The organism is Nocardia sp. FBN12 (genome assembly GCF_050320175.1).
GTDB lineage: Bacteria > Actinomycetota > Actinomycetes > Mycobacteriales > Mycobacteriaceae > Nocardia.
In genome coordinates this window covers 3,295,172-3,351,056 of the sequence record NZ_CP190048.1, presented here as the reverse complement: position 1 = coordinate 3,351,056, position 55,885 = coordinate 3,295,172, and the positions used below count along the sequence as shown (strand labels likewise).

Genomic DNA, 55,885 nt, shown 5'->3' with positions numbered 1-55,885 from the left:
GACACAGTGCTGCCCGACCGACGCCGGGCGCAGGCAATCAGGACAGGCGGGCCGCCCGCACCGCGTACACGCGAGTCCGGTAGGCCGATCGGGATGACGGACACACGTTGGTGTGAGCGGGTTCGACACCTGCCCATCGTGCCAGACCCCGACGCAGGCGGCCCTGTATCGGCACCCCGCGATCCGAGCACGCGGTGATGGCTACGCGAAGTGGTCGAGGACGGCGTTCATCACGCGGTGCGAGGTGGGAGTGTCGTCCGGGACGATCACCGCGGGCGCCAGGCGGCCGTTCTCGCTGTCGGCGAATGCGGGCCCCAGCTGCCCTTTCATCAGCGCGTATCCCTCGGGCAGCACATATCGGCCGCGGTCGTCACGACGTCCGCCGGCGAAGCTTTCCTCGGGGAAGTAGTCGAAAATGATGCCGCTGGGCGCCCCGTCCAGAGTGAACGAGCACGCCCCGAGTTGCTGCTCACGGGCATCGATGGCGGCACCGAGAGATTTCGGGACCGCGCACGGATCGATGCCTGCGACGATGCTGCGTGGCAGACCCGGTGTGGTGCCGTGCGGTGGCTGTTCGACCCAGCGGTCCATCACGACCCGCGCCAGTCGCTCGGCTGCCGGACACGGACTGTCGCTGCCCGCCGGTAGGCGCAAGTTCAGTTGATAACCGACCGACGCCGGATACTTCACATCGACGCGGCACCATCGCTCGCCATCGGGCACCCTGCCATCTCTGGTGGTCGCACGGTCTTCGACCGTCACGACCGACGCGCCGCCGATCGTCGCCGGACGGTTCCCCTCGGGAACGTATCCCCACGCGCCGTCGAATACCCCGGCCACTACCTGGAGGAACAGCGTCCCGGTGCCGTCCGGCCGTTGCAGATTCACCCGGCAGCCCGCCGTCTGGTGCAGTCGGTCGGGGCCGGGCGTACCGAGGTCCGCCAGTTCCGCTCGCGGAAGCAATGCGCAGGCCTCGACCTTCCCGGCCTGCCGCAATACCTCGAAGACCTGCGCATCCGTGGTCGCCTCTACGCTCCAATACGGGGCAGCCGGCTTCGGGCCCCCGCACGCGACAACGGTGACGAGCAGTGCGACAGCGAGCAACAGTCGTTGCACGGTGGTTCCCCCTGACTGCCGATCGGATGCCTCGACATCGTGCCACGAGACGCCCGGACGGCGGGGTAGGCCTGTGCGATGGATCACCGCGCAGCGGGCCGCAGATCAGTCCGCAGGGGGTGCACCTGGGGTTTTGTGGTGGAAGGTGTGGCCCCGATGATCTTCATCGCAGGTCAGGGCACCCTTTGTCAGGTGACCCTTATTAGATTTAGGGAAGCAATTCCGCCACACTGGTGTTGTGAAAACCGTGGGTTTGCGGACAGACGTGGAAAGTGGCGGTCGTAAGACGACCGGCGCTCGGTCGTCTGCTGTGCCCGCGGCGACCGCGCACGAAGGGCAGACCAGGGCGGCCATCGTCCAGTTGCTGCTCGAGCAGGGGCCGATCACCGCGACGGCGATCGGCACCGAACTCGGTCTCGCGCCCGCCGGGGTGCGCAGACACCTCGACGCGCTCATCGACGCCGGCCAGGCTCGGGCGAGCCGCTCCGCGCCGTGGCAGCAGAAGGGGCGCGGTCGGCCGGCCAAGCAGTACCAGCTCACCGCGGCGGGCCGGGGCAATCTCGGTCACGCCTACGACGATCTGGCCGGGGCGGCGATCCGCCAGCTCGGCGAGATCGGTGGCGACGCCGCGATCGCCGAATTCGCGCGTAAGCGGGTTCGGGTGATCGTCGACGGCATCGAGCCCGTCGCCGACCACACCGCACCGGTGATCGAAGCCAAGGTGGAGGAGATCGCGGAAGCGTTCGCCGAGGCCGGTTTCGCCGCCACCACCCGTCAGGTCGGCGCCGGTGTGCAGATCTGTCAGCACCACTGCCCGGTGGCTCACGTCGCCGAGGAGTTCCCGCAGTTGTGCGCTGCCGAATTGGACGCTTTCCGCGACCTGCTCGGTACCCACGTGCAGCGACTTGCGACGATCGCCAACGGCGATTGCGCCTGCACCACCCACGTACCGCTGGTCGCGGTGCCGAAGATCCCATCCGCCGCACAGCCCGCGGCGGGACGAACGAACGACTCCGGAAGGAGTGCCGAATGACGACCCCTACCGACCAGGTGCAACCGCTCACCCAGGACGAAACCATCGCCTCGCTGGGCACCTACGGTTACGGCTGGTCCGACTCCGATGTGGCCGGTGCCAGTGCGCAACGTGGCCTGTCGGAGGCCGTCGTCCGCGACATCTCGGCGAAGAAGAGCGAAGAAGAGTGGATGCTCGACGTGCGCCTCAAGGCGCTGCGCATCTTCGATCGCAAGCCCATGCCGAACTGGGGTTCGGACCTCGCCGGCATCGACTTCGACAACATCAAGTACTTCGTGCGCTCGAGCGAGAAGCAGGCCGAGAGCTGGGAAGACCTGCCCGAGGACATCAAGAACACCTACGACAAGCTGGGCATCCCGGAAGCGGAGAAGCAGCGTCTGGTCTCCGGTGTCGCCGCACAGTACGAGTCCGAGGTCGTCTACCACTCCATCCGCGAGGACCTGGAGTCCCAGGGCGTCATCTTCCTCGACACCGATACGGCGTTGAAGGAGCACCCGGAGATCTTCCACAAGTACTTCGGTTCGGTCATCCCCGCCGGTGACAACAAGTTCTCCGCGCTCAACACCGCCGTCTGGTCGGGTGGCTCGTTCATCTACGTGCCGCCGGGCGTGCACGTCGACATCCCGCTGCAGGCCTACTTCCGGATCAACACCGAGAACATGGGCCAGTTCGAGCGGACGCTGATCATCGTCGACGAGGACGCCTACGTCCACTACGTCGAGGGTTGTACAGCCCCGATCTACAAGTCCGACTCGCTGCACTCCGCGGTCGTGGAGATCATCGTGAAGAAGGGCGGCCGCTGCCGCTACACGACCATCCAGAACTGGTCCAACAACGTCTACAACCTGGTCACCAAGCGGGCCAAGGCCGAGGCGGGCGCCACCATGGAGTGGGTCGACGGCAACATCGGCTCCAAGGTCACCATGAAGTACCCGGCGGTCTGGATGACCGGCGAGCACGCGCACGGCGAGGTCCTCTCGGTCGCGTTCGCGGGCCCCGGCCAGCACCAGGACACCGGCGCCAAGATGCTGCACCTGGCCCCGCACACCTCATCGACCATCGTGTCGAAGTCGGTGGCGCGTGGTGGCGGTCGCGCGTCGTACCGCGGTCTGGTCCAGATCAACAAGGGCGCCCACGGGTCGAAGTCGACCGTGAAGTGTGACGCGCTGTTGGTCGACACGGTCAGCCGCTCCGACACCTATCCCTACGTCGACATCCGCGAAGACGACGTGACGATGGGTCACGAGGCGACCGTTTCCAAGGTGTCCGAGGAGCAGCTGTTCTACCTCATGAGCCGCGGCATGACCGAGGACGAGGCGATGGCGATGGTGGTGCGCGGGTTCGTCGAGCCGATCGCCAAGGAATTGCCGATGGAATACGCACTGGAACTGAACCGGCTCATCGAGCTGCAGATGGAAGGGGCCGTGGGCTGATGTCGACGCTCGAGACGCCGATCCAGAATCCTGGCGCGGGCGCCGCGGTCAACAAGGGCGAGGTCTTCACCTCGTTCGACGTCGACCAGTTCGAGATCCCGTCGGGCCGCGACGAGGCGTGGCGGTTCACCCCGCTGCGCCGCCTGCGCGGCCTGCACGACGGCACCGCTGTCGCCGATGGTCAGGCAACCGTCGAGGTGAGCGAAGTCGCCGGTGTCACCGTGGAAACGGTGGGCCGCACCGACGCTCGCCTCGGCCAGGCCGGTACCCCCGCCGATCGTGTTGCCGCCCAGGCTTATTCGGGCTTCTCCGAGGCGACCGTGATCACGGTCGGCCCGGAAACCGAAGTGTCGGACCCGGTCACCGTCACCATCACCGGTCCCGGTGAGGGCAAGATCGCCTACGGTCACCTGCAGATCCGCCTGGACAATTTCGCCGTCGCCACCGTGGTCATCGACCAGCGCGGCAGCGGAACCTACGCCGAGAACGTCGAATTCGTGCTCGGCGACAGCGCCAAGCTCACCGTCGTCGCGGTCCAGGAATGGAACGAAGACGCCGTGCACGTCACCGCGCATCACCTGAAGCTGGGCCGTGACGCGAACCTGCGCCACGTGTCGGCGACGCTCGGCGGTGACCTGGTTCGCCTGTCGGGCACCGTGCGCTACGCCGGTCCCGGTGGTGAAGCGGAGCTGTTCGGCCTGTACTTCGCCGACGCGGGCCAGCATTTCGAACAGCGTCTGCTGGTCGACCACGCCGAGCCCAACTGCAAGTCCAATGTGTTGTACAAGGGTGCGCTGCAGGGCGATCCGGCCTCGGACAAGGGTGACGCTCGCACGGTCTGGATCGGCGATGTGCTGATCCGCGCGGCCGCCGAGGGCACCGATACCTACGAGGCGAACCGCAACCTGGTGCTCACCGACGGCGCTCGCGCCGACTCGGTGCCGAACCTGGAGATCGAGACCGGCGAGATCGCCGGTGCCGGACACGCCAGTGCCACCGGCCGTTTCGACGACGAGCAGCTGTTCTACCTGCGCGCTCGTGGCATTCCCGAAGACGTCGCCCGCCGCCTGGTCGTGCGTGGCTTCTTCTTCGAGATCATCCAGAAGGTCACGGTCCCCGAGGTCCGGGAGCGGCTCGAGGCGGCCATCGAGGCCGAACTCGCCACTGTCGGTATCTGACACCACTTACTGCAACGAAGGATTCGAATTCGATGACCACCTTGGAAATCAAGGACCTGCACGCCGAGATCACCACCCCCGAGGGTGAGTCGAAGCAGATCCTCAACGGCGTGAATCTCACCGTGAAGTCCGGCGAGACGCACGCCATCATGGGCCCCAACGGCTCGGGCAAGTCCACGCTGTCCTATGTGATCGCGGGCCACCCGAAGTACACCGTCACCCAGGGCACCATCACCCTCGACGGCGAGAACGTCCTCGACATGTCGGTCGACGAGCGTGCTCGCGCCGGCCTGTTCCTGGCCATGCAGTACCCGGTCGAGGTCCCCGGCGTCTCGATGTCGAACTTCCTGCGCACCGCCGCCACCGCCGTGCGCGGCGAGGCCCCCAAGCTGCGCACCTGGGTCAAGGAGGTGAAGGAGTCGATGAAGGAGCTCGATATCGACTCGGCCTTCGCCGACCGCTCGGTGAACGAGGGCTTCTCCGGTGGCGAGAAGAAGCGTCACGAGGTCCTGCAGCTGGGTCTGCTCAAGCCGAAGATCGCGATCCTCGACGAGACCGACTCCGGTCTGGACGTCGACGCGCTGCGCATCGTCTCCGAAGGCGTCAACCGCTACAAGGAGCGCACCGACGGTGGCGTGCTGCTGATCACCCACTACACCCGCATCCTGCGCTACATCAAGCCCGACTTCGTGCATGTGTTCGTCAACGGCAAGATCGTCGCCGAGGGTGGCTCCGAGCTGGCCGACGAACTCGACGCGAACGGGTACGAGCGCTTCACGTCCGCGACCGCTGGAGCCTGATATGACCGCTACGGTGCCCGCCCTCGACGTGGCCCGGATCAGGGCCGACTTCCCGATCCTGCACCGCACGGTGCGGGACGGGAAACCGTTGGTGTACCTGGATTCCGGTGCCACCTCGCAGCGTCCGCTGCAGGTGCTGGACGCCGAGCGCGAGTTCTTGCTCACCCGTAACTCCGCGGTGCACCGCGGTGCGCATCAGCTGGCGGAGGAAGCGACCGACTCCTATGAGCAGGCGCGCGCCGATATCGCCCGCTTCGTCGGCGCCGATCCCGGCGAGATCGTGTTCACCAAGAACGCGACCGAGTCGCTGAACCTGGTGGCCAACGCGTTCGGTGACGACCGGTTCCCCTACAAGGTGGGCCCCGGCGACGAGATCGTCATCACCGAGCTCGAACACCACGCGAATCTCGTGCCGTGGCAGGAGCTCGCGCGCCGCACCGGTGCGACCTTGAAGTGGTACGGCATCACCGATGACGGCCGCATCGACCTGGATTCGCTCGAACTGTCGCCCGCGACAAAGGTTCTCGCGTTCAGCCACCAGTCGAACGTGACCGGCGCGGTGGCTCCGGTGGACGAATTGGTCCGCCGGGCGAAGGCAGTCGGCGCGTTCGTCGTGCTCGATGCCTGCCAGTCGGTGCCGCACATGGCGGTGGACTTCCATGAGCTCGGTGTCGACTTCGCCGCGTTCTCCGGTCACAAGATGCTCGGCCCGATGGGTGTGGGCGGACTGTACGGCCGACGCGCGCTGCTGGCGGAGACGCCGCCGTTCATCACCGGTGGGTCGATGATCGAGACCGTCACCATGGAGAAGACCACCTACGCGCCGCCGCCGCAGCGCTTCGAGGCGGGCACACCGATGACCTCGCAGGTGGTCGGGCTGGCCGCCGCGGTGCGCTATCTCGAAGACCTCGGCATGGATGCCGTTGCCGCGCACGAGCATTCACTCACCGGTGCCGCGCTCGACGGACTCGCCGCCATCGACGGTGTGCGGATCGTCGGGCCGATCGAGAACACCGATCGCGGTGGCGCGGTGTCGTTCGTGGTCGACGGGATCCACGCCCACGACGTGGGCCAGATCCTCGACGACCAGGGTGTCGCCATCCGGGTCGGACACCACTGCGCCTGGCCGCTGCACCGCAAGTTCGGTGTCGCCGCCACCGCGCGTGCCTCGTTCGCCGTCTACAACACCCTCGATGAGGTCGACGCACTGGTCGCGGCCGTGCGGAAGGCCAAGGCCTTCTTCGGCGTGAGCGAAGCGAAGGCCGACAATTAGACACCGTGGAGTTGCCTAGATCATGCGTATGGAACAGATGTACCAGGAAGTGATCCTGGATCACTACAAGCACCCGCACCACCGCGGGCTGCGGGAACCGTTCGGTGCGCAGGTGCACCACGTGAACCCGACCTGCGGTGACGAAGTGACGATGCGCGTGCAGATCGACGACGCCGGCGAGGTCGCCGACGTCTCCTACGACGGCCAGGGCTGCTCGATCAGTCAGGCCGCCACCTCGATCCTCACCGATCAGGTGATCGGGCTGCCGGTGCAGCAGGCGCTGAAGGTGGTCGACTCGTTCAGCGAGATGATCTCCAGCCGTGGCACCGTCGAAGGCGATGAGGACATGATCGGCGACGGCATCGCCCTCGCCGGCGTGAGCAAGTACCCGGCGCGTGTGAAGTGTGCGCTGCTGGGCTGGATGGCGTTCAAAGACGCTGTCGTGCAGATCAGTTCGGCCGAGGAAACCAAGGCACCGATGGGAAATGGGGAGTCTGCCACATGAGTGAGAGCACCGATATCGCACAGACCCCGGACGTCGCGGCGGCGGTCGAGGTCGACAAACCCGCCGAGGTCGAGTTGACGGCCGAACAGATTCAGCACCTCGAGGACCTCGAGGAGGCGATGCGTGACGTCGTCGACCCCGAACTCGGCATCAATGTCGTCGACCTCGGCCTGGTCTACGGCCTGTCGGTCGACGGGGACAACATCTGCACCCTCGACATGACGCTCACCTCGGCGGCCTGTCCGCTGACCGACGTCATCGAGGACCAGTCCCGCAACGCGCTGGTGCGCAGCGGCATGGTCGAAGACCTGAAGATCAACTGGGTCTGGATGCCCCCGTGGGGCCCGGACAAGATTACCGATGACGGCCGCGAACAGCTGCGCGCCCTCGGCTTCACGGTGTAGAACATTCCGCATGTCGGGCCCGGATCCTGCAGGGATCCGGGCCCTTTCATGTGCTGGCGGTATTGCACTGACCGGTCACAATGTGACATTTCGCGGGTGAGGTTGGCTTTCACCGGACATTCGATGATGATCTCGAGGTTCCGGACTTCCGGAGCAGCTTTCACGAGGAGTACTTTCGAATGAATTTCATGGGTAAGGTCGGCTTCGCCGTCGCGGCGTCGGTTCTTACGGCCGGGTCGCTGCTGGGTGCTGGTTCGGCGAATGCGGCGAGCGACGAGTGGGGCGCGATGGCCATCGACGCTGACTGGGCGAATTTCGGTCGTTCGATCAACTATCCGACGCGGGCCGAGGCCGAGGCCGCAGCGCTGGAAGAGTGCGCCGCGGATGGTTGCTACGTGGAGGTCACCTGGGCGAACGGGTGCCTGGCCCTGGTGGACAACGATGAGTTCATCGCCTGGGGCAAGGGATCGACCCGCGCCGAGGCGGAGCGGGAGGCCTACCTCGCGCTGACCGAGGGCACCCCGCAGAACCTGCTCGTCAACGTCGGCTCGTCGCAGCTGGCCGGCGGTCGCGTGATCGACACGCTCTGCACCGACAACGCGGGCTGATCCGCACGGCAACCGCGCAAGCCCGGACCGCACATCGGTCCGGGCTTGCGTCGTCCTCGCCTCGGGTGCTGGGCACCGCCCGGATATTGCGGATATGTGTCGACCGTGCTCGGTGTGACGTTTCCCGGTCCGGTTGGCTATCACCGGGCGATCGGTGATGATCTTGAAGGTTCCGGACTTCCGGAACAGCTTTCAAGAGGAGATCTTTCGATGAGTTTCATGGGTAAGGCCGGCTTCGCCGTTGCGGCGATGGGTCTTGCGGCCGGTTCGCTGCTGGGTGCCGGTTCGGCGAGTGCCGCGGGCAATCAGTGGGCGTCGATCGCGGTGAGCAAGAGCGAACTGATCTACGGCACCAGCGCCAACGAAGTCGATGCCGCGGTGGCAGAAACGATCGCGCTGGCCGATTGCTACTTCGCCGACTGCGAGGTCATCGCCACCTGGGCCAACGGTTGCGGCGCGCTCATCCAGAGCAACGACGCCTTCGCATGGGCCGTCGCCCCCAACCGGGCAGAGGCTGAGCGCCTCGCGCACGAGAAGCTTTCGACGGTGACGCCCACCGCGATCCTGGCCAACACGGGTTCGGCGAACCTCAGCGGCGCCAAGATCATCGACGTCATCTGCACGGCGAACGCGCGCTGATCACCGCGTAGCGATCAGGCCCGGATCCTTGTCGGATCCGGGCCTTTTGTCGTTGTGCGCTCAGCGTTTTCGGCCGCGGCGACCGTGTCGATCCAGGCGCTGATCATGTCGGCGGTGCCCACGATGATGGCGTCGAGTTCGGCGTCGTCGAGTTCGACCGAACGCAACGCGGTGGCGAAGCCCGCGTTGAGCACGACGAAGGCCATCACGTCGATGTCGGCGTGCTTGATCGGACCCATGAACTGGATGATGTAGAGCTTGATGAGCATCCGCAGCCGGGGTTCGAATTCGGGGATGCCGCTGCCGTAGAACTGCAGGTCGGCGACCAGGGCGCGCACGAGCGGCCCGTTCGTGACGAGGATGTCTACGGCCGAGCGGATCAGGTCGACCACGGCATCGCGCGGGGTTTGGTTCGAGCTAGCGGTCAGCAGCTGGCTGTAGCGCTCCTCTACCTGCAGAAACAGGCTGTCGTTGAGTTCTTTGACGATCTCGTCGCGGTCGTTGAAATACCGGTACAGGGTGCCGATGCTCATGCCCGCTTCGGTGGCGATCCGGTTGGTCGAGGTATTGCCGATGCCGCGGGTGCCGAAAAGATGAGCGGCCACCGTGAGAATGCGTGTTCTCGTCTCCTTCGCCCGGTCCTGCTTGGGGCGTTTGCGCTGCTTATCGGCTTGCGGGGGCATCTATCGACCTCGGCAGAAAGAAGAGTAGAAGGTGAGCGGTTGCTCACCCTACAGTCATGATCACAGAGAAACCGCAGTGTAGGCCATCACATCGGCGGACAGGGCGGCAAGCACAACCACCACCGGCGGCGCCGGGGTGTAGAAGGAGGAGTCGACGATGACGATCCAACTGGACGAGACGGCCCTGTGGCAGCCCCTGCGTGACGTCCGGACGATGACCAGCCGATTGGTGGGCCATTTCGTCGACAACGTCGCGACCTGCCGGACGCTACCCGGCGATGTGATCGCCGGCGACGTCACTTCTGTCACCCGGATGTGCCTGGAGATCGTCGGCGGAATGCTCGACGGGCGCGATGAGGAGGTGAAGCTGAACCGCCTCGCGGTGGCGGCGGCGGGCTGGGCGCGCGAAGGCGTGCCGATCGACACGATCCTGCACGCGTTCCACGAGGGCTTCCGGCTCGCCTTCGACGCGGTCTACGACGAGGCGGCCGACGCCGACCGCGCGAGCCTGATCCACGGGTTCCGCCGGACGGTCGAGATCTCGGACCTGTTGTGTACCACCGTGACCCGGTCCTATATCCGCGAGCATCGGGAGGCGGTCGGCGAGCATCACACCGCCGTGCACACGCTCACCTCGGCGCTGCTGGCCGGTCAGTCGACCGTCACCATGGCGCGGGAGGTCGGCATCACCGTCGCCGACGCGTATTCGGTTCTCGCCCTGTCGATCGGGGCGCATCCCGACGAGCGGGACCCGCGTGTGAACGGTGCGGTGGTGGCCCGGCGCAAGCTGCGCAGGGTGCAGACGGCGCTGGCGCACCGCTGTGGTGACCAGGTGCTCTCGCTGCTGTCGGTCGACGGCGGCACGCTGCTGATCCCGGCCGATCTGCTGGTCGACGGCCAACTCGACGCCCTGGTCGAGGCGCTGGCGCGGGCCGCGCACGTCGACATCACCGCGGCCCTGGTACCCGCCACCACCGACGAGATCCCCGACGCGGCCCAGCGCGCCCACGAACTCCTCGACATGGTGGAGCGCCTCGACAGCGCCCCCGGCCTCTACCGCTTCGGCGATCTGGCCCTGGAATACCAGCTCACCCGCCCCGGCCCCGGCCGCGCCCGTCTCGGCGAACTCCTCGCCCCCCTCGACAACCACCCCGAACTCTACGAAACCCTGCGCGTGCACATCGCCAACAACATGAACCGCCAGCGCACCGCTCGCCTGCTGCACATCCACACCAACACCGTCGACTACCGCCTGCGCCGAGTAGCCCAGCTCACCGGCCTCGACCCCGCCCAATCCTCGGGCCTCTGGCAACTGCGCTCCTCGATGATCGCCCGCAGCTTCCACACCGGCCCCGCCCCTCAATCGCACGTCGCAGCCGAAACCGGCGTCCCCCGCCACTCCTACCCCGCCCTGGACCGCGCCCGCTCGGCCTGACACCGAAGTCGCCCGCATCGGCATCACGACGCGAGTGCGTCGAGGTGTCGGCGCTCGTACCCGCGAATGCCGATTACCCAGTCTGCCAAGCGAATCCGCCAGGCGCCTCGCAGAGTGGGTAGCACCCACTTCCTATCTATGGTTACATAGACCAAAACTAGGAGGGGTGATGGCTTTCGAATCCGTAGAGCAGTTGTGCCAGGCGATCGCGCAGGGTACTTCGCCGAAATACCTGGCGTTCTGGGGGCACGCTCCGCGTCGGGACGCAACGATTGGGTCGAGCTGCCTGAGTCAGTGGTGGCCTGCGGCATTCGAGGTCGACGGGGTGGAGTTCGCCAGTGCCGAGCACTACATGATGTGGCGCAAGGCAATGCTGTTCGAGGATTCGGCGATCGCGGCGAAGGTTCTCGAGGTCGGTCATCCGAGCCAGGCGAAGAAGCTCGGCAGGCAGATCGGCGGCTTCGACGAAAACGTGTGGGAACGTGCGCGGTTCGACATTGTCGTCGCGGGGAGCGTCGCCAAGTTCGGGCAGGACGACGCGCTGCGAAAGTATCTGACCGGGACCGGTTCTCGGGTGCTCGTCGAGGCCAGTCCGGTCGACCGGATCTGGGGAATCGGGATGGCTGCCGACGACCCCGATGTCGCGGATCCTGGGCGTTGGAAGGGGCTCAATCTGCTCGGGTTCGCGTTGATGCGGGCGCGGGATGAGCTGGGCGGTCGGTAGTCGTGGTGGCCGTTACTTGTCGGAGGGCATTGTTAGTCTGTAGCGGACGAACGGTTCGGGAGGAATCGGGCGTTGCATGCGGCGAATATGGCTGCTGGAGCTGATGTTTCGGCGCTATGACAGATTCGCCGGACGGCCGTCGCGGCGATGTCGGATAACTATTTCCGGGGGAGTGGGCGGCCGTTCATGATTGGTTCGGCTTCGAGGCGCGGAGCCGGTATTTCGACGGGGAGAATCTCTGATGTCTGTTGTGGGCAAATATGCCCTGGGTATTGCTGCCACGGCTGCGGTGGCCGCGTTCACCGTGGTGACCGCGGGGCCTGCCGCCGCGGGAGCCAGCGGTGTGGCGATCGCTGAGGCGCCGGGGTACACGGCCGTCTCGCGCGATGGTGGATTCCAGGCCGCGGCCGGGGATCTCTATGGGGCGCTGGCCTTGTCGTCGAGCCGTGCCGTGGTCGCCTCTGCGGTGAATTACGGCAGCTGGGCGGCGGCCAGCCGGGCCGCGCTCGATGAGTGCGGTGTGCGTGACTGCCAGGTCGTCGTCGAGTTCCGCAATGCTTGCGGTGCGGTGGCGCAGGGCGCGGACTACCGCTTCGGGTGGGCGTGGGATCACTCGCTGGCCGCGGCCGAGCGTGGCGCGGTGGATGTGCTCGGCTTCAGCGCCCCGCCCTTCCCGGATCTGGGTTCGGCGTCGCCGCGCGCGGCGAGCGTGATCCTGTCGGCCTGTACGGCCAACGTCTGAGGCGAACCTGAACCAGCAGGGGCACGAATCACTCCGTGCCCCTGCTGTATTCAGCGGCGCAGAACTTTCCTCGCCAGCCAATTGCCGAAGAACTGCACAGCTTGCACGCCGACGATGATGATCAGCACCGCCACGAGCGTGACCTGCCACTGGAACTGCTGATACCCGTAGACGATCGCGAAATCGCCGAGCCCGCCACCGCCGACGGTGCCCGCCATCGCGGAGATGTCGACGATCGAGATCACCACGAAGGTGTAGCCGAGAATCAACGGCCCCAACGCTTCCGGGATGAGCAGCGTGAGAATGATCCGCAGCGGCCCCGCGCCGACCGCACGCGCCGCCTCGATCACACCGGGATCGACGGTCACCAGGTTCTGCTCGACGATCCGGGCGATGCCGAACGACGCCGCGACGATCATCACGAACAGCGCCGCCTCCGAACCGATCGTCGTGCCGACCACTTCCAGCGTGACCGGACCGAGCGCGGCCAGCAGAATGATGAACGGGATCGGGCGCACGATATTGACGAACACATTGAGCACGAAGTAGATCGGCCCGTTCGCCAGCAGCCCGCCCTTGCGGGTGGTGTAGAGCGCGGTCCCGAGGACGAGCCCGATCACCCCGGCCGCGACGAATGTCACGCCGACCAGGTAGATGGTGGTGCCGATCGCCTCGAACAGCGTGGGCCGCAGCTTCTCCCAGTTGGTTTCCATCAGCCCGCGTTCCGTTCCAGGTCGGCGACAACGCGATCCACCGCGGCATCGGGTCCGTGCAGCGCCAGGGTGACGCTGCCGAACGTCTTGTCCTGCAACGTGCTCACCCCACCGTAAACGATCTCGAAGCGCACGTCGGCGGCCGTCGCGGCGGCCAACGCGGCGCCGAGACCGCTGTCATCATCGATGTCGACGGTGACCAACCGCCCGCCGTGCAGCTCGCCCAATCGACCCAATTCCGTCGCATCGGGCCGGTTGTGCAGCACAGTCGCCACGAACGATCGTGTCGGCGCGGCCTGCGGTGCCGCGAAAACATCGAAGGTGGACGCCAATTCGACGATTCGCCCCTCGGCGAGCACCGCCACCCGGGCGGCCACCGCCCGGATCACATCCATCTCGTGGGTGATCACCACAATGGTCACCCCGAGCTCGGCATTGATCTTCTTCAACAGCCGCAGCACCTCGCCCGTGGTTTCCGGGTCGAGCGCGGAGGTTGCCTCGTCGGCAAGCAGCAGTGACGGCGAGGTCGCCAAAGCCCTGGCGATCCCCACCCGCTGCTTTTGCCCACCGGAGAGCTGATCGGGGTAGGCGCGCGCCTTGTCGGTGAGCCCGACGAAATCGAGCAGCTCGGCCACGCGGGCCTTGCGCTCGGCCCGCTTCCAGCCCGCCACCTTCAGCGGATACTCGATATTGCCTGCGGCAGTGCGAGATCGGAACAGGTTGAACTGCTGGAACACCATGCCGATATCGCGGCGCAGCGTCCGTACCGCCGACTCGGGCACCCCGGTGATGGGAGTGCCCGAAATCGTGACGGTGCCCGAAGTCGGCTTGTCGAGCGCGTTGATCAGCCGCACCAGCGTGGACTTGCCCGCCCCGGAATAGCCGATGACGCCGAAGATCTCACCCGGCTCGATCCGCAGATCGATGTTGTCGAGCGCCGTGTGCCGATCGTCGCCGCTGCCGAAAACCTTGGTGACGGACCGAAATTCGACCGCCGCGTTCACTTGGTCGTACGGATGCCCTGCTGCACCCGGTCCAGAATCCGTTCGAGCTCGGGGCCGGGACGGCTCACCGCGACCGCCGTGTCCTTGGTGACCTCGGCGTGCGCGGTCGCCACTGCCTGGTCCTTCCAGATCTCGACCAGCTTCAGATACGTGGGATTGGCCTTGTCCTCGGCGCGGCTGACGATCACATTGATGTACGGCTCGGCGGCCGGGTTCTTCGGATCATCCTTGTACAGCGCCGATTTCGGGTCGACGCCCGAGCGCTCGAGGAAGGTGTTGTTGATCACCGAACCGTCGACCGAGGGCAGCGACAGCGCGGTCTGGGCGGCGTCGACTGGAGTCACCCGCACCTTGGAGGCCGCCTTGTCGATGTCGGCAGGGGTCGGCTGGACCGAGGTGCCGCTGAGCTTCAGCAATCCGGCCGCCTGCAACACGAACAGCGCACGCGCCTGATTGGTCGGATCGTTGGGGATCGCGACCTCACCGCCGGCGGGGATGTCTGCCAGCGCCGTGTGCTTCTTCGAGTAGAGACCCAGCGGCACGATGTAAGTCGAGCCGATCGGGGTCAAAGTATCCGAACTCGCGACGTTGTACTGGCCCAGGAACTGTAGATGCTGGAACAGATTGAGGTCGATCTGCTTCTGTGACAGCGCCGTGTTCGGCTGCTTGTAGTCGGAGAAGTTCGTGACCTTCAGTGTGATGCCCTGCTCCTTGGCCTTCTGTTCGAAGACTTCGAAGGCTTTGTCCTTGTCGGTGGTGCCGATCCGCACCACCGTGCCCGACTCGTCGTCGGAACCGCACGCGGTCAGGGTGAGGGCCGCGGTTGCTATCAGCACCGGGATCGCCAGTGTCCGACGGAATTTCACTTGTACTCCCGAGTTGATCGCAGAAGATGAACTCGGTCATCCAAGCCGTCCCTCGCGACCCTCGACAATGGTTTAGCTTGCCGCGAGCGAAACCCTCGCAAATACCTGGACGGCCGTCTAACTTGTGGACACGCTGCGGTTGCGCGTGCGAAGCGGCGGCCGGGGTGAATCAGCGCAGCGGGTGCTCCACCGACAACCTGCCGCGGCGGACGAGGTCGCGTTTGGTGATCGGCGGCAGCGTGGCGTCGTCGTCGGGGGCGGCGGGGTTGGGCCGCACCAGCAAGGTGACGGTCGCGGCAGGCACGAACCCGCTGCTGGTCATCAGCGCGGCCGAGGCGCTGTTGCGGTCTTCGACATCGGTGACGATATGGCGGGCGCCGCGCGCGAACAACGCCTTCGAGCAGACGTCAACCAGTCGCCGCGCGATCCCGTGACCCTGCATGTCGGGTGCGACGGCGATCCACTCGAGGTAGGCCCAGTCGTCGCGATGCTCGAACTCCATCGACCCGAGCACGAACCCGACCACCCGGTCGGAATCCAGCGCCACCCAGCAGGCGTTATCGGGGCTGTCGAGGTGTGCGGCGACGGCGGTCAGCGACCACGACGTGTACGGCTTGATGGTGGTGTCGAAGACCTGATGGCCGAGGTCGAGGACTTGACGCAGGTGTCCCAATCCCATCGGCACGACAGCGATGGCGGTGTCCATGGCCGCCAGTGTGCCCTACGCGCCCTTGCGGGTCGCGGTCTTGGCCGCGGTGGATTTGCTCGTGGCGGCTTTGCGCGGTGCGGCTTTCTTGGCGGCTTTTTTCGCTGGCTTCTTCTCCGCCGCGGCTTCGCGCCGCCCGCTGGTCTCGAGACTGCGTTGCAACGCGGCGACCAGATCCACGACTTCGGCATCCGCCTGTTCGGCGGGCTCGGTCTCGGCGGCGGGCTCGACCTTGCCGGTGCCGCTGGCGATCGCCTCGTCGAGCAGTTTCTGCAATTCGATCTGGTATTCGTCGGTGTATTCGGACGGGTCGAAATCGCCCGACATCGACTCGACGAGGGTTTCGGCCATCTTCAGTTCTTGCGGGCGCGGGGCGGGCGCGTCGTCGAGCGACGGGAATTCGACCGCGCGTACCTCGTCGGGCCACAGCAGCGTCTGCAGGACCAGCACACCGTCGCGCACCCGCAACGCGGCCAGTCGGGTCTTCTGCCGCAGCGTGAAATGGACCAGCGCGGTCTTGTCGATGCGTTCGAGCGTCGCGGCCAGCAATTGGTAGGCCTTCGGCGTCGTGGAATCCGGTTCGAGGTAATAGCTCTTATCGAACAGCACCGGGTCGATCTGATCGGACGGCACGAATTCCAGCACGGGAATCTCGTGTTTCTCCGCCGCGGGCAATGTGGCGAAATCGGCGTCGGTCAGCACCACCTGCTCACCGTCCGGCGAGGTATAGGCCTTGTCGATATCGGCATACTGCACGGACTTGCCACACACCTGACAGACGCGGTCGTATTTGATCCGGCCCCCGTCCTTGGCATGGACCTGGTGGAACCGAATGTCATGGTCCTCGGTCGCGGTATAGACCTTGACCGGGACATTGACCAGCCCGAAGGCGATCGAGCCCTTCCAGATCGATCTCATGCACCCCATCATGGTCGAAATGTCGCGCCGGGGCGAGCAAGCGATCTCGAATAGGTGCCCGCCCGTGATCCGGCGGTGCTTGAAATCGTGGTGTCTGATCCAATTGCCGGGTGGGTGTCGAGGTGATCGTGTGTGGGCTCGGGCCCGCGGGGCGGGCCGTTGCTCATCGTGCGCTGGCGGCGGGACGCGACGTCACGGTGATCGATCCGCACCCGGATCGGGTGTGGACGCCGACCTATGCGGCGTGGGTCGACGAATTGCCCGGGTGGCTCGATTCCGGTGTGGTCGCGGCGGCGGTTGACCGCCCATCGGCGTGGGCGGCGCGCGAGCATCGGATCGACCGCGGCTATCAGGTGTTCGATACGGCGTCGCTGCAGTCGTCGTTGACACTGCACGGCGCGACGGTGATCGCGGACCGGGCCGTCGAGGTGACGACACGATCGGTGCGGACGGCGGGTGGGCTGACCCGCACCGGGCAGGTGGTCGATGCGCGGGGGCTGGCCAGGTCGCCGCGTCGCGCGGAGCAGACCGCGTACGGCGTGGTCGTGGCCCGTGCGGAACTCGAACCCACGCTGTTCATGGATTGGCGCCTCGACAACGGCGCCGATCCGGACGACCCACCGTCGTTTCTATACGCGATACCGCTGAGCGCCGACACCATGCTGTTCGAGGAGACCTGCCTCGCCGGGCGGCCCGCGCTCGCACCGGAGGTGTTGCGGCGCAGGCTCGAACACCGGTTAGCTGCGCGGGGGATCGCACTCACCGGAACCGAACCTGTTGAACGGGTGCGGTTTCCGGTACAGGGCGGCAGACCGGGGCATGGCCGATTCGGTGCGGCCGGTGGGCTGATCCACCCCGCGACCGGATACAGCGTCGCGGCCGCGCTCGCCGCGGCGGACACCGTTGTCGCGGGTGACACGGTGTGGACGCCGCGCGCGCGGGCCGTGGCCGCGCTGCGCCGCGCGGGACTGCGTGCGCTGCTGGCTCTCCCGCCGCGCGAGGTCCCGGTCTTCTTCGAGGCGTTCTTCGGTTTGCCCGCACCGCTGCAGCGTTCCTATCTGTCCGGCCTCGACGACCTGCGCGGCACCCTCGCCGCGATGCGCGTTCTGTTCGCCGCCCTTCCGCCGAATCTGCGCCGCGCTGTCGTGACCGCGAGTGTCGATGCGGCTCGCCGGTAGCCGAAGCCGAGACCCGTAGCCGACCGGACGGACGAGGGTGTGCCGGAGGCCCGGCGGCACCGCCACGAAGTTGCTACGATCGCCACGCGAACGCGCCGACCCGCCAACAGGATCGGGTGAGACGAGGCGGGACGGCCCGGTTGTATTCCGAGCCCCCGCGCGTCGACATGCGGTCGCGTCATCGCGTGATCAGTTAGGGGACAATTCGGTGTTCGAATTCACCAGGCGGCGCAGTCGCTGGGTGCTCGGTGTTTTCGCGGTGCTCGCGGTGGTGCTCGGCGCCCTGGGTGCCACGTTGTTCGAGCGGGTGGAGGGCGGCGGATACACCGACCCCGGCAGCGAATCCAGCCGCGCGCTCGAGGTGCTGCGTGCCGAGTTCGGGCAGTCGCCGCCGAATCTGCTGCTGCTGGTGGAGACCGAGTCCTCGGTGGAGGATCCCGAATCCACCGCGGCGGCAACGGCATTGGTCGCCAACCTGCAGGAACGCGAGGGCGTCACCGAGGTGATGTCGTACTGGACCACTCACCTGCCCGCGCTGCGCAGTGTCGACGGCAAGCAGGGTCTGATCGTCGCGAGTGTGCTCGGCAGCGAACGCGAGATCGACCAGCGCGTCGCCGCCATCGCCGGGGAGCTGACGGGGAACCAGGGATCGTTGCAGGTCAGGGCGGGCGGATTCGCCATGCTGATGCACGAGACGGTCCAGCAGAGCAAGACCGATATCGCCAAGGGCGAGGCCATCGCGTTCCCGCTCACGCTGATCGCGCTGCTGTTCGTCTTCGGCGGCCTGGTCGCCGCGAGCCTGCCGTTGCTCGTCGCGATCGGCACCGTGCTCACCACCATGGGCGCGCTGTGGTTGCTCACGCTGTTCACGCCGCTCTCGGTCACCGCGACCAATGTGGCGACGCTGCTCGGCCTCGGGCTCGCCATCGATTACAGCCTGCTGATCGTCAACCGCTATCGCGATGAACTCGCCGATGGCCGCACTCCGGCGGGCGCGGTGGCCACCACGCTGCGCACTGCGGGCCGGACGGTCGCGTTCTCCGCGCTCACCGTCGCGGTGGCGCTGGCCGGGTTGCTGTTCTTCCCGCTGCTGGCGATCCGGTCGATGGGGTACGCGGGCATCGTTGTCGCGGCGCTGGCCGCGCTGGTGTCGCTCACCGTGTTGCCCGCCGCGCTGCTGCTGATCGGCACACGCATCGACAAGGGTCAGCTGGGCTGGTGGTTCCTGCGCGCGCCGCGCCCCGCACCGGGCGAGGGTGCCTGGCACAAACTGGCTACGGCCGTGATGCGCAAGCCGATCTCGATCGGGCTCGCCGTCACCGCGCTGCTGCTCCTGCTCGGCGCACCGTTCCTCGGCGTGAAACTCGGTTTCCCGGACGAACGAATCCTGCCGGAAGCGATGAACTCCCGTCAGGTCGCCGAGATCGTCGCCCGCGACTTCGGCGAGAGCGACCAGCACACCCTGGTAGCGGTGCTGCCGGACAGTGCTTACAGCGCAGCGGGACTCGACACCATCGCCCGTGACCTGTCCGACCTCGACAATGTCCGCCGCGTCGACACCGCCACCGGCAGCTATGCCCAGGGCGGGCTGCTCGTCGAACCCACCGCGGACAACGCGCGATTCCGGGTCGAGCAGGCCGTCTACCTGTCGATCGTGCCCGCCAGCGGCGACAGCGACGCCCTGGCAAGCCTGGTCGAGCAGGTGCGCGCGGTGCAGACACCGAGCGAATTGCTGGTCGGTGGCGTGGCCGCGGCCAATGCCGACTCGGTCGCCGCCATCGAGAACGAACTGCCGTGGGCGCTCGGCTTCGTGGTGATCATGATGCTGATCGTGCTGTTCGCGCTCACCGGCAGTGTGGTGCTGCCGGTGCTGGCGGTGGTCCTCAGCGCGCTGAGCCTGACCGCGACCTTCGGTGCGCTGGTGTGGATCTTCCAGGACGGGCACCTGTCCGGGGTGCTCGGCTTCACCGTTACCGGGGATCTGTCGGCCACCGTCCCGGTGATGCTGTTCGCCGCGGCCTTCGGGCTCGCGATGGACTACCAGGTGTTCCTGCTTTCGCGGATCCGCGAGGAATACGACCGCACCGGCAAGAACGAGACCGCGGTCGCGCTCGGCCTGGAACGGGTCGGACGCATCGTCACCGCCGCGGCGATCCTGATCTCCCTGGTGTTCCTCGGCTTCCTCGCTTCCGACATCACCTTCATGAAGGCCTTCGGCATCGGCCTGCCGCTGGCCGTGATCGTCGACGCCACCCTCGTGCGCGGGTTCCTGCTCCCCGCCGCGATGAAGGTGCTCGGCGACGCGAACTGGTACGCACCGGAATTCCTGCGCCGCCTGCACGACCGGTGGGGCCTGGATGACAGCGGCGCGGCGCGATCGCCGAAACGTGAAGTGGTGGTGCGCGATCCGCTCGCCGCGGCCAGGGGCGAGGAGGTCGTTGTCGTGGATCCGCTCGCGCGGGCCGAGGCGGCACGCGCTGAGGCTGCACGCGCCGAGACAGAGCGGGCCGAGGCAGAGCGCGCCGAGGACGGGACCGGCGGCGCGCGGCCGCAGGCGAGTATCTCGGCCTCGTCGGGAAGCCGCGCGACCTCGGACTGACGCGACCCCGGACTGACGAAAAGTCGCAGGGGCGGGCAACGCGGAAACGCGGCCCGCCCCTGCGAGTTTCGGCGGAGTGCGTGTCAGATGCCGCCGGTGGACAGGAACCCGCCGTCGACCCGCACACAGTCGCCGGTGATCCACGCGGCCTCGTCGGACACCAGGAACGCGATCAGCCGAGCCACATCCTCGGGCTCGCCGAGTCGCTTCATCGGGTACACGCTCGCGGCGCGCTCCTCGTCGTCGGAGTAGAGCGCATCGGCGAACTTGGTCTTGACCACGCCCGGCGCCACCGCGTTGACCCGGATCTTCGGGCCCAGCTGCCAGGCCAGCTCCTCGGTGAGCCGGATCAGCGCCGCCTTCGACGCGCCATAGGCCGAGATCACCCCGGACGACCGGATGCCCGCGACGCTGGCCACGTTCACCACAGCGCCGCCGTGCTCGGCCATCCACGCGCGGTAGGCCTGCTGGACGAAGCCGAGCGACGCCACCACGTTCACGTCGAAGATCTTGCTCACGCCACCCAGGTCGGCGTCCATCAGCGGACCGTAGACCGGGTTGATGCCGGTGTTGTTGACCAGGATGTCGAGCGAGCCGTACTCGGTGACGGCCCTGGCCACGGCTTCCGCGCGCGCGTCGGCGTCACCCGCGTTGCCGGCGATAAAGCTCACCTGGCCCTTGTGTCCCAGCGCGCGCAGCTCGGTAGCGGCGGCCTCCAGCGGTTCGGGTTTACGGGCGGTGATCAGCACGTTCGCGCCCCGGCGCATCAGTTCGGCCGCGGTCGCGAGGCCGATGCCGCGACTGGCTCCGGTGACGAGGGCAGTGCGGCCAAGTAGATCGGTAGTCATGCCAAGAGAGTAACCACGCTCACATCGGGCAGCGCCGGGTGCGGCTTCCGGCGAGGGCGACGGTAAAATAAGTGGTTCTTGCCGATATACCTTTCCCGCTTGTCTTACTCTGAGGAGAACTCTGTGATCACGGCGACCGACCTGGAGGTCCGGGCCGGAGTCCGCACCCTGCTCTCGGCCCCGGGGCCGGCGCTGCGGGTGCAGTCCGGCGACCGGATCGGACTGGTCGGTCGTAATGGTGCGGGTAAGACCACCACCCTGCGCATCCTCGCGGGCGAGGGTGAGCCGTATGCCGGAAAGATCACTCGCTCCACCGACATCGGTTACCTGCCGCAGGACCCGAAGGAAGGCGATCTCGATGTGATCGCCAAGGACCGGGTGCTGTCGGCGCGTGGGCTCGACGTGCTGCTGCGCGATATGGAGAAGGCCCAGGTCGAGATGGCCGAGGTGGCCGATGATGCCGCGCGCGACAAGGCGATTCGCCGATACGGGCGCCTCGAGGACCAGTTCTCCTCGCTCGGTGGCTACGTCGCCGAGAGCGAAGCGGCACGCATCTGCAACAGCCTCGGCCTGCCCGACCGCGTCCTCGACCAGCAGCTGCGCACCCTCTCCGGTGGTCAGCGTCGCCGCATCGAGCTGGCCCGCATCCTGTTCTCGGCCTCCGACGGCTCCGGCGGGCGCTCCGATCGCATCCTGCTGCTCGACGAGCCGACCAACCACCTCGACGCCGACTCCATCACCTGGCTGCGCGGATTCCTGCAGAACCACGACGGCGGCCTGATCGTGATCAGCCACGACGTGGAACTGCTCGGCGACGTGGTGAACAAGGTGTGGTTCCTCGACGCCGTGCGCGGCGAGCCCGACGTCTACAACATGGGCTGGAAGAAGTACCTCGACGCCCGTGCCACCGACGAGCAGCGTCGTGTCCGCGAGCGCGCCAACGCCGAGAAGAAGGCGGGTGCGCTGCGTCAGCAGGCCGCCAAGCTCGGCGCGAAGGCCACCAAAGCCGCTGCGGCACACCAGATGGTGCGTCGCGCCGAACGGTTGATCAACGAGCTCGACGACGTGCGCGTGAGCGACAAGGTCGCCCGCATCCGGTTCCCCGAGCCCGCCGCCTGCAGCAAGACACCGCTGATGGTGAAGGACCTGACCAAGCTCTACGGTTCCCTCGAAATCTTCACCGGTGTGAACTTCGCCGTCGACAAGGGCAGCCGCGTTGTGGTGCTCGGGCTCAACGGTGCCGGTAAGACGACCATGCTGAAACTGCTCGCCGGTGTGGAGACGCCCACCGCCGGTGGCGTCGAACAGGGCCGTGGGCTCAAGGTCGGCTATTTCGCCCAGGAGCACGACACCCTCGACGATCAGGCCTCGGTGTGGGAGAACATCCGCCACGCCTCCCCGGATGCGGGGGAGCAGGAGCTGCGCAGCCTGCTCGGTGCGTTCATGTTCACCGGGCCGCAGCTCGAGCAGCCCGCGGGCACGCTCTCCGGCGGTGAGAAGACGCGTCTGGCACTGGCCGGGCTGGTCTCCTCGGCGGCCAACGTGCTGCTGCTCGACGAACCGACCAACAACCTCGACCCGGTCTCGCGCGAGCAGGTCCTCGAGGCGCTGCGCACCTACGCGGGCGCCGTGGTGCTGGTGACCCACGATCCGGGTGCCGCCGAGGCGCTCAACCCGGAGCGGGTCATTCTGCTGCCCGACGGCACCGAGGACCACTGGTCCGCGGAGTACGCGGAGCTCATCGATCTCGCCTGATCCGTCATGGCCCGGAGTCAGGCGAAGTCGAATACTGCCTGATCTGATGTGAAACGCTGTGTCGGGGCGGAACTCGCCGGGGTCGCGTGAGTTTGATCACTGTTTTCGTTGATCACCGAGTGTGAAGTGTCTAGCCTGGAGGCAGTGCTCGGCGACTCGGAGGAAGCCATGAGCGACAGTGCCAGACAGGCCGCTAGATCGGCCAAGGGTAAATCGACGATCGGCAAGGCAGCGCTGGGCAAGGGCACCCGGGTGACGGGCAAGTCCCGCGACCGGTTGCAGTCCCAGTTGAAGAAGCAGTACGAGGCGGGCGCGTCCATTCGCACCCTGGCCAGGTCCACCGGTCGCTCGTACGGCTTCATTCACAATGTGCTGGTCGAGTCGCATGTCGAACTGCGTGGGCGCGGCGGCGCCAACCGGCGCAAGAATCCGGCCGACTGAGCCGCGGCGCGGACGCCGGCCGCTACCAGCCTGCGACGGCTCCGTCGCCGCGGACCAGCAGATTCGCCAGGCTGGCGAACAGCGGCAGCCCCGTCTTGATCTCGAGGTACGCGAACTGTCCCTGCGGGTTCACCTCGAGGAAGTAGTACTCGCCGTCGCTGCCCAGGCGCAGATCGACGACGCCGAAGCTGAGCCCGAGCGCACCCATCAGGGTCGCGAGGGACTTGCTCACCGAGGCGGGCAGCCGATCCGGCGCGAACGCGACCGAGGTGTCGAGCCGCGAATCGATGCGACCGACGCCCGCTTGCGAGTCGATGCGCACACTCCACTCGACACCGTCGACCCACACCACCCGCAGATCGCAGCTGGCCTCCACATAATCCTGGAACGTGGTCGGCGTCGAACGGATCGACTCGAGCCTGCTCAGCTCGGGCCTGGTGATGATCCTGGTCTCCGAGAACTCGCCACGCCCGGTGCCGGTGCGCTTGTACACCACTGGACCGCACCGGGATTCGACGAAACTGCGCGCCTCGTCCGGGTCGTTGGTGATCAGCGTTTCCGGGATCGTGAAGCCCGCCCGCTGCGCGGTTTCGAGCTGCACGATCTTGCGGGCCGCGGTGCGCTCGGCTGCCGGATCGTTGACCCAGTACGCCGGGATCGACCAGAGCATGCCCTGGATGAACCCGTCGCACTCGGCTTGGCGGAACTCGTCGTCGGCCGCGCGAACGCCGGTGGGAACCCGGCACGGATGCGGCCTGCGCCACCACACCGCACGGACGTCGTCGAGGCCGTGGATATGCGACATCGCGCGGTTGGTGCCCGCCTTGTCGAGCCGGAAACTTCCTGTCTCGGAAGGGAAGTCGCGCAGGTCGAGCCGAATCGGGTCCAGCCCGTGGTGTTCTCGCAGGGTCGACGCCAGCGCATCGGCGTGCAGGTCGTCGGTTTCGGAGACGATGAGCACGGCGTCGGTAGCGCCTTCCATGAGCCCGGTCCGCTTCAGTCGAGGCTGTCGCAGTTGATGCCGTCGCGGAAAGTGAACGTCGCCCCGGTGACACCACCTCGTTCGGCGATGCGCAGTTTCGTCGCCCAGCTGCGGGTGGCGCGGGCCAGCTGCTCGTCGCCGAGCGCTTCCGATGGTTCCGGTGCGAGCGTGATCGGCCGGTCGACGAGCTCGACGCGCATGCGCCGGGTGAAATCCGCTGTCGCGCCAGGGCGGATGTCGACGCGCACCTGACGTTCTCCCGCGCCCTCTTCGGTGAGTCGCACGACGTCGCTGCGGTCGAAAGTCCAGGTACCACCGTCGACCCGCACCGAGATGTCGCGATCGGACTCGGCCACCAGCAATCCGCGCAAGGCGGGGCCCCGATCTCGGGACGACGCGGTAGCGGGGAGGTGGATGGCGTCGGTCATGGGCACTCACTCCGATCTTCTCGTCTGCTCGCGATTTGCCAGAACCCCAAAAGGTGCTTCGGATCATAGCGTGAACGGGTGGCCTGCCGAGCGGGTTCGCAAGATTTGCGGAGCGCCGGGCAAACCGCCGAGCGGCGCGTGATCGCCTTGCGGGGAAAGAATTTCGGACAACTCGGATGCGTCAACTGTGTTCGCATGGGCAATCCGGCAGCAAACATATACGACAACGGCGCGACGGGCAATCCCGGACGGATGCCGGGAGCTGCGCGCCGCGCCGTGTGTGGTCGCTAGAGGCCGAGCAGTTCGGGATTCTCGGCGAGGCCGCGGAAGTGTTCGGCCGGTTCGGGGACGAGTCGACGGGTCGTCAGATCCATCGCACCCGCCACGACGGTGATCTCCGCGGAGACGGTGCCGTCGAGCTTGATGATCTGCTGGTGGAAGCGGAAGACCTTCTCGCCTTCCTTCCAGTCGAAGACGCAGGTCACCGTGACCTCGTCGCCGCCGCGCAGCTCGCGCTTGTATTTGATGGTCGACTCGAGCACCACCGCGCCGACACCGCTGGCGATGAACTTGTCCTGCGAGATGCCCGCCGCGCGCATCAACTCCCACCGGGCGTGCTCACCGTACTGATGGTAGACGGCGTGATTGAGGTGGCCCTGGGTGTCGAGCTCGTAGCCGCGGACGAGGACCGGTACGGAGAACGTCATACGGTGTATAACCAGGCGCTCTCGACGGGTTGTTCCCGTTTCGGGTGCAATATCGGCCACAGTGGTGCCGAGGGCGTATTACCCGCGATGGGCGTTGCGCTCGGCCCACCAGGCGGGCGCGTCGACGAAGTGATTGTCGAATTCCTCTTGGGCAGCGACGAATTCGTCGTGGGTGGCCTGGCCGTGGATCAGCCGGTCGAGCAGGCGGAAGTACTCGAAGCGCTGTACGCCCGGCATCAAGGCGATCAGAATGCGCGCGCCGCTGTCGGGGGTCGCGCCGAAGGCGTGCGGCACTTGCCGCGGCACGACCAGCGAGCCGCCCGCACCGACGGTGAGGATGCGGTCCCCGGCCATGACCTGGAGTTCGCCGTCCGCGACGTAGAACAGCTCATCGGAGCGGGTGTGGAAATGCGGCGCGGCGCCGTCGGCGCCCTGCGTCATGGTGACTTCGAGCGTGCTGACCGCGCCGTCGCTGGCGTTCGCGTCGACGAGCAGGCGCATCCGCACGTTCTCGGTGCCCAGAGTCTCGGCGTCTTCGGGCAGGCAGAGGGCGATGTCGCGGGAGTTCGTCATGACCGTTCCGTTCGTCGGTTGATAATTCGGTACCGAACTATATCTCAGCGAATAGAATCGTGTCCATGGATGAACGCGAACCGGATGTGGTCGATGCGATCGCAGCGCAGTGGCGGCGGGAGCGACCCGAGCTGGAACTCGAGGCGATGGCGGTCTTCGGCAGGCTCGGCCGGCTGATGACCATCGCCATGGCGCGGATCGAAACCGTGTTCACCGCACACGGTTTGCAACGGGGTGAGTTCGATGTGCTTGCGGCACTGCGCCGTTCGGGTGCGCCCTGTGAACTCAACCCGTCGGTGCTCGCCGACACTCTGATGCTGTCGCGCGCAGGCATGACCGGCCGCATCGACCGGCTCGAGACGGCGGGCCTGGTGCGTCGGGTCGCCGACCGCGAAGATCGACGCGCCGTGCGGGTGGCGCTCACCGAGGACGGGCGCGCACTGATCGACACGGTGGTCGTGGCCCACACCGAGAACGAGACGGCCATGCTCTCGGTTCTCGATCCCGCGGATCGGGCCGCCCTGGACCGAATTTCGCGAACTCTGCTCAGTCGGTGGGCGGAGTGACCGCCCGATCCCGATCAGCGAAACGGCGCCTCGCGATGATCCCGCCGGGCGCAAGAGTGGCGGCCATGGCGGCGGGAACCGTGTGGAGCCTGACTCAGGACTCCTTGCGGCGCACCGAGGCTTCGACGAGATCCAGTACGGCCGAAAGGTTTTCGTTCGTGTGGCCCGAGGCGATGCGGGCGATCAGACCGTCGAGGACCAGGTCGAGGTAGCCGAGCAGGACGTCGGTGGGGACGTCGTCGCGCAGGGCGCCCGCGGCCTTGCGGCGTTCCAGGCGCGCCAGGGTCGCGGCGGTGAGTTCGGCGGAGCGTTGGGTCCAGCCCGCGCGGAATTCGGGGTCGGTGCGGACCCGGCGGGCGATTTCGAGGCGGGTGCCGAGCCAGTTGAATTCTTCGGGGCGGGCGAGCATATCGCGCATGACCTGGACGAGACCCTGGTTGGCGGCGACGTCGGCCATCCGCTCTGCGTCGTCTTTGGCGAGGGCGAAGAACAGGGCATCCTTGTCGCGGAAGTGGTGGAAGATCGCGCCGCGCGAGAGGCCGATCGCTTCTTCCAGGCGGCGCACGGTGGCGCCGTCGTAGCCGTATTCGGCGAAGCAGCGTCGTGCACCGTCGAGGATCTGGCTGCGGCGGGCGGCGAGGTGGTCGTCGCTGACCTTGGGCATGATTCCTCCAGCTAGCGGATACACGGACCCCCGCCCCGGCGAACCGAGACGGGGGCTGTCGCATTATTCACGGGCATACGAATGCCCTTGTGGCGCAACATCTTACGATGTCACGCCACCGGGTCGAGCAGTTAGCCGCGGATCATGTTGCGCAGCACGTACTGCAGGATGCCGCCGTTGCGGTAGTAGTCGGCCTCACCGGGGGTGTCGATGCGGACGACCGCGTCGAACTCGGTGACCTTGCCGTCTTCGGCGGTGGCGGTGACCTTGACGGTCTCGGGGGTGACACCCTCGTTGAGGGCGGTGATCCCGGCGATGTCGAAGGTCTCGGTGCCGGTCAGGCCCAGCGACGCGGCGGATTCGCCGGCCGGGAACTGCAGCGGCACAACGCCCATGCCGATCAGGTTCGAGCGGTGGATGCGCTCGAACGACTCGGTGATGACGGCCTTCACACCCAGCAGACTGGTGCCCTTGGCGGCCCAGTCACGCGAGGAGCCCGAACCGTATTCCTTGCCACCGAGCACGACCAGCGGGATGCCCGCGGCCTGGTAGTTCTGCGAGGCGTCGTAGATGAACGCCTGCGGGCCACCGTCCTGGGTGAAGTCGCGGGTGTAACCACCCGAGACGTCGTCGAGCAGCTGGTTGCGCAGCCGGATGTTGGCGAAGGTGCCACGGATCATGACCTCGTGGTTGCCGCGACGCGAGCCCAGCGAGTTGTAGTCCTTGCGGGCCACACCGTTGGCGTCGAGGTACTGCGCGGCCGGGGTGCCGGGCTTGATCGGGCCCGCCGGGGAGATGTGGTCGGTGGTGACCGAGTCGCCCAGCAGCGCCAGCACGCGAGCGCCGGCGATATCGGTGACGGGGGAGGGGTCCATCGACATGCCGTCGAAGTAAGGCGCCTTGCGCACGTAGGTCGACTTCTCGTCCCACGCGAAGGTGTCACCCTCCGGGGTCGCCAGACCCTGCCAGCGCTTGTCACCATCGAAGATGGTGGCGTAGGAGTTGCGGAACATGTCCTGGCTGATCGACGTCTTGATGGTGTCGTCGATCTCCTGGGCCGAGGGCCAGATGTCCTTCAGGAAGACATCGTTGCCGTCGGTGTCCTGGCCCAGCGCGTCGGTCTCGAAGTCGAAGTCCATCGTGCCCGCGAGCGCGTACGCGATGACCAGCGGCGGGGAGGCCAGGTAGTTCATCTTCACGTCGGGGGAGATGCGACCCTCGAAGTTGCGGTTACCCGAGAGCACCGCGGTGACCGAGAGGTCGTTGTCGTTGATCGCGGCCGAGATCGCCTCGGGCAGCGGACCGGTGTTACCGATGCAGGTGGTGCAGCCGTAGCCACCGACGAAGAAGCCGAGCTTCTCGAGGTAGGGCCACAGACCGGCCTTCTCGTAGTAGTCGGTGACGACCTGCGAACCCGGCGCCATGTTGGTCTTCACCCACGGCTTGGTCGCGAGACCCTTTTCCACCGCGTTGCGGGCGAGCAGGGCGGCGCCGAGCATGACCGACGGGTTGGAGGTGTTGGTGCAGGAGGTGATACCCGCGACCACGACGGCGCCGTGATCGAGCACGAACTTGTTGCCGTCCTCACCGACGACCTCGATCGGCTTGGACGGCCGGCCGTTGGCACCCTTGGCCGCGGAGTGCGCGGGCGTGTAGGTGTCGTCGGCGGCGCTGGCGGACACAGCGGTCGAGTCCGAGGCCGGGAAGGACTCGTCGACGCCCTCGTCCAGCGCGGTGAGCTCACCTTCGCCGACGTAGTTGACGATGTCGGAGCGGAACGCGCGCTTGGAGTCGCTGAGCAGGATGCGGTCCTGGGGACGCTTCGGGCCCGCGATCGAGGGCACCACGTCGCCCAGATCGAGCTCGAGGTACTCCGAGTACACCGGCTCGCGCTCGGCGTCGTGCCACATGCCCTGTTCCTTGGCGTACGCCTCGACGAGCGCGAGCTGCTCGTCGCTGCGGCCGGTCAGGCGCAGGTAGTTGATGGTCTCGGAGTCGATCGGGAAGATCGCGGCGGTGGAACCGAACTCGGGGCTCATGTTGCCCAGGGTCGCGCGGTTCGCCAGCGGTACCTCGGAGACGCCCTTGCCGTAGAACTCGACGAACTTGCCGACGACGCCGTGCTTGCGCAGCTGCTCGGTGACGGTGAGCACCACGTCGGTGGCGGTGACGCCCGGCTTGATCTCACCGGTCAGCTTGAAGCCGACCACGCGCGGGATGAGCATGGAGACCGGCTGGCCCAGCATCGCGGCCTCGGCCTCGATGCCACCCACGCCCCAGCCGAGCACGCCGAGGCCGTTGACCATGGTGGTGTGCGAGTCGGTGCCGACACAGGTGTCGGGGTAGGCCTGGCCGTTGCGGACCATGACGGTGGGGGCCAGGTACTCGATGTTGACCTGGTGGACGATGCCCATGCCAGGGGGGACGACCTTGAAGTCGTCGAAGGCGCCCTGGCCCCAGCGCAGGAACTGGTACCGCTCGCCGTTGCGCTCGTACTCGAGGTCGACGTTGCGCTCCAGCGCGTCGGCGCGGCCGAAGACGTCCAGGATCACCGAGTGGTCGATGACCATGTCGGCGGGCGAGAGCGGGTTGACCTTGCTCGGATCGCCACCGAGGACGGTGACGGCCTCGCGCATGGTGGCGAGGTCGACGATGCAGGGCACGCCGGTGAAGTCCTGCATGATCACGCGCGCGGGGGTGAACTGGATCTCGACGCTCGGCTGCGCCGAGGGGTCCCAGTTCGCGATCTCGCGGATGTGGTCGGCGGTGATGTTCGCGCCGTCCTCGGTGCGCAGCAGGTTCTCTGCCAGCACCTTCAGGGCATAGGGCAGCTTCTCGGTGCCGGGAACAGCCGAGAGACGGAAGATCTCGTAGGAGTTGCTTCCGACCTCGAGCGTGCCTTTGGCGCCGAAGGTATCAATCTTCGTCACGTCAGCTCCACTCATGTGTGAGGGTGTGCCGCCGGCGGGGCTGTGCCGGCGACTCGCGTCTTCGGAGGGGGTATCCGGCGCCGTTATGTGCCGGTTTCCTCGCCGTACGAGCCTAACAGTACGCTTGTCCTATGAAATACGCGGGGGCCGCCGACAGCGGCGTGCGGACGTAGGAGAGCGCTACGTCGCGTACTGTGCCTGACGAGCGAAGTCGGCCGAAGACGCAGTGACGCTCACCTTGGCAGTGTTGGACGCCCGTCGCGACACCGGCGATCGTGGCTCGACAGACCGGATGGAAGATGACCACTTTTGCGCCGATGGCGGCTGAGCTGCCACCGAACACCGTGCTGAGCAGCGTCGCGTCCGACCTCGCCGACAATCACGTCGCGGCCCCCAAGGGTCAGGATCAGGAGAAACTGGCGGCGATCGTCGCGCAGGCGCGATCCGAGGGGATCCCGCTCAGCGTCGTCATCGTTCCCGGTAATCCCGGCCACGACTCGAGCCTACGTGATCTGGCCACCGAGGTCGGCGAAAGCACGCACGGAACTGTCGCGGTCTTCAGCGACGACTGGCTCGGCACCTACAGCGACGGCATCAGCCGGGTTCGCCTCGAATGGGCCGAGGACGCGGCCAAGTACAAGGGCAACCATCCCGAAGAGGCCGTGCAGGCCTTCGTCGACCGGCTGGAGCAGCCGGAAGGCGTCTCCTGGAGCGTCATCACCGCCGTGATGCTCGGCCTGATGGCGCTGGCGATCGCCGGGCTGTACCTGGTGAAGGTCCGCCGTGGCCCCGACGTCCCGGCTGTCACCGAGTCGCCGCGCGTCGATGCGAGCTCCGCCAACTAACTGATTTCACTCCAGTCACATTTCCAGACCAACGGTCTGTTTTATGGCGTAGAAAACTGTCTCGCGTCAGGCTAATTCTGAGCAATCGATGAATTGCTGCCGCGCGCCACTGTGGCAGTTGTTTCCTTTGGGAACTATGTGTCGTACGGTAGCGGTGATCGCGATCGTGAATGCAGTGGTACAGGGGGCATTGGTCGACTCTTGTGGTCGGTGTTTCGGCTGATGTGCCGGTGGCGTATGTCGAGTCGAGATACTCGGAGGTGCCGTGCGCGGTGCGGGCAGGCAGGACGAACCAGGTCTATTACGAATAGCGATCGGGTTGCTGGCGGTGATGGCGGTGCTGCTCACCGCGGGCCCGGTCGCCGCGGTGCCACCTCCGCCGCCCAATCCCTCCGACGGTGAGATCGCGGGAGCGGGCGCCCAAGTCGACGCGCGGGTCAGCGAGATCGGCGTACTGATCAATCGCGTCGCCGCGGCCGATCAGCAGTTGCGCGAACTCGACGACCAGCTCGCGGGCAAACGCGAAGCGGTCAACCAGGCGCTCGTCGACCTGCAGACCGCCCGCGACGCCGCCGACGCGGCCGCTGCGGCCGTTACCGACAGCCAGGACCGACTGGCCGACGCGGGCACGAAAGTCGGTGTGGCACGCCAGGATTTCGATCAGGTCGCCACCCAGGCCTACGTGCGCCCCGCCAACAGCTCGGTCGTCACCTACCTCGCCTCCTCGACCCCCGACGCCGCGATGGATCGCGCGCAGGTGCTCGGCATGGTGTCGAAGAACCAGCGCCAGGTCCTGGACGGTCTACGTCGTGCCCAGATCGACCAGGCCAACCAGAACTCCGCCGCCCGGCAAGCCAAGGCCGACGCCGATACCGCCGCCGCGGGCGCGGAACAGAAACGTGACGCCGCCCAGACCGCGGTGAACATCGCCAAGACCGAGTTCGACACCCAAGCTGTGGCCCGCGACAACTTGCGCCGCGACCGCAGCGCCGCCCAGACCGCCCTCGACGCCGCCCGCTCGACGGTCGCCGGCCTGCAGGGCCAGCGCGAGATCTTCCTGACCTGGGACGCCCAACGCGAGGCCGAGGTAATGGCCCTACTGGCCGCCGCCAACGCCGCCGCCTCCCGCGCCGCCGCCGACAAAGCCGCCCGCGAACGCGCCGCTGAACTCAACGAGGGCCAGCGCCCCCACACCGACCTCGAATCGACCCCCGCCTCCCCCCGCCGAACCAAACCGCGCCCCTCGCAGCCCCAGATCACCGGTTCGGCCGCGATCGAAACGGTGGTCGACCGCGCGATGTCCCAACTCGGCGTCACCTACGCCTGGGGCGGCGGCGACGAGGACGGCCCCACCCTCGGCATCCGCGACGGCGGCACCGGCGACGCCCACGGCGACTTCAACAAGGTCGGCTTCGACTGCTCGGGTCTGATGCTCTACGCCTTCGCCGGCATCGGCGTCTCGCTACCGCACTACAGCGGCTACCAGTACAACGCGGGCACCCGCGTCGACGTCGAGGACCGCGAACGCGGCGACATGCTCTTCTGGGGCCCCGGCGGCAGCGCGCACGTGGCGATGTATCTGGGCAACGGCACGATGATCGAGGCCCCTGAATCTGGGGATATCGTGAAGATTTCGCCGGTTCGCGAGGACGGCATCATGCCGTACGCGGTTCGCATCGTCACCGACTGAGTGGGTATCAGTGCTGGTAGAGGCCGGATCGGCGAAGTGCGCACCACACTCGCCGATGCGCGTGAGCGCCGTCACCACCATGACGAATCCCCGTCTAGTACTGGCCGGTTGCGGCGGACCGGGCGATTCAATGGAATAGTTGGTGCCGCACGCACAGGACCAAAGCGAAAGCGGGGATGTTGGTGACTTCGACGGAAGGTGTGAGCGGGCCGAAGCTGGCGAAGGACGCCGGTACGGCTACGCCGAGCACCCTGGAGCGTGACGTCCAGACTCTCGAGAAGGCGATCTACGAGGTCAAGCGGGTTATCGTCGGTCAGGATCGGCTTGTCGAGCGTTTGCTCGTCGCCGTGCTGGCGCGCGGACACGTGCTGCTCGAAGGTGTGCCGGGCGTCGCGAAGACTCTTGCGGTGGAAACCTTCGCCAAGGTCATCGGCGGCTCGTTCTCCCGGGTGCAGTTCACCCCGGACCTCGTGCCCACCGACCTGATCGGTACCCGCATCTACCGGCAGGGCCGCGAGGAATTCGACACCGAGCTCGGCCCGGTCGTCGCGAACTTCGTGCTCGCCGACGAGATCAACCGCGCACCGGCCAAGGTGCAGTCGGCACTGCTCGAGGTGATGGCCGAGCGCAAGCTGTCGATCGGCGGCAAGACCTACCCGATGCCCGATCCGTTCCTGGTCATGGCGACCCAGAACCCGATCGAGAGCGAAGGCGTCTACCCGCTGCCCGAGGCGCAGCGCGACCGCTTCCTGTTCAAGGTCGTCGTGGATTACCCCTCGGTCGAGGAAGAGCGCGAGATCATCTACCGGATGGGTGTGAGCGCGCCCGAGCCGAATCAGATTCTCGACCCCGAAGACATCATCCGCCTGCAGAAGGTGGCCGCCAACGTCTTCGTGCACCACGCGCTGGTCGACTACGTGGTCCGCGTGATCACCGCGACCCGCACGCCCGCCGACTTCGGCATGGACGACGTGGCGAGCTGGATCTCCTACGGTGCCTCCCCGCGCGCGAGCCTCGGCATCATCGCCGCGGCCCGCTCGGTGGCGCTGATCCGTGGCCGTGACTACGTGGTGCCCCAAGACGTCGTCGAGGTGATCCCGGACGTGCTGCGTCACCGTCTGGTGCTGTCGTATGACGCACTGGCCGACGAGGTGTCGCCTGAGGACGTCATCAAGCGCGTGCTGCAGACCGTCGGTCTGCCGCAGGTCGCCCCGCAGGCCAACGGTCAGGCTGCCCCGCAGCAGCCGCCGGTGCCCCAGCCGCCCCAGGCCCAGGCTGTGCCGCAGTCGGTGAACGGGCAGCAGTCCCAGCCCGCCGGCTCCGCTGCGCCCCAGTGAGTGCGCCGGAACCCGTTGTCCGCGTGCCCATGTCGTCTCACGCTCCGCCGTCGTTCCGGGCCGGTGAGCTGACCGACCCGAAGCTGTCCGCGGCGCTCAAGACCCTCGAGTTGACCGTGCGGCGCCGTCTCGACGGCGTGCTGCACGGCGACCATCAGGGGCTGATCCCCGGACCGGGGTCGGAACCGGGGGAGGCGCGGCTGTACCAGCCGGGTGACGATGTGCGGCAGATGGATTGGTCGGTGACCGCCCGCACCACCCATCCGCACGTGCGGCAGATGATCGCCGACCGCGAGCTCGAGACCTGGCTCGTGGTCGACCTGTCGTCCAGCCTGGATTTCGGCACCGGCCGGGTACACAAGCGCGACCTCGCGATCGCGGCCGCCGCGGCGATCACCCACCTCACCTCCGGTGGCGGCAACCGGATCGGCGCGGTCGTGGCGACCGGTCAGGACCTGGTACGCATCCCCGCTCGCAGCGGGCGAATGCACGCCCAGACCCTGCTGCGCGGCATCGCGACCACCCCGCACGCCCGCGACGGTGTGCGCGGTGATCTCAAGGCCGGGATCGAATCGCTGCGCCGTCCGCAACGCAAACGTGGTCTGGCCGTGGTGATCAGCGACTTCCTCGGTGACGTCGACTGGCAGCGTTCCCTGCGCGCGATCTCCGCCCGTCACGACATTCTCGCGGTGGAGGTGCTCGACCCGCTGGACATCGCGCTGCCCGACGGCGGCGACGTGGTGCTGCACGATCCCGAATCGGGCCGCACCCGCGAGTTCAGCGTCACCCCCACGCTGCGTGCCGATTTCGCGGCCGCGGCCGGAGCCCAGCGTGCGCAGGTGGCGCAGGCGCTGCGTAGCTGCGGCGCGCCGGTGCTCACCCTGCAGACCGATCGGGACTGGATCGCCGACGTGGTCCGGTTCGTGTCCACCCGGCGCCACAGCCTCGGCGCCCCGAGCGGGCGGGTGCCTCGCCAGTGAGTATTTCGCATTTCACGGCCGTTGCATGGCTCGGTTTCCTCGCGGTCGTCGCCCTGCTGGTGCTCGGCTATGTGCTGGTGCAGCGCGCCCGGCACAAGCGGATGCTGCAGTTCGGCAACATGGCCATCCTGGAGCGGGTCGCCCCCTCGCGGCCGAGTCCGATGCGCCACGCGCCGATCGCACTCATCCTGGTCGGCCTGGTGCTGCTGACCATCGCCGCCGCGGGCCCGACCGCCGTGCAGAAGGTGCCGCGCAACCGCGCGACTGTTGTTCTGGTGATGGATGTTTCGCTGTCGATGGAAGCCACCGACGTGGAGCCGGACCGGCTGCAGGTCGCGCAGAAGGCCGGTAAGGATTTCGTCGACGGGCTGACGCCCGGTATCAACCTCGGCTTCGTCACGTTCGCGGGCACGGCCTCGGTGATGGTGTCGCCGACGACCAACCGCGAGGCGGTGAAGCACTCGATCGACAACATCAAGCTGGCCGAGCGCACCGCCACCGGCGAGGGCGTCCTCACCGCGCTGCAGTCGATCGACACCCTGGCCGCCGTGCTCGGTGGCGCCGAGACGCCCCCGCCGGCGCGGGTGGTGCTGATGTCGGACGGCAAGCAGACCGTGCCCGACGACAAGGACGTCGACAACCCGCGCCACGGCTTCACCGCCGCGCGCCTGGCCAAGAACAAGGGCATCCCGGTCTCGACGATCTCCTTCGGCACCGAATGGGGCACGGTCGAGATCCCGGATTCCGACGGCAAGGGTTCACAGCGGGTGAAGGTCCCGGTCGACAACGACTCGTTGCGCGAGATCGCCGAGCTGTCCGGCGGCGATTTCTACACCGCCTCGTCGCTGGCCGAACTCACCGCGGTCTACGACACCCTCGAGGAACAGATCGGCTACGAGACCACGCGGGGCGACGCGAGCAGGCCATGGCTGCTGCTCGGCATGCTGGCCATCGCGGCGGGAGTCGTGGTCAGTTTGCTCTATCGTCAACGCCTGCCCTAGCTCCCCACGCCCCGCGTTGTGAGCTGTCGCAACGGCGCGACCCTGACGCGGGGCGCACGAATCGGAACAGATAGGTTGGACCCTATGTCGAACGTCACATCACGGTCGGTCCTGGTCACCGGCGGTAACCGCGGTATCGGTCTCGCCGTTGCGCAGCGTCTGCAGGCCGACGGCCACAAGGTCGCCGTCACCCATCGTGGATCGGGGGTGCCCGAGGGTCTGTTCGGCGTGAAATGCGATGTCACCGACAGTGATTCGATCGACCGCGCGTTCACGGAGGTCGAGGCGCATCAGGGACCTGTCGAGGTCATCGTGGCCAACGCGGGCATCGTGGACAACACGCTGTTCATGCGTATGAGCGAGGACTCCTTCACCAAGGTCATCGATGCCAACCTGACCGGGGCATGGCGAGCCGCCCAGCGCGCCAATCGCAATATGTTGAAGGGCCGCTGGGGCCGGGTCATCTTCCTGGGGTCGGTCGTCGGTCAGATCGGCGCGCCTGGCCAGGTCAACTACGCGGCGGCGAAGGCGGGTCTCGTCGGTATGGCGCGCGCGATCACCCGTGAGGTGGGCAAGCGCAACATCACCGCGAATGTGGTGGCGCCCGGCCTGATCGACACCGACATGACCCGCGAGGACATGACCCCGGAGATGCGCAAGGCCGCGCTGGAGTTCATCCCCGCAGGCCGGATCGGCCAGGCAGAGGATGTCGCCGCGGCGATCAGCTTCCTCGCCTCCGACGATGCGTCCTACATCTCCGGTGCGATTATCCCGGTCGACGGCGGCATGGGTATGGGTCACTGACCCGCTAACGGACCGCACCGCGCCACCGACAAGGTGGCAGCACCCCACACTGATCTCAGGAGAACCGAAAACTCATGGGCGGACTGCTCGAAGGTAAGACCATCCTGGTCACCGGCATCATCACCGACTCGTCGATCGCGTTCCACGCGGCCGCGATAGCGCAGGAGCAGGGCGCGAGGGTGATCATCACCGGTATCCCCGACCGCCTGCGGCTCATCGACCGCATCGCCAAGCGGCTGCCGCAGGAAGTGCCGCCTGCCATCGGCCTCGACGTGACCAACGAAGAGGACCTGGCCGCGCTCACCGAGAAGCTGCGTGAGCTGGCGCCCGAGGGCATCGACGGCGCGCTGCACTCCATCGCGTTCGCGCCGCGGTCGATCATGGGACCCGGCGCGCTGCCGTTCCTCGAGGGTCCGGGCCCCGATGTCGCCAAGTCGTTCGAGATCTCCGCGTGGAGCTACGCCTCGCTCGCGCGCGCCGTGCTCCCCGTCATGAACGAGGGCGGCTCGCTCGTCGGCATGGACTTCGATCCGCGCGTGGCGATGCCGTACTACAACTGGATGGGCGTGTCGAAGGCCGCGCTGGAGTCGGTGAACCGCTATGTGGCGCGTGAGGTCGGCGCCGCCAAGAAGGTGCGCTCGAACCTGATCGCCGCGGGCCCGATCAAGACCCTCGCGGCCAAGGCCATCGCGGGCACCGCGACCGACGACGCCAAGCAGCTCGTCCAGCTCGACCAGTACTGGGACGGCGCGTCGCCGATCGGCTGGGACGGCAACGACCCGCGCGCGGTCGGCAAGTCGATCGTGGCGCTGCTCTCGGATTGGCTGCCCGCCACCACCGGCTCGATCATCTACGTCGACGGCGGCGCCAGCCACAACATGTGGTTCCCGGAGAACATGTCCCTGAGCTGATGCCGGACGCCCTGCTGCTGCTGTCCTTCGGTGGCCCCGAAGGCCCCGAGGACGTGATCCCCTTCCTGGAGAACGTCACTCGGGGCCGCGGGGTGCCTCCGGAGCGCCTCGCCGAGGTCGCGCAGCACTACCTGCATTTCGGCGGTGTCTCGCCGATCAACGCGTTGAATCGGCAGATCATCGCCGCGCTCGAGGCCGACCTCGCCGCCGCCGGGATGGAGCTGCCGGTCTATTTCGGCAATCGCAACTGGCACCCCATGGTCTCCGACACTGTCGCGCGGATGACCGCTGACGGCGTGCGCTCGGCACTGGTCTTCACGACCTCGGCGTGGGGTGGATATTCCGGTTGCCGCCAGTACGACGAGGACATCAGCCGAGCCCGCGCGGCGGTGGGTGACAGCGCCCCCGAACTCGTGAAGCTGCGTCAGTACTTCGACCATCCGCTGCTGATCGAGTCCTTCGCCGACGCGATCACCGCTGCGGTGCAACAGATTCCGGCCGATCGGCGGGCCGGTGTTCGCCTCGTATTCACCGCCCATTCCATCCCCGTCGCCGCCGACATTGCCGCGGGCCCGCCCGCTGACGGTGGCCGCCTCTACAGCCGACAGGTCGCCGAAGCCGCCCGATTGTGTGCCGCGGCAACAGGTTTCGCCGACTACGACGTGGTGTGGCAGTCGCGGTCGGGCCCACCGCAGGTGCCGTGGCTCGAACCCGACATCGTCGACCACCTGGATGTGTTGCACGGCAAGGGCATCGACGCCGTGGTGGTGTGCCCGGTCGGCTTCGTCTCCGATCACCTCGAGGTGATCTGGGACCTCGACAACGAAGCGTCGGCCCGCGCCGCCGAACTCGGCATGGCTTTCGCGCGCGCCGCGACCCCCGGCACCGATCCGCGGTTCGCCCGGATGATCGTCGAACTGATCGCCGAACGCGTGAGCGCCGGTCCGGTCCGTGAACTGGGTGAAGTCGCTGGTTACGGCTGCACGGTCGACGGTGCCCTGTGCGCGCCCGGGTGCTGCGCACCGCCCGCGCGCCCCGTCCGGCGCTGAACACAACCGGATAACCATTCACCGGTAGTCCCCGGTTCGAGGAGTAGCCTTTTCACAGTTGCGCTCGACTGATCGGAGGATTTCCGATGATTTCGACACCGCCGCGCCGCGCCACCGGGCTCGCCCTGGTCCTGTCCGCCGCCGCCCTCGGCCTGACCGGGTGCGGCGAGTCCGGCTACGAGACCCAGCCTCCGCACCCCACCGAGCCCACGATCTCGCAAGCTTCGGTCCAGGAACTGTGCGGCATTCTCGACGGCCAGAAGGGGACATGGAAGGCGCTCGGCCCGCCGGTCGCACGGGTGGCGTTCACCGGCGCGATGAAGTTGTGGACTGTGAACGACACCGTCGCCAACGCCGCCATCTCCTACAACCGCCGCATCGTCGACACCGTCACCATCCGCACCTGCCCGCAGGTCCGCGACGCCACGATGAAGTCGCTCGATGTTCCGGACCTGAAGGCCGCCCTCGGCGGATTCTGAACCGGCACTTCCCACTTGGCGCCGTCGCTGCGTTAGCATCGCCGCGGACCTTCGCCCGAAGGTTCGATGACGCTACGGGGAGGGCCCGATGAGCTATGTCGATGTGACGGTGACCGCACTATCCGGGGGAGGTGGTCTGTTCGTCGGCGAACGCGTACTCGCGGGCGACGCGGCGACAGTGCTGGCCCGTCGTGGGGGTGGCAGCGGCACGAGCGTCGGGATCGGCGTGCCGGACTGGGTCTGGTACCTCATCATCGGCGTGATCGTGCTCATCGTCCTCATCGTGCTGATCCGCAAGTTCAGCGGTGGGTCGAATCAGGGTGCGCCCCACCAGATGCCGCCACAGCAGCTGGCGCAGCAGCCGTACCCGGCGCAGTATCAGCAGCCCTATCCGCAGCAGCACCCATCGGCTCCCGGCTACCCGCAGGCGCAGTATCCGCCGCAGTATCCGCAGGGCCACTATCCCCAGCCGTATCCGCAGCAACAGCCGTATCCGCAGCAACAGCCGTACCCGCAGCAGCAGCCGTACCCGCAGCAGGCGCCGTACCCGTACCCCCAGCAGCCGCAGTACCAGCAGCCGTACCGGCGCTGACGAATCGGCCTCCGCCGGGTCCGGCGATGCCCGCTGGACTTCGGCGACGGCGCATGACTCGCACCGGCGAGGGCACCTTCGCCGGTGCCGAGCGGAAGACTCGGTCGGCTACGTGTCGCGGCGGGCGGCGGCGTGGACCGCGACGAGGCGGGCTTCGCGGATCGTGTTCCACAGTGGGCGCAGCAGGGATTCGTGCGCGCCGAGCGCGGTAGCCGAGGTGGGCGAGGACGCCGGCTCGTGCTGGGCGACGGTGAGGATCGCGGCCACATGATCTGCGGTATCGAGAATTCGCTTGGCACGCAACGGAATCGAGTCCGGGTACGCGTGGCGAGAGTAGGCCGCGAGCTGCGCCTCGATCTGCTCGCGCGGATCGTCGTCGCCGTTGCCGACCGCGGTGGTGTGCAGTCGCATCAGGGCGTCGGCGGCGTCGCGGACCGATTCGCGCATCGTGTATTCGGCCTCGCCGAGCGACATGTCGTGCCCGGCGACGCGGGGGAGGTCTACGCCGTAGACGGTCCACTGCAGCGTGTCGTCATCGTCCCACTGCGGGATCAGGCCGGTGCCGGGCTCGCCGGGAACACCGAGCAGCAGGCCTTCCTCGGCGTCGATCGCGTCGGCCGCGAAGGCGGAGCCGACGGGCAGCCCGCGCACATCACCCGGCGCGGGCAGGACCAGACGCAACTGCGCGCCGGCCGGGGCCATCGCCTCGCGGATCACCTTGAGCAGTGGCATGGCGCCGGTGCCCGCTTCGCCGCGTGCGGTCCACGGCAGATCCGTGCGTCCGCCGGTGACCGGGTCGCCCGCCGCGATGGTGTGGCGCGGTGCCCAGGCGTGCAGTGCCTCCAGCAGGTCGTCGGGCGCGCTGGTACCGGCCAGCCAGGAGCCGGCCCACAGCGTCAGCGTGGCACTGGGAGAGCACATAATCATCGAGCATAAAGGTTCGCCCGGCTTCGCGTGCGCGCACTGAGTGCTCGAACACGGCCCACTTGACCTGCTGCGCGTCAGTCCGGCTCGGTCACGAAGTCGATGAGTCGTTCGACGGCGCCGATGAGTGGGGGTTCCAGATCCCGGAACGAGTCGACCGCATCGTAGACACGGCGCCAGCCCTGCTGCGGTGTTCCCCAACCCAGCCGCGCGCAGATTCCGGTCTTCCAATCCTCGCCTCGTGGCACCGACGGCCAGGCCTCGATGCCGAGTGCGGCGGGCCGCACGGCCTGCCAGACATCGATGTAGGGATGGCCGGTGACCAGCACGTGCGGGCCGAGGCCGGTGGTCAGGTGCGTCTCCTTCGAGCCGGTCACCAGGTGGTCGACGAGCACGCCGACCCGCGCGCCCCGGCCTGGCTCGAACTCGGTGAGCCGGGCGCCGAGATTGTCGAGGCCCTCGAGATGTTCGACGACCACACCCTCCACCCGCAGGTCGTGGCCCCACACCCGCTCGACGAGGGCCGCGTCGTGCACGCCCTCCACCCAGATCCGGCTGGTCCGCGCGACTCGTGCGCGCACACCCTCGACCCGGGTGGAACCCGACGCCGACCGTGCCGGTTGCTTCGGCGCGGTCGTGCTGGGTTTGGTCAGCGTGACCGGTTTCCCGTCGATCAGGAACGCGGCCTCGCGCATCGCGAACAACCGCACCGCCCCGCGCGCGTCCTCCAGTTTCACGAACTCGCCGTCGTAGCTGCGATCGAAACCGACTACGGCACCGCAGAATCCGCTCGCCGCGTCCTCCACCACCAGGTCGCGTTCGGCGCTCACCGTCGGCACCGGCTTCTTCTTGGTCCGATCATGTCCGGAATAGATGTCGCCGTAGCTGTCTCGTGCACTCACGTCCCCGAAACTACCGCGCGCAGAAGGCAGCGCTAAGCACCGCCGCACCGTGACCGGCGATCACGCGAGGCCGCCCGTAAACCGGTCATCACGGCTAGGCTGGCAGGGTGGCCGCAATAGTCTGGCTGATCGCGGGCATTGTTCTCGCGGCGGCGGAAATGCTCACCGGCGATCTCATGCTGCTCACGCTGGGCGTGGCCGCACTCGGCACCGCGGGCGTGAGCGCCGCGACCGATCTGCCGATCTGGGGCGACGCGTTGGTGTTCGCCGCGATGGCAGGCGTGCTGTTTCTCGGGGTGCGCCCGCTGCTGCGCCGCAAGTTCGGTACGCCGCCGCCCACTCCGACGAATGCCGATGCGCTGCCGGGCAAGTCGGCGCTGGTGCTCGAGCAGGTCGCGGAGTATTCGGGTCAGGTCAAGCTCGGTGGCGAGGTCTGGACCGCGCGTCCGCTCGACCCGAGTGAAGTGTACGAAGCCGGTGTGACTGTCTATGTGATGAAGATCGATGGCGCGACCGCCGTCGTCTGGAAGGGTCCCTAGCAATGGTTGCCTTGATCGTGGCCGCCGTCCTCGTCCTGTTGGTCGTGGTGGTGGTGTTCAAATCGATCGCCCTCGTTCCGCAGGCCGAGGCGGCGGTGATCGAACGGCTCGGGCGTTACTCGCGCACCGTGTCCGGTCAGCTGACGTTCCTCGTCCCGTTCGCCGATCGTGTCCGCGCGAAGGTGGACCTGCGCGAGCGGGTCGTATCGTTCCCGCCGCAGCCGGTGATCACCCAGGACAACCTCACCCTGCAGATCGACTCGGTGGTGTATTTCCAGGTCACCAGCCCGCAGGCCGCCGTCTACGAGATCAGCAACTACATCGCCGCGGTCGAGCAGCTCACCGTCACCACCCTGCGCAACGTGGTCGGTGGCATGACCCTCGAAGAGACGCTGACCTCGCGCGATCAGATCAACAACCAGTTGCGCGGTGTACTCGACGAGGCCACCGGCCGCTGGGGCCTCCGGGTGGCCCGGGTGGAGCTCAAGTCCATCGATCCGCCGCCGTCGATCCAGGAATCGATGGAGAAGCAGATGAAGGCCGATCGCGAGAAGCGCGCGACGATCCTCACCGCCGAAGGTAACCGCGAAGCGCAGATCAAGACCGCCGAGGGCGCCAAGCAGGCGGCGATCCTGACCGCCGAGGGCGGTAAACAGTCCTCGATCCTGTCGGCCGAGGGCGAACGCCAGAGCCGCATCCTGCGCGCCCAGGGTGAACGCGCCGCCTCCTACCTGCAGGCTCAGGGTCAGGCGAAGGCGATCGAGAAGGTCTTCGCCGCCATCAAGAACGGCAAGCCGACCCCGGAACTGCTTGCGTACCAATACATGCAGACGCTGCCGATGGTCGCCAAGGGCGACGCGAACAAGGTGTGGCTGGTGCCGTCCGATTTCGGCAAGGCACTCGAAGGGTTCGCCCAGAACTTCGCCACCAAGGGCGAGGACGGTGTGTTCCGCTACGAGCCGTCCGCCGATGAAGCACCGGTGAAGATCGAAGACGATTCCGACGTGGCCGACTGGTTCGAAACCGCCTCTGACCCGAAAATCGCCGAAGCCGTCCGCGCCGCCGAAGCCACCGCCCGCACCCCGGTCGAAGGGTTCGACACACCGGTACCTCGCCCGAAAACCTCCGTGGCCAAGGGGGACCCGGAACTGCCGACCCCACCCCCGATCGCCCCGCAGGAACAGCCGGCTCCCCGCCCCGACGACCCGTACGGTCGCCCCTGGCAGCCGCCGCAACACGGCTGATCCGGTAGAGAACTAGCAGAAACGGCCCCGAGTTTTCGGGGCCGTTTCTGTTGTGCGGCAAGCTTGTCATTGCGGCATGAAAGACGTTGTGTTGGTTGACAATTAGCCGAGCTGCTGGGATGGTGGTCCCCACCTTCGGCGGGGATCCGATTCGGTTCGTGATATCCGCAGAACAGTGAATCGGGGCAGTTTTGTGGTGAATTCTCTCGTCGGGCGATTGATGACGCGCGACATCGGACGCAGTCCCACCAGGAGTCTGCACCACCCCGTGCTGGTCATCGAAGGCGCTCGCGGATGCGGCAAAACAGGAGTGATCGACGAACTGGAGCGGGAGCTGGCCGGCCAGCAGATTCCGCGTGCGCGTATCGATTTCGAACAGTTGCACCAGGCCACGGTTCCCGAAGTGTTGTTCGGCGTTGCCTTTCAGCTGGCGCGGATCAGTGAGCCCTACGGTTCGTTCGAGTTTCCGTTGCTCACGATCGGTGCGCTGGCGATGACAGCCTCGCTGTCTCCCGGTCGTCCGGAATCGCGTGCGGTGCTGCGTAAGAAGCTCGAAACGAAAGTCGATCTGGCCGATATGCACGAGGTCTTTCGGACGTCGGCCGGTGAGCTCGCACCTCTGCTCGGCGGTGCGCTGATGCCCTCGCCCGTCTCGCCCTTTCTCGGACTGCTCGCACAGCTCGGGGTCGACTGGACGATGCGGGCCGTCCGGCGGGCGAAAGCCCTCTCGCCCGAGTGGTACGGCCATCGTGATCAGGGCCATGCCGATGACCCGCTCGACGTCCTCGTCGACCTGCATCAGTGGGCGGCGACCGACCAGATGGCGTCGGTCAACGAACTGTTGTGGTCCGCGTTCCTGGCTGACTTGCGCAACAATTTCAGGTCGTCGTTCCGGGCGGGTGCGATGACGCTGAATTGCGTTGTGCTGCTGGACAACGCGGACACGATACTCGGGCAGGAGTTCGTCAACGGATTGGTCGACGCCCGGCGCGCCCGCCCGGCCTCCGGGGAGATCGCGACCGATCCTTTGACGGCTGTGGTCACCAGTCGAGGCGGTCTGCTCACCGCCCACACCCAGCGTTTGGTCGAATTCGACGCGTCGCTGGGCAACCGCGAGCTCACCTTCGACGCCCAACGGCGCCCCCACCTGTGGTGTCGGTACAAGCTGCCGGACCTGGATGAAGACGACACCCGCCGGATCGTCTCCACCTTGCGGCCCGTGCTGCCCGGCGGCGCCGTGCCGATCGGCAACCATCAAATGACCGCCATGCTGTTCGGTCTGCTCGCCGGTCATCGAGCATCGACCGGGTTGTTCGTCGCGGCCCTGCGTGAACGGCCGCTCGCCGAGGGGGAATCCCTGGCCCTGACGCTCGACCGGCTGGAGCCGGGCAACGGCAGTCAGCCCGTCCGGCTGGAAGACAAACTGCGCGCTCAACTGCTCGCGGGATTCCCCGAGGAGGCCTACGCGGATCTGGTGACGTGCGCGGCGGCGCGCACCTACCAGCATGCCGCGCTGCTCGCCACCGGGAGCGGGTTCCTGACCAGCGATCTCGCCTATCTGCGCGATATCGCCGCGGTGCTGTGGCCGGAATCGGGCGGGGCGGGGCCCGCAGTCCTGCGCAGGCTCCTGCTGCGGCAACTCGCGGACCGAACCGGTGGCGGTGCGCCCGGCTGGCCGGCGGTCTTCGAATGGCTGCGCGGACGATCCCAGCGGTTGCAGGACGAGTCCGGCGGCACCGATCACCGCGAGGACATCCTGTATTACACGATGGCCGCGGGCGATATCGACACCGTGTGCGCTGCCCTGCGCACCGAGCTGGTCGAATCCGGCGAGACAGCCGCGGGGGTTCGGCTGTTGCACGCGGTCGCCGCCGCAACGCGCCGCGCCGTCGACCCGGACGTCTCGCCGATGCACCAGGTGGACAACGCGCTCGCCGCCCAGTCAGATCCGGATCCCCTGACCCGGTTGGTGATCGAGCAGTCCGTTGTCCTCGATCCGTTCATTTCCAATGTCCGCCGCACCCTGCATCGGCAGATCGCCGTCCATTTCGACAGCGTCGCCGGCACGGTGCGCGGAGACCCAGGGCCGCTGTTCACCGCGGCGGACCACCATCACCGGAACGCCGAGCTGTGGAGTTGATGAGCTGATGAGCGCCGACCACGACAATGACGGCCCGGGTATCGAGCTTCCCCGGATCCTGGACTGGCGGACGAGATTTCGGCTCTGGGCAGCGCGGCAGTGGCCGAAACTCGCCGTCGGTCTCGTTGTCGCCCTGGTGGCGGGCTACGCCGTATATCGCGTGTGGCCCGAGAACACCTGTGGTGCATCGGATTCCGGTGTGCAGGAAATCGACGGCCAATGTGTCGGAGTCACCGACGGCACCTACGCCTTCCACGAATCCCTGGCCGGCGTCCAGCGCAAGATCGCGGAGGAGAACGCACGGGTGAGCGGGTCGGGACACACCGTGACCGTCGCGCTGCTCGACTCGCTGACCGTCGACAAGACCTCGGCGATCACCCTCGAGATGGTCCGCAATGAACTCGAGGGCGCCTACACCGCGCAGTACCGGATCAACCACACCAAAGCGGTCGGCGACCAGCAGCCGCTGGTCAAACTCGTGCTGGCAAATTGGGGCAGCCATCAGCTGCAGTGGGAGCCGGTGGTCGGGCAACTCGAGGCGATGGTCGGTGGTCCGGAACCGCTGGTCGCCGTCACCGGATTGCGTGTCTCCACCGTGCAGACCGAATTGGCGGCCCAGCGCCTTGCTCAGCGCAGCATTCCGATCGTGAGTTCGATCGCCACCGCCGATCAACTCAATTACGGCGCGATTCGCGGTTTCGTCCGGGCATCGCCACCCAATCTCGAGTACGCCGAGGCGCTCCACGGCTATCTGGGCAACCATCCCGACCTGGAGTCGGCAATGCTGGTGTACGACCTGAATTCTGATCTCAACCCGGACCCGGAGGCGACGCAGGGCACGGATCTGTTCACCAAGTCGCTGCGCGACGACATGAACGCGCGGTTGGCCGACCTGATCAAATATCCCCCGCAGGGCTATGTGGGCCTGTACGGGCAGACCGCGGCGAGCCCCAACCTGTTCTCCAATATCGTGCAGAATGTCTGTGCGGTGAAGCCCGAAGTAGTTGCCTTCGCGGGACGGGTCGTCGATTTCAGCAGTTTCCTCGAGTCGATGTTCAACCGGGTGTGCCCGGATTCGCCGATCACCATTGTCGCCGCAGGCGCCGATTTCGGTGTCCTCGACCTCCGTGCCGAGGAGGCGGTGCTGCGCGCGAAGAACATTCGCGTCGTCTATGCGACAGAGACCGATCCGCAGGGCTGGATACAGAATTCGCCGAGCACACCGCCGTTCTTCCGGGAATTCCACGAACAGTTCCAGCAGTTGGGTTTCGCGTCGGTGAACCTCAACGACGGCGGCGCCATCGCCACCCACGACGCGATTCTCATCGCGGCGAAAGCGGCCCGCCTGTCGGCCCGCGCCCAGTCCGACTACACGATGCCGACCCACCTCGACGTGCTCAACCAGATGCTCAATCTGAACAGCCTCGACGAAGTGCCCGGCGCGGGCGGCCAATTGAGTTTCAGCTATCGCGGCGAGAACAGCGGCAACCCGAGCAACAAACCGGTCCCGGTGATCGAGATACCGTCCGCCGCGATCGCCAACACGGCGGAGGTCCACCGCACGAAGTGAATCGCGGCGCGACGTAGATCTCAGTGCGGACCGGTTTCGCGCTCGCCCCGGCGCGCGCTTTCGGCCACCGTGACACCTTCACCCGTCTGTTCCGCACCGCGGACCTCTTCGGGCTGTCGATGCGCAGCGGTACCCGGGTGCGGTTCGCGACCGGCGGTGTGATCGGCAACGCGTTGCTGCTGGCCTTCCTCACCTCCGGCCCGGAGCTGACGCGATGAGCCACACCCGGCTGCTCGACGGCTGGCGGCTGGTCCGGCTACCGGCGATCCTGGGTGCGATCTACCTCGCGCTGCACTGGATTCTCGCGGCCGTGTCCGCGCGCCACGGGTTCGGTTCGCCCGACGGTGTCGGTATCGGCTTCTCGATCCTTGTAGTGGCGCTGGTAGCGCTGCGCATCGTGCTGATGGTTGTCGTACCTGCTGTTCTCGCCTACCGCGTAGTGCTGTGGTTGCAGGCCCACCTGCCACGGCGTGACGACGCAGGCAGCAGTGTGCCGCCCGCCCGGTGAATCAGTGGGGGAGCGGGAGGAGTTCGACGAGGGTGCCTCGGCCGGTGCCGGGTGGGAGGACGGCCAGGGCTTGGGAGGGGATGAGGCCGGCCAGGTGGGGCGTGTGGGCGGGGCCGGTGCTGCGCCAGACGCCGCCGGGGTGTTGCTGGACACCGACCAGGCGGGTCGCGTCGCCTTCCATGACGCCCGCGTCGGAGAGCCGGCCCCACATCGTGGGGCCGGGGGTGCGCAGGGTGAGGGCATCGACGATGGCCGGGCCGACGGCCAGGAGGGCGGCGACAGCGGCGAAGGGGTTGCCGGGCAGGCCGAGCAGGACGCGGCCGTCGGGAAGTTGGGCCACCAGGGTGGAGCCGCCGGGGCGGATCGCGATGCGTTCGACGATGATGCGAGCGCCGAGGTCGGCGAGCAGGGTGCGCAGGTGGTCGGCGGCGCCGCGGCCGGTGGCGCCGACCATGACGACCAGATCAGCGTGTGATTTCAGGGTGAGCCAGGACCGTAGGAGATCTTTGCTGTCGGCGAGGTGCCACAGGCCGGTGCTCTCGATGTCGCAGCAGCGCAAGAACTCTGGCATGACCGGGCCGAGGGAGTCGCGAGTTTCACCGGGCTCGAGCGGGCCGACGGCGCGGATCTCGTCGCCGGTCATCACCACGTCGGCGCGCAAAGGCCCACGCACAGTGACGGTTTCGGCTTCGGAGCTCAGTGCTGCCGAGGCGAGTGCCGCCGAGACGCGGGCACCGGCGCCGGCCAATTCTGTTCCGCTGTGCCAGTGTTCGCCTTGGCGGCGGGTGTCGTCGCGGACGGGCGCGCCGGGCGCGCGCATCACCACCGGTTTGCCGGACACGGTGGTCATCACGATGTGTTCGTCGCGCAGGGTCGCCGTGGTGCCCAACGGGGTCGCCGCGCCGGTCGCGATGCGGACCGCTTCGCCGGGCGCGAGGACCACCGAACAGCCCCGTCCGGCATAGCTGACCTGCTGGTGCAGGCGCCACCATGGTCCAGGGCCCGCGACCGCGTAGCCGTCCATGGCGGCAGTGTCCACGCGCGGCAGGGGAGTGCCCGCCGACAGCGGCACGGCCAGGGTCGCCCCGACGGCCTCGGCCACGGGTCGCTCGCGCACCGGGATCGGCTCGAGGTCCGCGGCTATCTGCGCGCGCACCAGAGCCAGCCCACAGTGCACCACCGGAACTACGCCCACCCGTGCGCTCGTCACCACGTCTCGCCTTCTACCTCACCTGTCACCGACTCTGCGACTCATCGTGCGCACCACCGATTGCCTGCGATTTTCTTGGCAGTTGCCTCGCGATGACGTTGTGCTCACGACAGCGCGGGTCCGGCGGTGCGCAGTCGGGGTTCAGGCTTCGGCGAGCGAATTCGCGAGTTCGGCGGCGCGGTCGGCGATGGCGGTGCCGAGTTCGGCGGTCGTGGCGGTGCCGCCGAGGTCCGGTGTGCGGACCTTGCCCGCGGCGAGCACATCGCAGACCGCCCGGTCGACGGCGGCAGCCGCGGCGTGCTCGCCGAGGTGGGACAGGAGCATGGCGCCCGCGAGGATCTGGGCGACGGGGTCGGCGATGCCGAGGCCCGCGATGTCGGGCGCGCTACCGTGCACGGCCTCGAACATCGACGGCGTGTCCGCGGCGGGGTTGATGTTGCCCGAGGGCGCGAGGCCGAGTCCGCCGGTGACAGCCGCGGCGAGGTCGGAGAGGATGTCGCCGAAGAGGTTCGAGCCGACGATCACGTCGAGACGGTCGGGGTGCAGCACGATTTCGGCGGCGAGGGCGTCGACGTGCATCTGCCGCGTCTGTACCGCGGGATATTCGGCGGCGATGCGCTCGAAGATGCTGTCCCAGTACGGCATCGAGTGAATAAGGCCGTTCGATTTCGTCGCCGAACACAGCTTTCCCGAGCGCTCGGCGGCGCGGTCGAAGGCGTAGCGGATGATCCGCTCGCAGCCGGTGCGGGTGAACACCGATTCCTGCAGCACGAATTCGTCCGGCCTGCCGGGGTTGTGGATGCCGCCGATCTCGGAGTACTCGCCCTCGGAGTTCTCGCGCACGATGAGAAGGTCGAGGTCCTCGGCGGTGCGGTCGCTCAGCGCCGATTCGGTGCCGGGCAGCAGCCGCACCGGCCGCAGGTTGACGTACTGGCCGAAGGCGCGCCGCAGCGGAATCAGCAAGCCCCACAGGGAGATGTGGTCGGGCACCCCGGGGAATCCGACGGCGCCCAACAGGATCGCGTCGAACTCCGCCAGCTGCTCAGCTCCGTCGGTGGGCATCATCGCACCGGTCCGCAGATAGTTCTCACAGGACCAGTCGAACTCGGTCCAGCTGATACCAGGCAGGACCCGGTCGAGCACCTTCACCGCCTCGACGGTCACGTCGACGCCGATTCCGTCGCCCGGAATGGTCGCGATCCGGTATGTGCGCACGCTGTCTCCCTAAACCTTGACGCCGATGTATTTGGACTCGAGGAATTCGTCGATCCCGGTGAAACCGCCCTCGCGCCCGAGTCCGGATTCCTTCACCCCGCCGAACGGTGCGGCCGGATTGGAGACCACGCCCTGGTTCAGGCCGACCATTCCCGTTTCGAGAGCTTCGCAGACGCGAAGTCCACGCCGCAGGTTCTCGGTGAATACGTAGGCGACCAGCCCGTAGGGGGTGTCGTTGGCGCGGGTGATCGCCTCGTCCTCGGTGTCGAACGTGCCGATCGCCGCGACGGGTCCGAAGATCTCGGTGTGGCACAGCTCGGCATCGTCGGGGACGCCGGTGAGCACGGTCGCCGGGTAGAACGTGCCGGGTCCGTCGATCGCGGTGCCACCGAGCCGCACCTCGGCGCCGCGCCGGCGGGCATCGGCCACGAGCTGCTCGACCTTGGCGACGGCATCGTCGTCGATCAGCGGACCGACGACGACGCCCGGTTCGGTGCCACGGCCCATCGGCAACGCCGCCATCCGCGCGGCCAGTCCCTCGGCGAACGCGTCAGCGATATCGCGCTGCACCAGAATCCGGTTCGCGGCCGTGCAAGCCTGGCCGATATTGCGCATCTTGGCGGACAAGGCGCCCTCGATCGCCTCGTCGAGATCGGCGTCGTCGAACACCAGCAGCGGCGCGTTGCCGCCGAGTTCCATCGAGGTCCGCATGACGGTGCGGGCACACTGTTCGAGCAGGAGTTTCCCGATCGCGGTCGACCCGGTGAAGGAGAGTTTGCGGGAACGCGGATCGGCGATCAGCGGTGTCATCAGCGCGCCGGGGTCGGCGGTGGTCACCACATTGACCACACCGGCAGGCACACCGGCATCGGCCAGGATCGCCGCGAGCGCCAGCATCGAAAGCGGTGTCTGCTCAGCGGGTTTCACCACGCAGGTGCACCCCGCGGCCAGCGCGGGCGCGATCTTGCGGGCGCCCATCGCCATCGGGAAATTCCACGGCGTGATGAGCAGGCTCGGCCCCACCGGTTGCTTCGTCACCAGAAACCGTGAACCTCCCGTCGGCGCGGGCATGTATCCGCCGTCGAGGCGAACGGCTTCCTCGGCGAACCAGCGGAAGAACTCGGCCGCATAGGCGATTTCGCCGCGCGCTTCCGTCAGCGGCTTGCCCATCTCGAGGGTCATGATCAGGGCGAGGCGCTCGGTGTCGGCGAGTAGCGCGTGGTGGGCGCGCATCAGGATGTCGCTGCGGGTGCGTGCCGGGGTGTTCGCCCAGCCCGACTGGGCCTCGGCCGCGGCGGTGAGGGCGTCGATTCCGTCGGCCGGGGTCGCGTCGGCCACCGCGCACAGTGTCGCGCCGGTCGCGGGATCGAGGACGGGCAGCGCCGCGGGGGAGTCGAGCCAGCGGCCGCCGATGAACAACCCCGTCGGGACGCTGTCGATCGCGGCGCGCTCGGCGGCGCTCAGATGTTCGAGCGGTTGTGCGCCGCTCTCGGACTCGGCTGTGAGCAGCCCTCGTGCCTCGTTCATACGGTGCCTGCCTCCCGACGCGGTGAATCACCCATTGCTGTGAACCCTCCCGCCATGTTATGCATATTGTCAACAATCCGACAATGGACAATCTGGGGAGTCTTTGATGACCGAGCTGTCTCCCGTCCTGAAGCAGGCCACGCCCGTCCACGTCGATCACGGCGCAGGCTGCTACCTCTACGACACCGACGGTCGCCGCTACCTGGATTTCACCGCCGGGATCGGCGTCACCAGCACCGGGCACTGTCATCCCACCGTGGTCGCGGCCGCGCAGGCCCAGGTCGGCAAGCTGATCCACGGTCAGTACACGACGGTGATGCACCGGCCGCTGCTGGAACTCATCGAGCGTCTCGGCGCCGTGCTGCCCGCGGGCCTGGATTCTCTGTTCTTCGCCAATTCCGGCAGTGAGGCGGTCGAGGCGGCGCTGCGGCTGGTCCGGCAAGCCACCGGGCGCCCGAACGTGATCGTCTTCCACGGCGGTTTCCACGGTCGTACCGTCGCCGCCGCGACCATGACGACCTCGGGGACCCGGTTCTCGGCGGGTTTCAGCCCGCTGATGCCGGGTGTGCACGTGGCACCTTTTCCGACCGCGTTCCGCTACGGCTGGAGCGAGGAGGAAGCCACCGACTTCGCGCTGCGTGAGCTCGACTATCTGTTCGCTACCCTCACCTCGCCTGCGGAGACCGCCGCGTTCATCGTCGAGCCGGTGCTCGGCGAGGGCGGGTACATCCCCGGCAACACCCGGTTCTTCCAAGGGCTGCGTGAGCGGGCCGACCGGCACGGCATTCTGCTGGTCTTCGACGAGATCCAGACAGGGTTCGGCCGGACCGGAAAGTTCTTCGGCCACCAGCACTTCGACGTTCGACCCGACGTGATCACCATCGCCAAGGGCTTGGCCAGTGGTTTCCCGCTGTCGGGTATCGCGGCGTCGCGGGAGTTGATGGCGAAGGCCTGGCCGGGGTCCCAGGGTGGCACGTACGGCGGCAACGCGGTGGCCTGTGCCGCCGCTGTCGCGACACTCGAGGTGATCGAGGCCGAGGGGCTCGTCGACAACGCCGCCGTGCGCGGCGCGCAGTTGCTCAGCGGCGTCGACAAGCTCGCGACGAAAGCGATCGGGGACGTCCGCGGCCTCGGCCTGCTCGTCGGCGCCGAGTTCACCACGCCGACAGGCGAACCCGACACCGCGACGGCATCGGCCGCGCAGAAGGCGGCCGTCGACAAGGGACTGTTGCTGCTCACCTGCGGTGCCCACATGAACGTGGTGCGCATGATCCCGCCGCTGATCGTCACCGAGACCCAGGTCGAGGATGCGCTGGCGATCTGGTCAGAGGTTCTCGCCGAGCTGTAGTCCTCGGTCGTGGTCCCACCCGGAGCGCGGGTGGGACCACGCACCGAACTCTGGAACTCGCGATCTCGCACCCTCCGCTCGCCCCCACCAGGAAGCAGGACCGATGGCCCGCTATATGAGCATCACCCTCACCAAAGCAGGCGTCACCTGTCGTGCCCGCCTGCTCGACGACGAAGCCCCGCTGACGTGCGCCGCCGTCTGGGATGCGCTACCCCAGGAAGGCGACGCCTTCCACGCCAAATACGCCCGCAACGAGGTCTACGCCCTGGTGCCCCGCATCACCGCGGCCCCTCACCGCGAAAACCCCACGGTCACACCGATTCCCGGCGATGTCTGCCTCTTCGACTTCGAACCGTGGGAAATCGGCAACCCCGCCTACGGCTACGAACCCGGCTCCGCCGCCCACCATGCCCAGGGCGCCACCGACCTCGCCCTGTTCTACGGCCGCAACAATCTACTGATCAACGGCGACCTCGGCTGGGTCCCCGGCAGCGTCTTCGCCACGATCGAAGAAGGCCTGGCCGACCTCGCTACGGCATGCAACGGGCTGTGGCTGCGCGGTGTCGAAGGAGAGACCTTGGCCTTCGCCCGCGCCTGAAGTGCCACTGTCGATTCGGCCTTCCGCTCAGGGCGGATCTGGTGGGGTGGCTCCGGCTACCGCACCGTCGTCACGGGTGTGCTGCCAACCTGTTTCAGCTGTTCAGCACGGATTCGGCGTGCCTGGCGACCGCGAGGATCAGGTCATCGGAGTGGCGTGGCCCCACGATCTGTAAGCCCACCGGCATACCGGCACGAGTCGTGCCGGCGGGGATGCTGATGGCGGGCTGCTGCGTCATGTTGAACGGGTAGGTGAACGGGGTCCAGTCGGGCCAGCCGTGCAGTCCGCTGCCGGGCGGCACATCGTGGCCGGCCGCGAAGGCGGTGATCGGCATCGTCGGGGTGATCAGGACGTCGTAGGCGGTGTGGAAATTGCCCATCGTGATGCCGACCTCGGCGGCTACCTGGCGGGCGTCGAGATAGTCGATGGCGCTGACGGATTCCCCGCGCGCCCACACCGCGGCCAAACCGGCATCCACTTTCTCGCGGGACCCGGCGGGGAACTTCGACAGCATGGTCGCCGCACCCGCGGCCCACAGCGTCTCGAAGGCGTCCCGCGGATCGGCGAATCCAGGATCTACCGCATCGATGGTCAGATCGGCCTGGGCCAGCCGCCGTACCGCGCGCTCGACGATCTCGGCGACCTCGGGATCGACCTGCGCGAAACCGAGCGTGGCGGAATAGCCGACCGACAGCCCGCGCACATCTCGCTGCATCTGACTGCGGAACGTGGTCACGGTGGGCGCCAGCGCGGTCGGGTCACGCGGATCGGGCAGCGAGAGAATGTCCATCAGCAGCGCCGCGTCCTCGACGGTGCGCGTCATCGGCCCGGCGTGCGCGAGGGGCCCGAACGGGCTGGCCGGGTACAGCGGAACCCGTCCGTGCGTCGGTTTGAAGCCGACGATCCCGCAGAACGAGGCCGGAATCCGGATACTGCCACCGCCGTCGGTGCCGACCGACACCGGCGTCATCCCGGCCGCCACCGCCGCCGCGCTGCCCCCGGAAGATCCACCCGCCGTTGTCGCCGGGTCGGCGGGATTGCGGGTGACGCCGGTCAACGGACTGTCGGTGACACCTTTCCAGGCGATCTCCGGCGTGGTCGTCTTGCCGACGAATACCATCCCGTCCTCGCGCAGCCGAGCGGCGACCGGGCTGTCCATCAACCACGGCCCGCCCTCGTCGACACAGGTGGAACCGCGCAGGGTCGGCCAGCCTTCGGTCAGAAAGATGTCCTTGATGGAAATCGGCACACCGTCGAGTAGCCCGCGCGGATTGCCCGACTGCCAGCGCGCCTCGGAATCCTTGGCCTGCACGAGCGCCCGATCCGGGTCGACCAGGCAGAAGGCATTGAACGCGCCGTCGCGGGCGGCGATGGCGTCCAAGCTGGCCTGTGCTGCTTCGACGGGCGAGAGTTCACCGGCCGCGTAGGCCGAAACCAACTGAACCGCCGTCAGCACGGTGGGATCGGTGGGGAGATCGGGCTGCGTCATGGCGGGGCTCCTTCAGCCGGGCACGTACCCGAGCGTCTTGTCGACAACGTTGTCCAGCGGCAGACCCGCTGCCCACCTGCCGAAATTGTCGGTGAATGCGCGGACGATCTCGGAGCGCCAGCCGTGGAAGTCACCCGAATTGTGGGGCGTGAGCACCACATTCGGCAGATCCCACAGCGGATGAGCGGCAGGTAGCGGCTCCGGGTCGACCACATCGAGCGCGGCCGCGGCGATCGAGCCGTTGCCGAGCGCGGCGACGAGATCGTCGGTAACCACTAGTTCCCCGCGCCCGACGTTGACAAACCTCGCATGCGGTTTCATCGCGGCGAACGCGGCCGCATCGAACATGTGCGTGGTCTGCGCGGTGAGCGGTGCGATGGCGATCACGTAGTCGGCGCCGGGCAGTTCGGCGTGCAGATCGTCGCTGACGGTGCCGAAATCCGGGTCGCCGGTGCGGGCTCGGCGCCCGACCCCGCGCACCGTCATCCCCGCCGCGCGCAGCAATCGTGCGATGGTCCGCCCGATCGAGCCG

At 67.4% G+C, this 55,885-nt stretch carries 57 protein-coding genes (2 of these 57 cut by a window edge); 35 read left to right on the top strand and 22 right to left on the bottom strand.

The genetic code is table 11. From position 1 onward, the window contains the following. Positions 1–129, bottom strand: the 5' end (the start) of a protein-coding gene (locus ACQHI0_RS16150; RefSeq protein WP_427908757.1) for a rhomboid family intramembrane serine protease. 801 nt of this gene lie to the left of the window's left edge; the window shows 129 of its 930 coding nt (coding positions 1–129); the start codon lies at positions 127–129; its stop codon lies off the left edge, out of view. Positions 130–201: 72 nt separating this feature from the next. After that, on the bottom strand, positions 202–1,116 hold the full coding sequence (locus ACQHI0_RS16145) for a hypothetical protein (protein WP_427908756.1): 915 nt from the start codon (positions 1,114–1,116) through the stop codon (positions 202–204). Positions 1,117–1,354: 238 nt separating this feature from the next. Here ACQHI0_RS16145 and ACQHI0_RS16140 point away from each other — a divergent pair, with 238 nt between their 5' ends. The 9 genes from ACQHI0_RS16140 (at position 1,355) to ACQHI0_RS16100 (ending at position 8,989) form a co-directional block, all read left to right on the top strand. Then, positions 1,355–2,149, top strand: a complete 795-nt coding sequence (locus ACQHI0_RS16140; RefSeq protein ID WP_427908755.1) for a helix-turn-helix transcriptional regulator — start codon at positions 1,355–1,357, stop codon at positions 2,147–2,149. Continuing rightward, complete coding sequence (gene sufB, locus ACQHI0_RS16135; protein ID WP_427908754.1) at positions 2,146–3,582, top strand: Fe-S cluster assembly protein SufB; 1,437 nt, start codon at positions 2,146–2,148, stop codon at positions 3,580–3,582. The genes ACQHI0_RS16140 and sufB overlap by 4 nt, the downstream gene beginning before the upstream one ends. After that, on the top strand, positions 3,582–4,760 hold the full coding sequence (gene sufD / locus ACQHI0_RS16130; protein WP_427908753.1) for a Fe-S cluster assembly protein SufD: 1,179 nt from the start codon (positions 3,582–3,584) through the stop codon (positions 4,758–4,760). The genes sufB and sufD overlap by 1 nt, the downstream gene beginning before the upstream one ends. A gap of 32 nt (positions 4,761–4,792) precedes the next feature. Beyond that, positions 4,793–5,560 (top strand): Fe-S cluster assembly ATPase SufC, encoded by a 768-nt coding sequence (sufC, locus tag ACQHI0_RS16125; RefSeq protein WP_427908752.1) that lies wholly within the window; start codon positions 4,793–4,795, stop codon positions 5,558–5,560. 1 nt (position 5,561) lies between these two features. Beyond that, positions 5,562–6,833, top strand: a complete 1,272-nt coding sequence (locus ACQHI0_RS16120; RefSeq protein ID WP_427908751.1) for a cysteine desulfurase — start codon at positions 5,562–5,564, stop codon at positions 6,831–6,833. A 22-nt stretch (positions 6,834–6,855) separates the two neighbouring features. Next, positions 6,856–7,338, top strand: coding sequence for a Fe-S cluster assembly sulfur transfer protein SufU (gene sufU / locus ACQHI0_RS16115; protein WP_056810385.1), 483 nt, complete (start codon positions 6,856–6,858; stop codon positions 7,336–7,338). Next, a complete protein-coding gene (locus ACQHI0_RS16110; RefSeq protein WP_427908750.1) occupies positions 7,335–7,742 on the top strand; it encodes a metal-sulfur cluster assembly factor in 408 nt (135 codons plus the stop codon). Before sufU ends, ACQHI0_RS16110 begins: the two co-directional genes overlap by 4 nt. Positions 7,743–7,921: 179 nt before the next feature. After that, complete coding sequence (locus ACQHI0_RS16105) at positions 7,922–8,350, top strand: DUF4189 domain-containing protein (RefSeq protein WP_427908749.1); 429 nt, start codon at positions 7,922–7,924, stop codon at positions 8,348–8,350. A 96-nt stretch (positions 8,351–8,446) separates the two neighbouring features. Next, on the top strand, positions 8,447–8,989 hold the full coding sequence (locus ACQHI0_RS16100; protein WP_427908748.1) for a DUF4189 domain-containing protein: 543 nt from the start codon (positions 8,447–8,449) through the stop codon (positions 8,987–8,989). A 14-nt stretch (positions 8,990–9,003) separates the two neighbouring features. Here ACQHI0_RS16100 and ACQHI0_RS16095 read toward each other — a convergent pair whose 3' ends face one another. Continuing rightward, positions 9,004–9,672, bottom strand: a complete 669-nt coding sequence (locus ACQHI0_RS16095) for a TetR/AcrR family transcriptional regulator (RefSeq protein WP_427908747.1) — start codon at positions 9,670–9,672, stop codon at positions 9,004–9,006. A 157-nt stretch (positions 9,673–9,829) separates the two neighbouring features. Here ACQHI0_RS16095 and ACQHI0_RS16090 point away from each other — a divergent pair, with 157 nt between their 5' ends. The 3 genes from ACQHI0_RS16090 to ACQHI0_RS16080 all read left to right on the top strand — a co-directional run bounded on the left by ACQHI0_RS16090 (position 9,830) and on the right by ACQHI0_RS16080 (position 12,573). Next, positions 9,830–11,107 (top strand): PucR family transcriptional regulator, encoded by a 1,278-nt coding sequence (locus tag ACQHI0_RS16090; RefSeq protein WP_427908746.1) that lies wholly within the window; start codon positions 9,830–9,832, stop codon positions 11,105–11,107. A 169-nt stretch (positions 11,108–11,276) separates the two neighbouring features. Next, on the top strand, positions 11,277–11,831 hold the full coding sequence (locus ACQHI0_RS16085; RefSeq protein ID WP_427908745.1) for an NADAR family protein: 555 nt from the start codon (positions 11,277–11,279) through the stop codon (positions 11,829–11,831). A gap of 241 nt (positions 11,832–12,072) precedes the next feature. Continuing rightward, the gene (locus tag ACQHI0_RS16080; protein WP_427908744.1) at positions 12,073–12,573 is read left to right on the top strand and encodes a DUF4189 domain-containing protein; all 501 of its coding nucleotides are present in this window, start codon (positions 12,073–12,075) and stop codon (positions 12,571–12,573) included. Positions 12,574–12,623: 50 nt separating this feature from the next. Here ACQHI0_RS16080 and ACQHI0_RS16075 read toward each other — a convergent pair whose 3' ends face one another. The 5 genes from ACQHI0_RS16075 to ACQHI0_RS16055 form a co-directional block, all read right to left on the bottom strand. Beyond that, entirely contained in the window at positions 12,624–13,286 is a 663-nt protein-coding gene (locus ACQHI0_RS16075; RefSeq protein WP_427908743.1) for a methionine ABC transporter permease, read from the bottom strand. After that, positions 13,286–14,290, bottom strand: coding sequence for a methionine ABC transporter ATP-binding protein (locus tag ACQHI0_RS16070; protein ID WP_427908742.1), 1,005 nt, complete (start codon positions 14,288–14,290; stop codon positions 13,286–13,288). The genes ACQHI0_RS16075 and ACQHI0_RS16070 overlap by 1 nt, the downstream gene beginning before the upstream one ends. Next, positions 14,287–15,156, bottom strand: a complete 870-nt coding sequence (locus ACQHI0_RS16065) for a MetQ/NlpA family ABC transporter substrate-binding protein (protein WP_427908741.1) — start codon at positions 15,154–15,156, stop codon at positions 14,287–14,289. The genes ACQHI0_RS16070 and ACQHI0_RS16065 overlap by 4 nt, the downstream gene beginning before the upstream one ends. A 169-nt stretch (positions 15,157–15,325) precedes the next feature. Beyond that, positions 15,326–15,862 carry a GNAT family N-acetyltransferase gene (locus ACQHI0_RS16060; protein ID WP_427908740.1) on the bottom strand — a complete coding sequence of 179 codons (537 nt, stop codon included), beginning with the start codon at positions 15,860–15,862 and terminating at the stop codon, positions 15,326–15,328. A gap of 15 nt (positions 15,863–15,877) precedes the next feature. Continuing rightward, the gene (locus ACQHI0_RS16055) at positions 15,878–16,780 is read right to left on the bottom strand and encodes a Ku protein (protein ID WP_427908739.1); all 903 of its coding nucleotides are present in this window, start codon (positions 16,778–16,780) and stop codon (positions 15,878–15,880) included. Positions 16,781–16,890: 110 nt separating this feature from the next. Here ACQHI0_RS16055 and ACQHI0_RS16050 point away from each other — a divergent pair, with 110 nt between their 5' ends. After that, on the top strand, positions 16,891–17,958 hold the full coding sequence (locus ACQHI0_RS16050; RefSeq protein WP_427908738.1) for a lycopene cyclase family protein: 1,068 nt from the start codon (positions 16,891–16,893) through the stop codon (positions 17,956–17,958). A 208-nt stretch (positions 17,959–18,166) separates the two neighbouring features. Continuing rightward, positions 18,167–20,557: an MMPL family transporter gene (locus ACQHI0_RS16045; protein WP_427908737.1), complete on the top strand. Its 2,391-nt coding sequence runs from the start codon at positions 18,167–18,169 to the stop codon at positions 20,555–20,557. A gap of 83 nt (positions 20,558–20,640) precedes the next feature. Here the strand turns inward: ACQHI0_RS16045 and ACQHI0_RS16040 are convergent, their stop codons facing one another. Continuing rightward, the gene (locus tag ACQHI0_RS16040; RefSeq protein ID WP_427908736.1) at positions 20,641–21,405 is read right to left on the bottom strand and encodes an SDR family oxidoreductase; all 765 of its coding nucleotides are present in this window, start codon (positions 21,403–21,405) and stop codon (positions 20,641–20,643) included. 123 nt (positions 21,406–21,528) lie between these two features. Between ACQHI0_RS16040 and ACQHI0_RS16035 the strand changes: the two genes are divergently transcribed. Continuing rightward, a complete protein-coding gene (locus ACQHI0_RS16035) occupies positions 21,529–23,160 on the top strand; it encodes an ABC-F family ATP-binding cassette domain-containing protein (protein WP_378627138.1) in 1,632 nt (543 codons plus the stop codon). 168 nt (positions 23,161–23,328) lie between these two features. Further along, the gene (locus ACQHI0_RS16030; RefSeq protein ID WP_266290315.1) at positions 23,329–23,601 is read left to right on the top strand and encodes a helix-turn-helix domain-containing protein; all 273 of its coding nucleotides are present in this window, start codon (positions 23,329–23,331) and stop codon (positions 23,599–23,601) included. 22 nt (positions 23,602–23,623) lie between these two features. Here the strand turns inward: ACQHI0_RS16030 and ACQHI0_RS16025 are convergent, their stop codons facing one another. From ACQHI0_RS16025 to ACQHI0_RS16010, 4 genes are all read right to left on the bottom strand, one after another. Then, the gene (locus tag ACQHI0_RS16025; RefSeq protein ID WP_427908735.1) at positions 23,624–24,583 is read right to left on the bottom strand and encodes a hypothetical protein; all 960 of its coding nucleotides are present in this window, start codon (positions 24,581–24,583) and stop codon (positions 23,624–23,626) included. A 14-nt stretch (positions 24,584–24,597) separates the two neighbouring features. Beyond that, positions 24,598–25,011 (bottom strand): hypothetical protein, encoded by a 414-nt coding sequence (locus ACQHI0_RS16020; RefSeq protein ID WP_427908734.1) that lies wholly within the window; start codon positions 25,009–25,011, stop codon positions 24,598–24,600. A 287-nt stretch (positions 25,012–25,298) separates the two neighbouring features. Next, positions 25,299–25,718, bottom strand: a complete 420-nt coding sequence (locus ACQHI0_RS16015) for an acyl-CoA thioesterase (protein ID WP_427908733.1) — start codon at positions 25,716–25,718, stop codon at positions 25,299–25,301. 78 nt (positions 25,719–25,796) lie between these two features. Next, the gene (locus ACQHI0_RS16010) at positions 25,797–26,219 is read right to left on the bottom strand and encodes a cupin domain-containing protein (protein WP_427909179.1); all 423 of its coding nucleotides are present in this window, start codon (positions 26,217–26,219) and stop codon (positions 25,797–25,799) included. 137 nt (positions 26,220–26,356) lie between these two features. On the opposite strand from ACQHI0_RS16010, the gene ACQHI0_RS16005 reads away from it, so the two are divergent. Further along, positions 26,357–26,857, top strand: a complete 501-nt coding sequence (locus ACQHI0_RS16005) for a MarR family winged helix-turn-helix transcriptional regulator (protein WP_427908732.1) — start codon at positions 26,357–26,359, stop codon at positions 26,855–26,857. A 94-nt stretch (positions 26,858–26,951) separates the two neighbouring features. Here ACQHI0_RS16005 and ACQHI0_RS16000 read toward each other — a convergent pair whose 3' ends face one another. Both ACQHI0_RS16000 and acnA read right to left on the bottom strand, forming a co-directional pair. Further along, positions 26,952–27,521, bottom strand: a complete 570-nt coding sequence (locus ACQHI0_RS16000) for a TetR/AcrR family transcriptional regulator (protein ID WP_266290299.1) — start codon at positions 27,519–27,521, stop codon at positions 26,952–26,954. A gap of 131 nt (positions 27,522–27,652) precedes the next feature. Continuing rightward, positions 27,653–30,466: an aconitate hydratase AcnA gene (gene acnA, locus ACQHI0_RS15995; protein ID WP_427908731.1), complete on the bottom strand. Its 2,814-nt coding sequence runs from the start codon at positions 30,464–30,466 to the stop codon at positions 27,653–27,655. A gap of 284 nt (positions 30,467–30,750) precedes the next feature. Between acnA and ACQHI0_RS15990 the strand changes: the two genes are divergently transcribed. From ACQHI0_RS15990 to ACQHI0_RS15945, 10 genes are all read left to right on the top strand, one after another. Beyond that, positions 30,751–31,296, top strand: coding sequence for a DUF6676 family protein (locus ACQHI0_RS15990; RefSeq protein ID WP_427908730.1), 546 nt, complete (start codon positions 30,751–30,753; stop codon positions 31,294–31,296). A gap of 265 nt (positions 31,297–31,561) precedes the next feature. Further along, a complete protein-coding gene (locus tag ACQHI0_RS15985; protein WP_427908729.1) occupies positions 31,562–32,986 on the top strand; it encodes an NlpC/P60 family protein in 1,425 nt (474 codons plus the stop codon). A 176-nt stretch (positions 32,987–33,162) separates the two neighbouring features. Continuing rightward, the gene (locus tag ACQHI0_RS15980; RefSeq protein WP_427908728.1) at positions 33,163–34,323 is read left to right on the top strand and encodes an AAA family ATPase; all 1,161 of its coding nucleotides are present in this window, start codon (positions 33,163–33,165) and stop codon (positions 34,321–34,323) included. Positions 34,324–34,352: 29 nt separating this feature from the next. Then, positions 34,353–35,303: a DUF58 domain-containing protein gene (locus ACQHI0_RS15975; protein WP_427908727.1), complete on the top strand. Its 951-nt coding sequence runs from the start codon at positions 34,353–34,355 to the stop codon at positions 35,301–35,303. Further along, the gene (locus tag ACQHI0_RS15970) at positions 35,300–36,304 is read left to right on the top strand and encodes a VWA domain-containing protein (RefSeq protein ID WP_427908726.1); all 1,005 of its coding nucleotides are present in this window, start codon (positions 35,300–35,302) and stop codon (positions 36,302–36,304) included. The genes ACQHI0_RS15975 and ACQHI0_RS15970 overlap by 4 nt, the downstream gene beginning before the upstream one ends. Before the next feature lie 84 nt (positions 36,305–36,388). Further along, the gene (gene fabG1 / locus ACQHI0_RS15965; RefSeq protein ID WP_427908725.1) at positions 36,389–37,108 is read left to right on the top strand and encodes a 3-oxoacyl-ACP reductase FabG1; all 720 of its coding nucleotides are present in this window, start codon (positions 36,389–36,391) and stop codon (positions 37,106–37,108) included. A gap of 74 nt (positions 37,109–37,182) precedes the next feature. Next, positions 37,183–38,019, top strand: a complete 837-nt coding sequence (gene inhA / locus ACQHI0_RS15960) for an NADH-dependent enoyl-ACP reductase InhA (protein WP_266290283.1) — start codon at positions 37,183–37,185, stop codon at positions 38,017–38,019. Next, on the top strand, positions 38,019–39,068 hold the full coding sequence (locus ACQHI0_RS15955; protein ID WP_427908724.1) for a ferrochelatase: 1,050 nt from the start codon (positions 38,019–38,021) through the stop codon (positions 39,066–39,068). Before inhA ends, ACQHI0_RS15955 begins: the two co-directional genes overlap by 1 nt. 86 nt (positions 39,069–39,154) lie before the next feature. Beyond that, on the top strand, positions 39,155–39,547 hold the full coding sequence (locus ACQHI0_RS15950; RefSeq protein ID WP_427908723.1) for a hypothetical protein: 393 nt from the start codon (positions 39,155–39,157) through the stop codon (positions 39,545–39,547). Positions 39,548–39,635: 88 nt separating this feature from the next. Then, positions 39,636–40,139 carry a hypothetical protein gene (locus ACQHI0_RS15945; RefSeq protein ID WP_427908722.1) on the top strand — a complete coding sequence of 168 codons (504 nt, stop codon included), beginning with the start codon at positions 39,636–39,638 and terminating at the stop codon, positions 40,137–40,139. 108 nt (positions 40,140–40,247) lie between these two features. Here ACQHI0_RS15945 and ACQHI0_RS15940 read toward each other — a convergent pair whose 3' ends face one another. Together ACQHI0_RS15940 and ACQHI0_RS15935 are read right to left on the bottom strand one after the other, a co-directional pair. Next, the gene (locus ACQHI0_RS15940; RefSeq protein ID WP_427908721.1) at positions 40,248–41,060 is read right to left on the bottom strand and encodes a hypothetical protein; all 813 of its coding nucleotides are present in this window, start codon (positions 41,058–41,060) and stop codon (positions 40,248–40,250) included. An 80-nt stretch (positions 41,061–41,140) separates the two neighbouring features. Beyond that, positions 41,141–41,965, bottom strand: coding sequence for a DUF3097 domain-containing protein (locus ACQHI0_RS15935; RefSeq protein ID WP_427908720.1), 825 nt, complete (start codon positions 41,963–41,965; stop codon positions 41,141–41,143). A gap of 107 nt (positions 41,966–42,072) precedes the next feature. Between ACQHI0_RS15935 and ACQHI0_RS15930 the strand changes: the two genes are divergently transcribed. From ACQHI0_RS15930 to ACQHI0_RS15905, 6 genes are all read left to right on the top strand, one after another. Further along, positions 42,073–42,504 (top strand): NfeD family protein, encoded by a 432-nt coding sequence (locus ACQHI0_RS15930; protein WP_427908719.1) that lies wholly within the window; start codon positions 42,073–42,075, stop codon positions 42,502–42,504. A gap of 2 nt (positions 42,505–42,506) precedes the next feature. Then, entirely contained in the window at positions 42,507–43,748 is a 1,242-nt protein-coding gene (locus ACQHI0_RS15925; RefSeq protein WP_427908718.1) for an SPFH domain-containing protein, read from the top strand. A 196-nt stretch (positions 43,749–43,944) separates the two neighbouring features. Further along, positions 43,945–45,888, top strand: a complete 1,944-nt coding sequence (locus ACQHI0_RS15920) for a hypothetical protein (protein WP_427908717.1) — start codon at positions 43,945–43,947, stop codon at positions 45,886–45,888. 7 nt (positions 45,889–45,895) lie between these two features. Further along, the gene (locus ACQHI0_RS15915) at positions 45,896–47,458 is read left to right on the top strand and encodes an ABC transporter substrate-binding protein (protein WP_427908716.1); all 1,563 of its coding nucleotides are present in this window, start codon (positions 45,896–45,898) and stop codon (positions 47,456–47,458) included. 23 nt (positions 47,459–47,481) lie between these two features. Continuing rightward, on the top strand, positions 47,482–47,676 hold the full coding sequence (locus tag ACQHI0_RS15910; protein WP_427908715.1) for a hypothetical protein: 195 nt from the start codon (positions 47,482–47,484) through the stop codon (positions 47,674–47,676). Further along, the gene (locus ACQHI0_RS15905) at positions 47,673–47,966 is read left to right on the top strand and encodes a hypothetical protein (protein WP_427908714.1); all 294 of its coding nucleotides are present in this window, start codon (positions 47,673–47,675) and stop codon (positions 47,964–47,966) included. The genes ACQHI0_RS15910 and ACQHI0_RS15905 overlap by 4 nt, the downstream gene beginning before the upstream one ends. Position 47,967: 1 nt before the next feature. On the opposite strand, the gene ACQHI0_RS15900 is transcribed toward ACQHI0_RS15905, so the two are convergent. The 3 genes from ACQHI0_RS15900 to ACQHI0_RS15890 all read right to left on the bottom strand — a co-directional run bounded on the left by ACQHI0_RS15900 (position 47,968) and on the right by ACQHI0_RS15890 (position 51,918). Next, the gene (locus tag ACQHI0_RS15900; RefSeq protein WP_427908713.1) at positions 47,968–49,176 is read right to left on the bottom strand and encodes a molybdopterin-binding protein; all 1,209 of its coding nucleotides are present in this window, start codon (positions 49,174–49,176) and stop codon (positions 47,968–47,970) included. A gap of 141 nt (positions 49,177–49,317) precedes the next feature. Further along, positions 49,318–50,391 carry a tartrate dehydrogenase gene (locus tag ACQHI0_RS15895; RefSeq protein WP_427908712.1) on the bottom strand — a complete coding sequence of 358 codons (1,074 nt, stop codon included), beginning with the start codon at positions 50,389–50,391 and terminating at the stop codon, positions 49,318–49,320. 9 nt (positions 50,392–50,400) lie between these two features. After that, on the bottom strand, positions 50,401–51,918 hold the full coding sequence (locus ACQHI0_RS15890) for an NAD-dependent succinate-semialdehyde dehydrogenase (RefSeq protein WP_427908711.1): 1,518 nt from the start codon (positions 51,916–51,918) through the stop codon (positions 50,401–50,403). Between the two features lie 106 nt (positions 51,919–52,024). Between ACQHI0_RS15890 and ACQHI0_RS15885 the strand changes: the two genes are divergently transcribed. Continuing rightward, positions 52,025–53,266, top strand: coding sequence for an aspartate aminotransferase family protein (locus ACQHI0_RS15885; RefSeq protein WP_427908710.1), 1,242 nt, complete (start codon positions 52,025–52,027; stop codon positions 53,264–53,266). A 103-nt stretch (positions 53,267–53,369) separates the two neighbouring features. Continuing rightward, positions 53,370–53,864, top strand: coding sequence for a DUF3830 family protein (locus ACQHI0_RS15880; protein ID WP_427908709.1), 495 nt, complete (start codon positions 53,370–53,372; stop codon positions 53,862–53,864). A 94-nt stretch (positions 53,865–53,958) separates the two neighbouring features. On the opposite strand, the gene ACQHI0_RS15875 is transcribed toward ACQHI0_RS15880, so the two are convergent. Further along, positions 53,959–55,353 carry an amidase gene (locus tag ACQHI0_RS15875; RefSeq protein WP_427908708.1) on the bottom strand — a complete coding sequence of 465 codons (1,395 nt, stop codon included), beginning with the start codon at positions 55,351–55,353 and terminating at the stop codon, positions 53,959–53,961. A 12-nt stretch (positions 55,354–55,365) separates the two neighbouring features. Further along, on the bottom strand, positions 55,366–55,885 hold the 3' portion of the coding sequence (locus ACQHI0_RS15870) for a D-2-hydroxyacid dehydrogenase (protein ID WP_427908707.1). The gene runs 446 nt beyond the window's last position; the window shows 520 of its 966 coding nt (coding positions 447–966); its start codon lies off the right edge, out of view; it ends in the stop codon at positions 55,366–55,368.

What these genes read in the sequence shown, in the direction of transcription:
- sufB (WP_427908754.1), top strand. Translation starts at nt 2,146, where the DNA reads ATGACGACCCCTACCGACCAGGTGCAACCGCTCACCCAGGACGAAACC.
- sufD (WP_427908753.1), top strand. Translation starts at nt 3,582, where the DNA reads ATGTCGACGCTCGAGACGCCGATCCAGAATCCTGGCGCGGGCGCCGCG.
- sufC (WP_427908752.1), top strand. Translation starts at nt 4,793, where the DNA reads ATGACCACCTTGGAAATCAAGGACCTGCACGCCGAGATCACCACCCCC.
- ACQHI0_RS16120 (WP_427908751.1), top strand. Translation starts at nt 5,562, where the DNA reads ATGACCGCTACGGTGCCCGCCCTCGACGTGGCCCGGATCAGGGCCGAC.
- sufU (WP_056810385.1), top strand. Translation starts at nt 6,856, where the DNA reads ATGCGTATGGAACAGATGTACCAGGAAGTGATCCTGGATCACTACAAG.
- ACQHI0_RS16110 (WP_427908750.1), top strand. Translation starts at nt 7,335, where the DNA reads ATGAGTGAGAGCACCGATATCGCACAGACCCCGGACGTCGCGGCGGCG.
- ACQHI0_RS16105 (WP_427908749.1), top strand. Translation starts at nt 7,922, where the DNA reads ATGAATTTCATGGGTAAGGTCGGCTTCGCCGTCGCGGCGTCGGTTCTT.
- ACQHI0_RS16095 (WP_427908747.1), bottom strand. Translation starts at nt 9,672, where the DNA reads ATGCCCCCGCAAGCCGATAAGCAGCGCAAACGCCCCAAGCAGGACCGG.
- ACQHI0_RS16090 (WP_427908746.1), top strand. Translation starts at nt 9,830, where the DNA reads ATGACGATCCAACTGGACGAGACGGCCCTGTGGCAGCCCCTGCGTGAC.
- ACQHI0_RS16085 (WP_427908745.1), top strand. Translation starts at nt 11,277, where the DNA reads ATGGCTTTCGAATCCGTAGAGCAGTTGTGCCAGGCGATCGCGCAGGGT.
- ACQHI0_RS16080 (WP_427908744.1), top strand. Translation starts at nt 12,073, where the DNA reads ATGTCTGTTGTGGGCAAATATGCCCTGGGTATTGCTGCCACGGCTGCG.
- ACQHI0_RS16075 (WP_427908743.1), bottom strand. Translation starts at nt 13,286, where the DNA reads ATGGAAACCAACTGGGAGAAGCTGCGGCCCACGCTGTTCGAGGCGATC.
- ACQHI0_RS16060 (WP_427908740.1), bottom strand. Translation starts at nt 15,862, where the DNA reads ATGGACACCGCCATCGCTGTCGTGCCGATGGGATTGGGACACCTGCGT.
- ACQHI0_RS16055 (WP_427908739.1), bottom strand. Translation starts at nt 16,780, where the DNA reads ATGAGATCGATCTGGAAGGGCTCGATCGCCTTCGGGCTGGTCAATGTC.
- ACQHI0_RS16040 (WP_427908736.1), bottom strand. Translation starts at nt 21,405, where the DNA reads ATGACTACCGATCTACTTGGCCGCACTGCCCTCGTCACCGGAGCCAGT.
- ACQHI0_RS16030 (WP_266290315.1), top strand. Translation starts at nt 23,329, where the DNA reads ATGAGCGACAGTGCCAGACAGGCCGCTAGATCGGCCAAGGGTAAATCG.
- ACQHI0_RS16025 (WP_427908735.1), bottom strand. Translation starts at nt 24,583, where the DNA reads ATGGAAGGCGCTACCGACGCCGTGCTCATCGTCTCCGAAACCGACGAC.
- ACQHI0_RS16020 (WP_427908734.1), bottom strand. Translation starts at nt 25,011, where the DNA reads ATGACCGACGCCATCCACCTCCCCGCTACCGCGTCGTCCCGAGATCGG.
- ACQHI0_RS16015 (WP_427908733.1), bottom strand. Translation starts at nt 25,718, where the DNA reads ATGACGTTCTCCGTACCGGTCCTCGTCCGCGGCTACGAGCTCGACACC.
- ACQHI0_RS16010 (WP_427909179.1), bottom strand. Translation starts at nt 26,219, where the DNA reads ATGCGCCTGCTCGTCGACGCGAACGCCAGCGACGGCGCGGTCAGCACG.
- ACQHI0_RS16005 (WP_427908732.1), top strand. Translation starts at nt 26,357, where the DNA reads ATGGATGAACGCGAACCGGATGTGGTCGATGCGATCGCAGCGCAGTGG.
- ACQHI0_RS16000 (WP_266290299.1), bottom strand. Translation starts at nt 27,521, where the DNA reads ATGCCCAAGGTCAGCGACGACCACCTCGCCGCCCGCCGCAGCCAGATC.
- acnA (WP_427908731.1), bottom strand. Translation starts at nt 30,466, where the DNA reads ATGAGTGGAGCTGACGTGACGAAGATTGATACCTTCGGCGCCAAAGGC.
- ACQHI0_RS15990 (WP_427908730.1), top strand. Translation starts at nt 30,751, where the DNA reads ATGACCACTTTTGCGCCGATGGCGGCTGAGCTGCCACCGAACACCGTG.
- ACQHI0_RS15980 (WP_427908728.1), top strand. Translation starts at nt 33,163, where the DNA reads ATGTTGGTGACTTCGACGGAAGGTGTGAGCGGGCCGAAGCTGGCGAAG.
- ACQHI0_RS15975 (WP_427908727.1), top strand. Translation starts at nt 34,353, where the DNA reads ATGTCGTCTCACGCTCCGCCGTCGTTCCGGGCCGGTGAGCTGACCGAC.
- fabG1 (WP_427908725.1), top strand. Translation starts at nt 36,389, where the DNA reads ATGTCGAACGTCACATCACGGTCGGTCCTGGTCACCGGCGGTAACCGC.
- inhA (WP_266290283.1), top strand. Translation starts at nt 37,183, where the DNA reads ATGGGCGGACTGCTCGAAGGTAAGACCATCCTGGTCACCGGCATCATC.
- ACQHI0_RS15955 (WP_427908724.1), top strand. Translation starts at nt 38,019, where the DNA reads ATGCCGGACGCCCTGCTGCTGCTGTCCTTCGGTGGCCCCGAAGGCCCC.
- ACQHI0_RS15950 (WP_427908723.1), top strand. Translation starts at nt 39,155, where the DNA reads ATGATTTCGACACCGCCGCGCCGCGCCACCGGGCTCGCCCTGGTCCTG.
- ACQHI0_RS15945 (WP_427908722.1), top strand. Translation starts at nt 39,636, where the DNA reads ATGAGCTATGTCGATGTGACGGTGACCGCACTATCCGGGGGAGGTGGT.
- ACQHI0_RS15940 (WP_427908721.1), bottom strand. Translation starts at nt 41,060, where the DNA reads ATGTGCTCTCCCAGTGCCACGCTGACGCTGTGGGCCGGCTCCTGGCTG.
- ACQHI0_RS15925 (WP_427908718.1), top strand. Translation starts at nt 42,507, where the DNA reads ATGGTTGCCTTGATCGTGGCCGCCGTCCTCGTCCTGTTGGTCGTGGTG.
- ACQHI0_RS15915 (WP_427908716.1), top strand. Translation starts at nt 45,896, where the DNA reads ATGAGCGCCGACCACGACAATGACGGCCCGGGTATCGAGCTTCCCCGG.
- ACQHI0_RS15905 (WP_427908714.1), top strand. Translation starts at nt 47,673, where the DNA reads ATGAGCCACACCCGGCTGCTCGACGGCTGGCGGCTGGTCCGGCTACCG.
- ACQHI0_RS15890 (WP_427908711.1), bottom strand. Translation starts at nt 51,918, where the DNA reads ATGAACGAGGCACGAGGGCTGCTCACAGCCGAGTCCGAGAGCGGCGCA.
- ACQHI0_RS15885 (WP_427908710.1), top strand. Translation starts at nt 52,025, where the DNA reads ATGACCGAGCTGTCTCCCGTCCTGAAGCAGGCCACGCCCGTCCACGTC.
- ACQHI0_RS15880 (WP_427908709.1), top strand. Translation starts at nt 53,370, where the DNA reads ATGGCCCGCTATATGAGCATCACCCTCACCAAAGCAGGCGTCACCTGT.
- ACQHI0_RS15875 (WP_427908708.1), bottom strand. Translation starts at nt 55,353, where the DNA reads ATGACGCAGCCCGATCTCCCCACCGATCCCACCGTGCTGACGGCGGTT.